General features: G+C 60.7%; 47 protein-coding genes and 5 pseudogenes (2 of these 52 only partly in view). 41 read left to right on the plus strand and 11 right to left on the minus strand.

What is annotated here, in order from left to right:
- On the minus strand, positions 1-856 hold the 5' portion of the coding sequence (locus AC0L7L_RS21545) for an ROK family transcriptional regulator (RefSeq protein ID WP_272214354.1). It extends 359 nt beyond the left edge of the window; only the first 856 of its 1215 coding nucleotides appear in the window; the start codon lies at positions 854-856; its stop codon lies off the left edge, out of view.
- A gap of 275 nt (positions 857-1131) precedes the next feature.
- On the opposite strand from AC0L7L_RS21545, the gene AC0L7L_RS21550 reads away from it, so the two are divergent.
- The 10 genes and pseudogenes from AC0L7L_RS21550 to AC0L7L_RS21595 all read left to right on the plus strand — a co-directional run bounded on the left by AC0L7L_RS21550 (position 1132) and on the right by AC0L7L_RS21595 (position 11256).
- Positions 1132-2166: a sugar ABC transporter substrate-binding protein gene (locus tag AC0L7L_RS21550; RefSeq protein ID WP_272214353.1), complete on the plus strand. Its 1035-nt coding sequence runs from the start codon at positions 1132-1134 to the stop codon at positions 2164-2166.
- Positions 2167-2283: 117 nt separating this feature from the next.
- Positions 2284-3357: an ABC transporter permease gene (locus AC0L7L_RS21555; RefSeq protein WP_272214352.1), complete on the plus strand. Its 1074-nt coding sequence runs from the start codon at positions 2284-2286 to the stop codon at positions 3355-3357.
- The gene (locus tag AC0L7L_RS21560; RefSeq protein WP_473514209.1) at positions 3354-4133 is read left to right on the plus strand and encodes an ATP-binding cassette domain-containing protein; all 780 of its coding nucleotides are present in this window, start codon (positions 3354-3356) and stop codon (positions 4131-4133) included. Before AC0L7L_RS21555 ends, AC0L7L_RS21560 begins: the two co-directional genes overlap by 4 nt.
- 219 nt (positions 4134-4352) lie before the next feature.
- The gene (locus tag AC0L7L_RS21565; RefSeq protein WP_473514210.1) at positions 4353-5342 is read left to right on the plus strand and encodes a LacI family DNA-binding transcriptional regulator; all 990 of its coding nucleotides are present in this window, start codon (positions 4353-4355) and stop codon (positions 5340-5342) included.
- A 201-nt stretch (positions 5343-5543) separates the two neighbouring features.
- Positions 5544-6815 (plus strand): ABC transporter substrate-binding protein, encoded by a 1272-nt coding sequence (locus AC0L7L_RS21570; RefSeq protein ID WP_272214348.1) that lies wholly within the window; start codon positions 5544-5546, stop codon positions 6813-6815.
- An 83-nt stretch (positions 6816-6898) separates the two neighbouring features.
- A complete protein-coding gene (locus AC0L7L_RS21575; protein WP_473514211.1) occupies positions 6899-7786 on the plus strand; it encodes a carbohydrate ABC transporter permease in 888 nt (295 codons plus the stop codon).
- Between the two features lie 2 nt (positions 7787-7788).
- Positions 7789-8640: a carbohydrate ABC transporter permease gene (locus AC0L7L_RS21580; protein ID WP_473514212.1), complete on the plus strand. Its 852-nt coding sequence runs from the start codon at positions 7789-7791 to the stop codon at positions 8638-8640.
- 5 nt (positions 8641-8645) lie between these two features.
- Positions 8646-9995: a glycoside hydrolase family 32 protein gene (locus AC0L7L_RS21585; protein ID WP_272214681.1), complete on the plus strand. Its 1350-nt coding sequence runs from the start codon at positions 8646-8648 to the stop codon at positions 9993-9995.
- A gap of 53 nt (positions 9996-10048) precedes the next feature.
- Positions 10049-11037: pseudogene (locus AC0L7L_RS21590) on the plus strand (ABC transporter ATP-binding protein).
- Positions 11038-11088: 51 nt separating this feature from the next.
- Positions 11089-11256 (plus strand): hypothetical protein, encoded by a 168-nt coding sequence (locus AC0L7L_RS21595; RefSeq protein ID WP_473514279.1) that lies wholly within the window; start codon positions 11089-11091, stop codon positions 11254-11256.
- A 427-nt stretch (positions 11257-11683) separates the two neighbouring features.
- Here AC0L7L_RS21595 and AC0L7L_RS21600 read toward each other — a convergent pair whose 3' ends face one another.
- Positions 11684-12385 carry a cyclic nucleotide-binding domain-containing protein gene (locus tag AC0L7L_RS21600; protein WP_272214680.1) on the minus strand — a complete coding sequence of 234 codons (702 nt, stop codon included), beginning with the start codon at positions 12383-12385 and terminating at the stop codon, positions 11684-11686.
- 242 nt (positions 12386-12627) lie between these two features.
- On the opposite strand from AC0L7L_RS21600, the gene AC0L7L_RS21605 reads away from it, so the two are divergent.
- From AC0L7L_RS21605 to AC0L7L_RS21655, 11 genes are read left to right on the plus strand one after another with little or no spacing between them, the layout of a single operon-like run.
- Positions 12628-15303: a nitrate/nitrite transporter gene (locus tag AC0L7L_RS21605; protein WP_272214679.1), complete on the plus strand. Its 2676-nt coding sequence runs from the start codon at positions 12628-12630 to the stop codon at positions 15301-15303.
- A gap of 24 nt (positions 15304-15327) precedes the next feature.
- Entirely contained in the window at positions 15328-19071 is a 3744-nt protein-coding gene (locus AC0L7L_RS21610; RefSeq protein ID WP_272214678.1) for a nitrate reductase subunit alpha, read from the plus strand.
- Positions 19068-20606, plus strand: a complete 1539-nt coding sequence (gene narH / locus AC0L7L_RS21615; RefSeq protein ID WP_473514213.1) for a nitrate reductase subunit beta — start codon at positions 19068-19070, stop codon at positions 20604-20606. Before AC0L7L_RS21610 ends, narH begins: the two co-directional genes overlap by 4 nt.
- Entirely contained in the window at positions 20606-21316 is a 711-nt protein-coding gene (gene narJ, locus AC0L7L_RS21620) for a nitrate reductase molybdenum cofactor assembly chaperone (RefSeq protein WP_272214677.1), read from the plus strand. Before narH ends, narJ begins: the two co-directional genes overlap by 1 nt.
- A 9-nt stretch (positions 21317-21325) precedes the next feature.
- Entirely contained in the window at positions 21326-22045 is a 720-nt protein-coding gene (gene narI / locus AC0L7L_RS21625; protein WP_272214676.1) for a respiratory nitrate reductase subunit gamma, read from the plus strand.
- Between the two features lie 6 nt (positions 22046-22051).
- A complete protein-coding gene (locus AC0L7L_RS21630; protein ID WP_473514214.1) occupies positions 22052-22957 on the plus strand; it encodes a peptidylprolyl isomerase in 906 nt (301 codons plus the stop codon).
- A 16-nt stretch (positions 22958-22973) separates the two neighbouring features.
- Entirely contained in the window at positions 22974-23537 is a 564-nt protein-coding gene (locus tag AC0L7L_RS21635; RefSeq protein ID WP_272214674.1) for a DUF2478 domain-containing protein, read from the plus strand.
- Complete coding sequence (moaA, locus tag AC0L7L_RS21640; protein WP_473514215.1) at positions 23527-24555, plus strand: GTP 3',8-cyclase MoaA; 1029 nt, start codon at positions 23527-23529, stop codon at positions 24553-24555. The genes AC0L7L_RS21635 and moaA overlap by 11 nt, the downstream gene beginning before the upstream one ends.
- A gap of 1 nt (position 24556) precedes the next feature.
- Positions 24557-25078: a molybdopterin adenylyltransferase gene (gene mog / locus AC0L7L_RS21645; RefSeq protein WP_473514216.1), complete on the plus strand. Its 522-nt coding sequence runs from the start codon at positions 24557-24559 to the stop codon at positions 25076-25078.
- Between the two features lie 41 nt (positions 25079-25119).
- Positions 25120-25623 carry a group III truncated hemoglobin gene (locus AC0L7L_RS21650; protein WP_473514217.1) on the plus strand — a complete coding sequence of 168 codons (504 nt, stop codon included), beginning with the start codon at positions 25120-25122 and terminating at the stop codon, positions 25621-25623.
- Positions 25620-25910 carry a DUF6522 family protein gene (locus AC0L7L_RS21655; protein ID WP_272214670.1) on the plus strand — a complete coding sequence of 97 codons (291 nt, stop codon included), beginning with the start codon at positions 25620-25622 and terminating at the stop codon, positions 25908-25910. Before AC0L7L_RS21650 ends, AC0L7L_RS21655 begins: the two co-directional genes overlap by 4 nt.
- A 3-nt stretch (positions 25911-25913) precedes the next feature.
- Here the strand turns inward: AC0L7L_RS21655 and AC0L7L_RS21660 are convergent, their stop codons facing one another.
- Both AC0L7L_RS21660 and AC0L7L_RS21665 read right to left on the minus strand, forming a co-directional pair.
- The gene (locus AC0L7L_RS21660) at positions 25914-26450 is read right to left on the minus strand and encodes a DUF488 domain-containing protein (RefSeq protein ID WP_473514218.1); all 537 of its coding nucleotides are present in this window, start codon (positions 26448-26450) and stop codon (positions 25914-25916) included.
- A 192-nt stretch (positions 26451-26642) separates the two neighbouring features.
- Positions 26643-26906: a hypothetical protein gene (locus AC0L7L_RS21665; protein WP_272214668.1), complete on the minus strand. Its 264-nt coding sequence runs from the start codon at positions 26904-26906 to the stop codon at positions 26643-26645.
- Here AC0L7L_RS21665 and AC0L7L_RS21670 point away from each other — a divergent pair.
- The 10 genes and pseudogenes from AC0L7L_RS21670 to AC0L7L_RS21715 all read left to right on the plus strand — a co-directional run bounded on the left by AC0L7L_RS21670 (position 26805) and on the right by AC0L7L_RS21715 (position 41533).
- Positions 26805-30532, plus strand: a pseudogene (locus AC0L7L_RS21670) (molybdopterin-dependent oxidoreductase). The gene AC0L7L_RS21665 and the pseudogene AC0L7L_RS21670 sit on opposite strands and share 102 nt — an antisense overlap.
- Positions 30533-30562: 30 nt before the next feature.
- Complete coding sequence (locus AC0L7L_RS21675) at positions 30563-31153, plus strand: ANTAR domain-containing response regulator (protein ID WP_272214665.1); 591 nt, start codon at positions 30563-30565, stop codon at positions 31151-31153.
- Between the two features lie 2 nt (positions 31154-31155).
- On the plus strand, positions 31156-32397 hold the full coding sequence (locus AC0L7L_RS21680) for a CmpA/NrtA family ABC transporter substrate-binding protein (RefSeq protein ID WP_473514219.1): 1242 nt from the start codon (positions 31156-31158) through the stop codon (positions 32395-32397).
- 260 nt (positions 32398-32657) lie between these two features.
- The gene (locus tag AC0L7L_RS21685) at positions 32658-34004 is read left to right on the plus strand and encodes a CmpA/NrtA family ABC transporter substrate-binding protein (protein ID WP_272214712.1); all 1347 of its coding nucleotides are present in this window, start codon (positions 32658-32660) and stop codon (positions 34002-34004) included.
- A 41-nt stretch (positions 34005-34045) separates the two neighbouring features.
- Positions 34046-35122, plus strand: a complete 1077-nt coding sequence (locus AC0L7L_RS21690; protein WP_473514220.1) for an ABC transporter permease — start codon at positions 34046-34048, stop codon at positions 35120-35122.
- Between the two features lie 7 nt (positions 35123-35129).
- A complete protein-coding gene (locus AC0L7L_RS21695) occupies positions 35130-36896 on the plus strand; it encodes an ABC transporter ATP-binding protein (RefSeq protein ID WP_473514221.1) in 1767 nt (588 codons plus the stop codon).
- Between the two features lie 5 nt (positions 36897-36901).
- Positions 36902-39350: pseudogene (gene nirB, locus AC0L7L_RS21700) on the plus strand (nitrite reductase large subunit NirB).
- 10 nt (positions 39351-39360) lie between these two features.
- Complete coding sequence (nirD, locus tag AC0L7L_RS21705) at positions 39361-39696, plus strand: nitrite reductase small subunit NirD (RefSeq protein WP_272214657.1); 336 nt, start codon at positions 39361-39363, stop codon at positions 39694-39696.
- A 12-nt stretch (positions 39697-39708) separates the two neighbouring features.
- Positions 39709-41196 carry a siroheme synthase CysG gene (cysG, locus tag AC0L7L_RS21710; RefSeq protein WP_473514222.1) on the plus strand — a complete coding sequence of 496 codons (1488 nt, stop codon included), beginning with the start codon at positions 39709-39711 and terminating at the stop codon, positions 41194-41196.
- 205 nt (positions 41197-41401) lie between these two features.
- Positions 41402-41533, plus strand: coding sequence for a hypothetical protein (locus tag AC0L7L_RS21715; protein WP_272214653.1), 132 nt, complete (start codon positions 41402-41404; stop codon positions 41531-41533).
- Between the two features lie 689 nt (positions 41534-42222).
- On the opposite strand, the gene AC0L7L_RS21720 is transcribed toward AC0L7L_RS21715, so the two are convergent.
- Positions 42223-43854: an AMP-binding protein gene (locus tag AC0L7L_RS21720; RefSeq protein ID WP_473514223.1), complete on the minus strand. Its 1632-nt coding sequence runs from the start codon at positions 43852-43854 to the stop codon at positions 42223-42225.
- 140 nt (positions 43855-43994) lie between these two features.
- Between AC0L7L_RS21720 and AC0L7L_RS21725 the strand changes: the two genes are divergently transcribed.
- From AC0L7L_RS21725 to AC0L7L_RS21755, 7 genes and pseudogenes are all read left to right on the plus strand, one after another.
- The gene (locus AC0L7L_RS21725) at positions 43995-44741 is read left to right on the plus strand and encodes an enoyl-CoA hydratase/isomerase family protein (protein WP_272214651.1); all 747 of its coding nucleotides are present in this window, start codon (positions 43995-43997) and stop codon (positions 44739-44741) included.
- 72 nt (positions 44742-44813) lie between these two features.
- A pseudogene (locus AC0L7L_RS21730) lies at positions 44814-46020 on the plus strand (ABC transporter substrate-binding protein).
- 10 nt (positions 46021-46030) lie between these two features.
- A complete protein-coding gene (locus tag AC0L7L_RS21735) occupies positions 46031-46825 on the plus strand; it encodes an ABC transporter ATP-binding protein (protein ID WP_334313127.1) in 795 nt (264 codons plus the stop codon).
- A gap of 45 nt (positions 46826-46870) precedes the next feature.
- Positions 46871-47281, plus strand: a pseudogene (locus tag AC0L7L_RS21740) (ABC transporter ATP-binding protein); the annotation flags it as partial.
- A 279-nt stretch (positions 47282-47560) separates the two neighbouring features.
- A complete protein-coding gene (locus tag AC0L7L_RS21745) occupies positions 47561-48448 on the plus strand; it encodes a branched-chain amino acid ABC transporter permease (RefSeq protein ID WP_272214648.1) in 888 nt (295 codons plus the stop codon).
- Position 48449: 1 nt separating this feature from the next.
- Positions 48450-49424, plus strand: coding sequence for a branched-chain amino acid ABC transporter permease (locus tag AC0L7L_RS21750; RefSeq protein ID WP_272214647.1), 975 nt, complete (start codon positions 48450-48452; stop codon positions 49422-49424).
- Positions 49421-49894, plus strand: a complete 474-nt coding sequence (locus AC0L7L_RS21755) for a thioesterase family protein (protein ID WP_473514224.1) — start codon at positions 49421-49423, stop codon at positions 49892-49894. Before AC0L7L_RS21750 ends, AC0L7L_RS21755 begins: the two co-directional genes overlap by 4 nt.
- A gap of 96 nt (positions 49895-49990) precedes the next feature.
- Here AC0L7L_RS21755 and AC0L7L_RS21760 read toward each other — a convergent pair whose 3' ends face one another.
- The 4 genes from AC0L7L_RS21760 to AC0L7L_RS21775 all read right to left on the minus strand — a co-directional run bounded on the left by AC0L7L_RS21760 (position 49991) and on the right by AC0L7L_RS21775 (position 53091).
- Positions 49991-51193, minus strand: coding sequence for an acetyl-CoA C-acyltransferase (locus tag AC0L7L_RS21760; RefSeq protein WP_473514225.1), 1203 nt, complete (start codon positions 51191-51193; stop codon positions 49991-49993).
- Positions 51194-51256: 63 nt separating this feature from the next.
- Positions 51257-51667 carry an acyl-CoA thioesterase gene (locus tag AC0L7L_RS21765; protein WP_272214644.1) on the minus strand — a complete coding sequence of 137 codons (411 nt, stop codon included), beginning with the start codon at positions 51665-51667 and terminating at the stop codon, positions 51257-51259.
- A 4-nt stretch (positions 51668-51671) separates the two neighbouring features.
- Positions 51672-52589 carry an SDR family NAD(P)-dependent oxidoreductase gene (locus AC0L7L_RS21770; RefSeq protein WP_473514226.1) on the minus strand — a complete coding sequence of 306 codons (918 nt, stop codon included), beginning with the start codon at positions 52587-52589 and terminating at the stop codon, positions 51672-51674.
- A 73-nt stretch (positions 52590-52662) separates the two neighbouring features.
- On the minus strand, positions 52663-53091 hold the full coding sequence (locus tag AC0L7L_RS21775) for a MaoC family dehydratase (protein ID WP_272214642.1): 429 nt from the start codon (positions 53089-53091) through the stop codon (positions 52663-52665).
- 167 nt (positions 53092-53258) lie between these two features.
- Between AC0L7L_RS21775 and AC0L7L_RS21780 the strand changes: the two genes are divergently transcribed.
- The 3 genes from AC0L7L_RS21780 (at position 53259) to AC0L7L_RS21790 (ending at position 55600) form a co-directional block, all read left to right on the plus strand.
- Positions 53259-53927, plus strand: coding sequence for a TetR/AcrR family transcriptional regulator (locus AC0L7L_RS21780; RefSeq protein WP_473514227.1), 669 nt, complete (start codon positions 53259-53261; stop codon positions 53925-53927).
- Positions 53928-54133: 206 nt separating this feature from the next.
- Entirely contained in the window at positions 54134-55291 is a 1158-nt protein-coding gene (locus AC0L7L_RS21785; RefSeq protein ID WP_473514228.1) for an iron-containing alcohol dehydrogenase, read from the plus strand.
- Positions 55292-55372: 81 nt separating this feature from the next.
- Entirely contained in the window at positions 55373-55600 is a 228-nt protein-coding gene (locus AC0L7L_RS21790) for a hypothetical protein (protein WP_272214638.1), read from the plus strand.
- Positions 55601-55719: 119 nt separating this feature from the next.
- Here the strand turns inward: AC0L7L_RS21790 and trpA are convergent, their stop codons facing one another.
- Together trpA and trpB are read right to left on the minus strand one after the other, a co-directional pair.
- Entirely contained in the window at positions 55720-56553 is an 834-nt protein-coding gene (gene trpA / locus AC0L7L_RS21795) for a tryptophan synthase subunit alpha (protein ID WP_473514229.1), read from the minus strand.
- A gap of 1 nt (position 56554) precedes the next feature.
- Positions 56555-57671: the 3' portion of a tryptophan synthase subunit beta gene (trpB, locus tag AC0L7L_RS21800; protein WP_272214637.1), read on the minus strand. Its footprint extends 71 nt past the window's final position; the window shows 1117 of its 1188 coding nt (coding positions 72-1188); its start codon lies beyond the right edge, outside the window; it ends in the stop codon at positions 56555-56557.

The following is a 57671-nucleotide window of genomic DNA, read 5'->3' on the forward strand; positions in this document are numbered from 1 at the left end:
TCTTCAGGGCCCTCTCCAGCAAGAAGAGCGAAGACATGTCGGCCAGTTGACGATACGAGCCATCCGCCTGCGCAATCGGCAGGGAGCCAAGGGCCGCCGCATTGCCGGAACGGCCGGTGTAAAGCCGGTTGTCGAGCACCAGACCGCCGCCGATGAAATAGCCGATGAAGAAATGCAGGAAGTCCTGCGGGCGCTGGCCCTTGCCGAAGGCCAGTTCCGCGCCACAGGCTGCCGAGGCGTCATTCTGCAGGTATACCGGCAGCCCGAGACTGGCCTCCAGTTCGGTACGGATATCGCGGACGCGCCACTCATCCATTTGTTCTGCCGGGGCGCCTGCAATGCGTGCCCAATCCCAGATGCGGAAAGGTATGGCAATGCCGAGACCGGCCAGACGCTCCTGCGGAAGCGAAGCCCGCATTCCGGCAATCGCCGGCAGGGCGAAATCCAGCATATCGTCGAGACGCGGATAGTCATAGACGAGATGGGCGCTGTCCAGAACATCGCCGATAAAATTGAGAAGAACGATATCGGCCGAGCGGCGGCCGATCTTGAGGCCGAAGAAAAAGGCGCCGCCAGGGGCCAGCCCCATCGGCACGGACGGTTGGCCGATCCTGCCGCGCACCGGCTCTCCGCGCCTCAAAAGGCCTTCCTGCTCCAGAGAGCGTACGATCACGGCGCTTGTCTGGATCGAAAGTCCGGTCATGCGCGCGATCTCCGCCTTGGCCAGAGGGCCGTTCCGGCGGATCGTGGAAAGCACCAGCCGCTCATTGTGGGCGCGCACACCTGACTGGTTCGATCCTCTTGATGTCGAGAGGTTTTTGAACCCCTGACCTTCATCAAAGGAATGCGTCGTCACGTTTCAAGCTCCATCTTCCGCCCTTGCACATCGTGCTTTTCAAATAGAACGATTCGTAGATTCAAGACCTTAGAGCGTCCTTCGTGCGACCGAACGGACGCGGCGATCTAGGTGCAACATATCCTGCGGATTGTAAATTGGCCATAATAAATAAATCGGAGTGATTTAATATCTTGACAAAAGGCATCCCCATCGTGCTTCCTATGGTCATCGCGGCGCTTGCCGCAGTTCATGCAGGCTTGGGAGAGCCTGCTGGTCAAGGGAGGAGAAATTTCATGACATTCGACAAACTCAATGCGCGCGCCCTTTATTGTGCAACGGCACTTGGCGTGGCCGCACTGGCCGGAAACACGCAGGCCGCCGACACCTCAGCCTGCCTGATCACCAAGACCGATACCAACCCGTTCTTCGTCAAGATGAAGGAAGGTGCTGTCGCCAAGGCAAAGGAACTCGGCATCGAGCTGAAGACCTTTGCGGGCAAGATTGACGGCGATCACGAAACCCAGGTTCAGGCTGTCGAAACCTGCATCGCCGATGGCGCCAAGGGCATCCTGATCACGCCATCAGACAGTTCAGCGATCGTTCCCTCGGTCGAGCAGGCCCGCAATGCCGGCATCCTCGTCATTGCGCTCGATACCTCGCTGGAGCCGATCGACGCAGCCGACGCGACCTTCGCCACCGACAATTTCAGGGCCGGTGAACTGATTGGCGCCTGGGCCGCCGCAAGGCTCGGCGACGAGGCCGCCAATGCGAAGATCGCCATGCTCGACCTCGGCGTTAGCCAGCCTTCGGTTGATGTCATGCGCGACCAGGGTTTCCTGCAGGGCTTCGGCATTGATCTGGGCGACCCCAACCGCTGGGGAGACGAAACCGATCCGCGCATCGTCGGCAATGATGTGACGGCCGGCAATGAAGAGGGTGGACAACGCGCCATGGAAAACCTGCTTGCCAAGGATCCGATGATCAACGTCGTCTACACGATCAACGAGCCGGCCGCGGCCGGTGCCTATCAGGCGCTGAAATCCATCGGCCGTGAAAACGACGTCATGATCGTCTCGGTCGATGGTGGCTGCCCCGGTGTTCAGAACGTTGCCGATGGCATCATCGGCGCCACATCTCAGCAATATCCGCTGCTGATGGCCTCGAAAGGCATTGAGGCAATCGCTGAGTTCGCCGCCGACGGATCGAAGCCGATGCTGACCGAAGGCAAGAACTTTTTCGATACCGGTGTTGCCCTGGTGACCGATCATCCGGTTGACGGCGTGGAGTCGATCTCCGCCGCAGAGGGCATGAAGCTCTGCTGGGGCTGATGCCTGTTGTTCTGCCCCCTTCGGAGAGGCCGTGACCCGGCCTCCCTTTTTCGAAAGCCAGGCTGACGGAGCGGATCGATCGATTGCCTTGCCTGGAGACATTCGGGAGTGAGAAACATGCAGGAACCGACGGCACGGCGGGATGACTATGAATCCGGGCTGACGCAAAGCCCCACCAACGTCGCTGAATTCGAGCAGGAGCCGGAGTGGCTGATCGACAAGCTCCAGCATGCCCTGCACAAGACCCCGGCACTGGTGCCGCTTATCGTGCTTCTATTGTCGATCGCGGGTTTCGGTATATTGCTGGGGTCGAAATTCTTCTCACCCTTCGCGCTGACACTGATCCTGCAGCAAGTCCAGATTATCGGTATTGTCGCGGCCGCGCAAAGTCTTGTCATCCTGACAGCGGGCATAGATCTCTCCGTTGGCGCGATCATGGTTTTGAGCTCCGTGATCATGGGACAGTTCACGTTCCGCTACGGTCTTCCACCCTCCGCGGCCATTGTCTGCGGGCTTGCCTGCGGCGCGGCGGTTGGCTTCATCAACGGGTTCCTGGTTGCGCGCGTCAAACTGCCGCCCTTCATCGTCACGCTCGGCATGTGGCAGATCGCGCTGGCGACGAATTTTCTCTATTCGGCCAATGAAACCATACGCGCCCAGGATATCGAGGCTGAGGCGCCGCTGCTGCAGTTCTTCGGCAACAAGATTTCAGTGGGTGGTGCAATCTTCACCTATGGTGTGATCTTCATGATCGTGCTGGTGATGGTTCTTGCCTATGTCCTGCGCCAGACGGCCTGGGGCCGCCATGTCTATGCTGTCGGCGACGATCCCGAAGCCGCGGAGCTTGCCGGCGTCAATGTCAGGCGCACGCTGATCTCGGTCTATGTGCTGTCCGGCCTCATCTGCGCCTTTGCCGGCTGGGCCCTGATCGGGCGGATCGGCTCGGTCTCGCCGACATCGGGCCAGCTGAGCAATATCGAATCCATCACCGCCGTGGTGATCGGCGGCATCTCGCTCTTCGGCGGGCGCGGCTCGGTGCTCGGCACACTGTTCGGCGCGCTGATTGTCGGCGTTTTCACGCTGGGCCTCAGGCTGATGGGCGCGGATGCCCAATGGACCTACCTGTTGATCGGCCTGCTGATCATCGCCGCCGTTGCTCTCGATCAGTGGATCAGAAAGGTATCGCTATGACCGAACCGCTTTTGAAGGCTCGCAATCTCGTCAAGCGTTATGGCAAGGTGACGGCGCTCGATCACTGCGATTTCGACCTCATGCCGGGCGAAATCCTGGCGGTGATCGGCGATAATGGCGCCGGCAAGTCGACGCTGATCAAGGCCATATCCGGCGCGGTACTGCCGGATTCAGGCGAAATCCACATGGATGGTAGGCGCCTTAACTTCACCGCGCCCAACGATGCTCGCGAGTCCGGTATCGAGACAGTCTACCAGACGCTTGCCATGTCGCCGGCGCTGTCGATCGCCGACAATATGTTCATGGGACGCGAATTGCGCAAACCCGGCATCATGGGCAAGGTGTTCCGCCAGCTCGACCGGCCGGCGATGGAGCGGATCGCTCGCGAAAAGCTGAACGATCTTGGCTTGATGACTATCCAGAACATCAATCAGGCGGTGGAAACCCTTTCGGGCGGGCAGCGACAGGGGGTTGCGGTGGCGCGGGCGGCAGCCTTTGGCTCCAGGGTGATCATTCTCGACGAGCCGACGGCCGCGCTCGGGGTCAAGGAATCGCGCCGGGTGCTGGAGCTGATCCTCGATGTCAGATCGCGCGGCATTCCGATCATCCTGATCTCGCACAACATGCCGCATGTCTTCGAGGTGGCCGATCGCATCCATGTCCATCGCCTCGGCCGGCGGCTCTGCGTCATCGACCCGAAGGATCACACCATGTCGGACGCTGTTGCCTTCATGACCGGCGCTAGGGAGCCGACGGAACTGGAACCCGCGTCCTGACCTGACGGGGTTGTCAAGCAAAACGGCTCAGCATCGGCGTCGAGATACTGCCGCGTCAGTCAAGACTGTTCCGCAGACACCTAAAAGACGATAGAAAGGTCGCCCCGAAGCGTTTCGAATGCGTTATTTTGGTGAAGTTACGAGTTTACGATCGTAGTTTCGCACTGGTATTTTCGCTGGTCGCTTCACTCCTGTCGCGTTGTGTGAAAAATTGCGGCCATGAAAACACAACGCGATATTGCCAAAGCTGCCGGTGTCTCGCTCAAGACCGTATCTCGGGTGCTGAACGATGACCCGCTGGTCAGACCCGAGACACGTGCGCGTGTCGAAAAGGTCTTCCGGCAGATGGGGTATCAGCCGAGCGTCGCCGCCAAGCTCATGCGGGCCAAGAAAAGCGGCATCATCGGCTTTGTCGCCGACGGCGTGGCCATGTCGAATTCCTCGATTGACCTTATCCGGGGCGCGCAGGATGTTGCCTGGTCGCTCGGCAAGCAAATGATGCTCTTCAACATCCTTCCCGGAAAGGATGACGGCGCCCATGCGGAAGCTCAGCTTGCCCAGTTCAGGGCCGAAGCCGTCATCTATGCGACCATCTATCACCGGGAGCTTGCAATGCCGCCCAAGGCGGAACGCAGCATTCTGCTCAACTGTTTCAGCTCCAGACCCGACGTCCCGACCGTTCTTCCCGATGATTACGGTCTGGCACGCCTGTTGATGAGAGAGGTCTTCGCCAAGGGATACAAACGCCCCTATTTCTTCAATCTTTCCGAGGAGATCTGCGCGGCTGGCTTGCGCCGGAAGGGCTACATCGACGAGGGGCAGGCGCACGGCCTCGACCTATCGCATCGCGTCCGCCCGGCCGTGGTCTTCCGTGATGGCGAGCATCGGTTTATCGTTGAAGACCTTCTGAAGCAGATTCTTGAGGCGGGTGAGCGGCCCGACATTATCGTTTGCGGACAGGACATTCTCGCGATGCAACTCTATTTCGCGATTGCTGATGCGGGTTTTAGTGTCGGGCAGGATATCGGCGTCGCCAGTTTCGACAATCAGGCCCCCATCGCCGAGATGCTGAGACCGAAACTCTCGACGATGCAGCTCCCCTATTATGAAATGGGTCGTACCGCGATGGAGATCGCATGCGACATGCAGCCACCGCACCCGATGGTCCGACTTGTCAGCGGACGCTTTATCAACCGAAACTCTTTCTGACTTCAATGCATGGATCGACACGCGCTGAAGGACGTCTTGGCGCGAACTCAAAATGACAACGTGAGACATTTTTGAATTGACAACGTGAGACATTTGCGTCACGACAATCCATGTTGGGCGCGATATTGGGCGCGATCAAGCTCGATTGCGTCGAAACGGAGGCCGCAGCGGGCCCGCATCAACCATACTGGGAGGACTGAAATGAAATTGAAAACTCTATTCCTGATCGGAACGGCTGTCGTGAGCTTCTCGGCCACGGCACGGGCGGAAAGCCTCACGGTTTGGGTCATCAACGGCGATTCCGAGAAGCCGTATTTCGCGCAACTTGAGGAAAAGTACAATGCCTCGCAAAGCGAAAACACGGTCGATGTCGTGCCGATCCCGGGTTACACTCAGGCCATTCAGGCCGCGACGCTTTCGGGCGACCTGCCGGACGTAATGCTGGTGGACGGCCCGAACATGGCCAGCCTCGTCTGGACCGGCACGCTGCAGCCGATCGATGATCTTCTCGATCCCGAAATTAAGAAGGATCTTTTGCCGGGCATTCTGGCACAGGGAACATACGGTCCCGATGGCAAGCTTTACCAGGTTGGCCCCTATGACAGTTCCGAGGTCCTATGGGGCAACAGGAAGCTCCTGGAAGAGGCCGGTATCGAAATCCCGACCTCCGTCGACGATGCGTGGACGGCCGATCAACTTGAGGACGTGCTTGCAAAGTTGAAGGCGCTGCCCGCCGTCGAATGGCCGCTCGACATGAAGCTGAGCGACGGCGTCGGCGAGTGGCTGACCTATGGCTGGCTGCCCTTCCTGGAATCAAACGGCGGCGACGTCATCGACCGCGAGACCTGGGTGGCCGACGGAACGATGAATTCCGACGCGAATGTCGCGATCATGGAGCGCCTTTCCGACTGGGTCAACAAGGGCTATATCGTGCCGGCGTCGGCAGGCGACAACAAATTCTATGGCGAGAAGACAGCGGCGCTCGCATGGGTTGGCAACTGGATGTGGTCGACGCATGAAAAAGGGCTGGGCGATGACCTCGTATTGATACCGCCGCCCTCTTTCGGTGACAAAGGCCCCGTTAGTTCGAATGGCGGATTTGGCTGGGCGGTTCCCGCTTCGTCAACCAAGCTCAATGCCATTTCAAGCTTCCTGAATTTCTCCATGTCGCGCGAACAGGTCGGCCTTTATGCCGATATCACCGGCTACATCCCCGCACGCTCTTCCGCCGTGTCGTTTTCGAAGCTCTATTCGTCCGAAGGTAAGGGCGCGCTCTTCGTGGACGTTGCCAATTGCTGCACGATGGTCCGGCCGGTGCACCCGGCTTACCCTGTCATTACGTCAGCCTTCGCCAACGCGGTCGATCACATCATGACCGGCAAGGCCGACGTGCGTGACGAACTCGATAACGCCGCCGAAACGATCGACGAAGATATCGAGGACAATGCTGGCTATCCTCCCTTTGGCCGTTAAACCCTGACTGGTTTGCGTGGGCGGCGCCTGCAGGCGCCGCCAGACAGGTTTACAACGCGGTATACCTGCGTGGAGTATCGTTCATGAACATTCGGAAAAAGTCGCGGCTGCAGCAATATGCGATGCTGTCACCCGCAATATTGGCGCTCGGCCTGCTTTTCGCACTGCCCTTTGCGCTCTCATTCTGGTTTTCATTCACGGATCAGCACCTGGTTCCACGACCGATTCCGACGCGGTTCATCGGTCTTCGCAATTATGAGCGGATCTTGACCGACGACGACTTCTGGCAGGCGGTGACGAACACCATCCTGTTTTCGTGTCTGGTGGTTCCGCTGCAGCTTGTCGTTTCGCTTGGCACCGCGCTGATCCTAAATGCAAAAATTCCGTTCCGCTCGGCCTTCCGCGCGATTGCCATTCTGCCGCTTTTGCTTCCCATGACGGTGGTTGTCGCCATCTGGGCAGTCATCTACCGCATCCCGAACGGAGCGCTCAACGCAGTCTATCAGTTGGTCGCCGGTCCCGGCGCCTATATCGACTGGCTCGGCAGCTCCTCGACGGCCATGGTCTCGGTCGTGGTCCTGTCTGCCTGGGCAACCTTTCCCTATCAGATGCTGATCTATCTGGCGGGTCTTCAGGACATCTCGCCCGAGCTTTACGAGGCAGCAAGGGTTGATGGCGCAACCCCCTGGCAGCGGTTTCGCAATGTCACCTGGCCGGGCCTGCGCAATGTCAACATCTTCCTCCTGATCATCACCACGATCGGCGCCCTGAAGCTTTTCACCCAGGTGTCGATTCTCACACGTGGCGGTCCCAACGGCGCGACGACGACCATCATCTACTATCTCTACAAGGAGGGCTTCGCCAGCCAGAAGATTGGCTACGCCTCCGCCGTTGCCGTCATCTTCTTCCTTGCCGTCACTGCGCTTACTCTTCTGCAGCGCCGGCTCTTCAAGAATGAATCGGAGGTCTAGCGGTGGCCAGATCACAAGCCGGTATGTCGCCGCCCCGCCTGACGATCGTTTTCGCCATCATCATGGCGCTCGGCGTTCTTTTGCCGCTGATGATGGCGCTGACCATCAGCCTCAATCCAGACGAGGAGGCGATCGTCATCGAGATGGGGTCATGGCGCAGCTTCATTCCCCATGTCTTCTCGTTGCACAACTACATCGAAGTCTGGACGGACCCGGTCAATCCGTTCCTGCGCTATCTCTTCAACACGGTATTCATCACCGCAACGACGCTGGTCATTTCGGTGATCTTCAATTCCATGGCCGCATTCGTGCTGGCGCAGGGAACGGTCGCCGGCCGCAAGATGCTACTCGGTCTCATCCTCGCCATCCTGGTTGTCCCGGCGGAAAGCCTCGTCCTGCCGCAGCTGATGATGGCAAGCTGGGCCGGGATCATCGACAGCTACGAGGTGCAGATCCTGCCCGGCGTCGCCAATGCGATGTCCATCTTTCTGTTCTACCAGTTCTTCACCCGCATTCCGAAAGAGCTGATGGAGGCCGCTCGCGTCGACGGTTTCAGCTTCTACCAGACCTACCGTCACCTCGCCCTGCCACTTTCCAAGCCGGTGATCTCCGCGGTTGCGATCCTGCAGTTCCTGGAAATCTGGAACAGCTATCTGTGGCCGATCATGGTGACGCGGGGGCCGGAATTCAGGCCGCTTTCGGTCGCCATGTCCGCCTATTTCGACAGCAACAAGGCCTATTGGGGCAACATCATGGCCTTCGCTGTCTCCATGGCCATTCCGGTCATTCTCCTCTTCCTCGTTCTTCAGCGGCAATTCGTTGAAAGCGTCACCAGTTCCGGCGTCAAAGGTTAACGTCCATGACTAAATGCTCTCACCGTCCGAACCTTCATCTTTCACCCTCTGTCGGCTGGCTCAACGATCCAAATGGCCTGATCTGCCATGAGGGCCAGTGGCATGCATTCTATCAGCACGACCCACACCAAACCGGTCATGGCACCATGCACTGGGGGCATGCCGTCAGCGACGACCTCGTGCATTGGCAGCATCAACCGGTCGCGCTTTATCCGGATAAATTGGGCGCCTGCTGGTCGGGCTCCGCCATTGCGACGCCGGAAGGCGAGGTCAAGCTCTTCTATACGGCCCACCGCAAGGCGCCGGACGGGCGCGATGACGAGAACCAGTGCCTGGTCAATGTCGATCAGACGTTCACCGTTTTTGAAAGAGACGATGGAAATCCGGTTTTGACCAATAACGGAGAGACTGTATTTCGTGATCCCAAGGTTGTCTGGCACGCACAAAGCGGGCGCTGGATCATGGTGTTGACGACAGGCCAGGCCGTCTCCTTCTACTGTTCGTCCGACCTCCATGACTGGAGGTTTGAGAGCAGTTTCGGGCTTGGGCAGGGCCATCATGACGAAGCGCCGTGGGAATGCCCCGACCTGGTCGAGATCGAGATTGAAGACGGCGGAACGGCATGGGTTCTCATTGTCGGCATCGCCCATGGTTCCTACTCCGGCGGTTCCGGCACACAATACTTCATCGGTGACTTCGACGGTCACACCTTCACCAACGCCAATCCGCCCGAGACCGTATTCTGGATGGATTTCGGCCGGGACTTCTATGCAGCCCAGACCTTCTTCAATTCCGGGAAGCGCCCCGTGTCAGTAGCCTGGGCCAGCAACTGGCGTTATGCGCTTTTGACGCCGACGCTGGATTACCGTCATGCGTTCAGCCTACCCCGCTCGCTTTCACTTCGGCGCACGGCCCACGGCCTTCGTCTGTCGCAGACAGTGCCGGATATGGTTCGAACGGCATTTCCCGTGGCCGAACGGCAGCCTTCTGGCCCGGCGGCGGGCACCTATCGCCTGCGCTTCGAGGAAGCGGAAACGGCAGGCGAATGGTCGCTTTATCTTTTCGGTGAAGATGTCCCGCAGCTGGAGCTGCGCCGTCAGGACGGCCAGCCGGCCCTTCACGTTCACCGCGATGAGAAATGGGCGAGTGAGATCGCACCGCTGTTTGCCAGCACCTTCTCGGTCTGCCTGCCCGAAGAGGTTTTCGATCTCGAGATCTATGTCGACCGGGGGCTTGTGGAGCTGTCGGCGTGCAATGGCCTTGTGTGGATTACCATGCAGCACTTTCCCGAAAACCCCGAAGGCGAGGTTCGGCTGGTCCGCAGAACGGTTGAGGTCCTGGCCGTGGCCGAATGAGCCGCTGACCATTCAGAGAGATTTAACGGCAAAAATGCTTGGGAGAGATTCATATGGCGGATGTTCAGCTTACTAATGTCCAGAAGGCGTTCGGTTCGGTCGAGGTTATCCCCGACCTGTCGCTTTCCATTCCCGATGGTTCGTTCACGGTGCTGGTGGGGCCGTCCGGCTGCGGCAAGTCGACCCTGTTGCGGATGATCGCGGGACTGGAGGAAGTGTCCGGCGGGACGATCCGGATCGGGGGGCGGATGTGACCGGGCTCGAGCCGTCCGAGCGCGGCATCGCCATGGTCTTCCAGTCCTACGCGCTCTATCCGCATATGACGGTGGCCGACAATATCGGCTTCGGTCTGAAACTGGCAAAGATGCCGGTAGCCGAGCGCGAAGCGCGGGTGCGCGAGGCGGCAGAGATATTGCAGCTCAGCGAACTCATGGATCGCAAACCCAAGGCGCTTTCTGGCGGCCAGCGGCAGCGTGTGGCGATCGGCCGGGCAATCGTGCGCAAGCCGAAAGTCTTTCTGTTCGACGAACCGCTTTCCAATCTCGATGCCGCGTTGCGCGGTCAGATGCGCGTCGAACTTGCGGAACTGCACGAAAAACTGGGGGCGACGATGGTTTACGTCACCCACGATCAGGTGGAGGCGATGACGATGGCGGACCAGATCGTTGTCCTGTCGCGCGGCAATATCGAGCAGGTCGGCGCCCCGATGGACCTCTATAACAACCCCCGGACCACTTTCGTGGCCGGTTTTATCGGATCGCCGAAAATGAATCTGTTCAAGGGTGCCGACGTCGGCATGGTCGATATCGGCTATTACGGTGTTCGCCCGGAACATCTGGCAATCGTCGCACCGGACCGAGGCCGCTGGCACGGCACGGTGCGGCATATCGAAAAACTGGGTGCGGAAACCATCGCGCATATCCAGGTCGATGGCGCCGGCCTGTTTGTGGCGCGAACGGAAGGCGAGCTCGACGCCCACCCCGGAACGGAAGTGGGGCTCACGCCATGGCCTAACAAGGAACATTTCTTTCCTGCGGCATGACACAATCGGGATGGCTGGCGATATGTGAGAGGCACAAAACATGATTCTGTGTTGGGTGAAGCGCTGATTGATTTTTTCCCGGACACGCATGTTTCCGGCCGGCCCTGCTTTACGGCCTATCCGGGCGGAGCCGTGTTCAATACGGCTGTCGCCCTGCCGACGACACTGGCCTTTGTCCAACTTCTCAATGGCAACGCCACCTATGCATTCTGTCTCTGAGCTGACTATGCTACCGAAATGAGGCCATAATCGTCGCCCTCGCGCACTTTCAAAATCTCGCTTCAGCAACTTGGCAATGCCCGCCAAACAACAAGAAATCAGCAATGTCCATTCACATCCATCGGCTCAAAGCCATGGCTGAGTGAAAAGCCGTGATCCAAATGGCGGTATGAAACCACCCGAAATATCACTCTTTTGCCTCATCGAACTAGTGTGACATCATCCCTCCGGTAATCAGACGACTGAAGCAAAGATCGGCGTCCGTGTTCTTAACCGGATAACTGAGCTTGGTCGTCCAGAATTCAGGCGCGTTGTATGAAAAATCCAAAGGGTTGACTTATCTCGTCCGGGGGCTGATCGCATTGCAACAATGCCCCTCTGACCGGCGGGGCAAGTTGAGGTAGGCTGTTCGGTTGTAGCAACAGAATCAAGTTTTTGGATTGTCGATCAGCGGTGTCGGTTTAGCAAGTGTTTCCAAAGATTTGCTGTCGGAAAGCAGGATTGTCGTTCCGTTGACCTTAACGCCGTAAGGTTTCAGCGTATTGAAGGCGCGCGAGAGGTTTTCCGGCGTCATGCCGAGAAGTGAGGCCAGCGTTCTCTTGTCATAGGGCAGCTCGAAGGCGCCGGTGCCTGTGCCGAATTCATGATCATACCGAAGGAGTGTGTTCGCCAGCCGTTCGACGGAACTGCGCAGCTTGAGACCCTTGTGCTCCTTGATGACATAGCGATAGCTACCAGCCATCTCCAGCACCATTGCCCTTGCGAAGGCGTCATCGAGCTCGAAGATCGATCGGACGTTTTCCGAAGGGATCAGCAATATTTTCGAACGCGCCCGTGTGCGCGCCGACATCAGATAGACCGCGTCCTTCAAGACTGCGGCGAGTATGAAGGCGCTGACCGGATGAACCATCGCCATCGTCGCTTCGCGACGATTGGCGTTGGCATAAAGCTCGACGCAGCCCTCGATCACGACATAGAGAAAGTCCGCCGGATCACCCTCGTGCACGAGGTCAAGCTGTGGTGGAAAGGTCTGCAGATAGGCCGCCTGCATCAGCGCCTCGAAATTCTCCTCGCCCATGCTGTTGAACAGGCCGAGCGCCCGCACCTGGGGCAAATCGGATGACCGCATCTCTATGCCTTGATTTTTTTCGTGTTCTTAATTGATAAATTTAGCAGCATCAACCGGCATCCGCAACCGCTCGATTTGACGATGATTTCAGCGCGAGAAGGCAATTTCACGCCCAATTCTTGTTTGTCTCGCGTCACCCGTCAAGCTTGACTTAGGTCAACTTCGCGGGGCTGCAAAACCTTCTAGCTCTCAGGCACAATTTCCAATGAGCGGGCTTCCGCTCGAGCCTTGGGGGGCATTTTATGTCTGCAGTTGACGGTATTCCGCGAAGCGATCAGCGCCGCGCGCTCGGTCTCAGCACGGTGGCCTTTACGGTCTGCTTCGCGGTCTGGACGATCTTCGCCATCATCGGGGTCGAGATCAAAGGTGAACTCGGCCTTTCCGAAACCCAGTTCGGTATTCTGGTGGCAACGCCGGTGCTGACCGGCTCGCTGACCCGACTGATGCTCGGAATCTGGACCGAGCAATATGGCGGGCGGCTGGTGTTCCCGCTACAGATGCTGCTGGCTGCTGCGGCAACGTGGCTCCTGACCAGCGCTTCGACCTATCCGCTCTTTCTTTTGGCGGCCCTTGGCGTCGGTCTTGCCGGCGGTTCCTTTGCCGTTGGCGTCACCTATGTCTCGCACTGGTATCCGCCGGAAAAGCAGGGCACCGCACTCGGTATTTTCGGGGCGGGCAATGTCGGCGCGGCGATCACCAAATTCTGCGCGCCCTTCGTCATGGTTGCCTTCGGCTGGCAGGCGGTCGCCAATGTCTGGGCCTTTGCGCTTGCCGCCATCGCCGTCATTTTCTTCGTGTTCTCGAAACATGATCCGGTGTTTGAAGCCAGGCGCCGTTCCGGCGCGAAGGCCGGTTCGGTCGCGGCCCAGCTCGCGCCGCTGAAGAACCTGCAGGTCTGGCGCTTCTCGCTCTATTATTTCTTCGTCTTCGGCGCCTTCGTCGCGCTGGCGCTGTGGCTGCCGCATTACCTCGTTGATGTTTACGGCGTCGATATCCGCACCGCAGGCATGGCCGCGGCGGCGTTCTCGCTGTCGGCCAGCCTGTTCCGCGCCTATGGCGGGCATCTGGCCGACCGGTTCGGCGCGCGCTCGGTGATGTACTGGACTTTCGGTTTTGCGCTGCTTCTGCTGTTCATGTTGTCCTACCCGCCGACGAGCTACACGATCCATGCCAAGGGCGGCGACATCATCTTCACGACCGCCATGAGCTTTGGCGCCTTTGTGCTGATGATCTTCTGTCTCGGTTTCTTCATGAGCCTCGGCAAGGCGGCGGTCTACAAGCATATTCCGGTCTATTATCCCGACAATGTCGGTTCGGTCGGGGGCCTTGTCGGCATGATCGGTGGGCTCGGTGGCTTCGTCCTGCCGATCGTGTTCGGCACGCTGCTGGATCTGACAGGCGTCTATACCACCTGCTTCGCCTTCCTGTTCCTGCTGGTGCTCGTCGCCCTCACATGGATGCATCTTTCCATCCGTCAGATGGAGCGCCGCAACCGGGTGGACGACGTAGCGCTGCCGGAACTGCCGGAATTCGAGGGCATGACGCCGAAGACGTCGGCGGCGACGCTCACCGAATGGAATCCAGAGGACAAAATCTTCTGGGAACAGACCGGGCGGAAGATCGCCAAACGCAATCTCTGGATTTCCATCCCGGCGCTGCTTCTGGCCTTTTCGGTCTGGATGGTCTGGTCGGTCGTCGTTGCACGGCTTCCCGCGATCGGATTTGATTTCACCGACGCCCAGCTCTTCTGGCTGGCGGCACTTCCGGGTCTTTCCGGCGCCACACTCAGGATCTTCTATTCCTTCATGGTGCCGATCTTTGGCGGCAGGCTCTGGACCACGCTTTCCACCGCCTCGCTGCTGCTGCCGGCCATGGGCATCGGCTATGCCGTGCAGAACCCGGAAACACCCTATCTGATCTTTCTCGTTCTGGCGCTTCTGTGCGGTCTTGGCGGCGGCAATTTCGCCTCGTCGATGGCCAATATCAGCTTCTTTTTCCCCAAGGCCGAAAAGGGCAATGCACTGGCCTTGAATGCCGGGCTTGGCAATCTCGGGGTCTCGGTCATGCAGTTCCTGGTGCCAGTCGTCATCACCATGGGCGTTTTCGGCGCACTTGGCGGCGAACCGCAGGCGCTGACCGATGGCGGAAAGCTGTGGCTGCAGAATGCCGGCTTCGTCTGGGTGCCGTTCATCATCGTCGCCACCATCGCCGCCTATGTCGGCATGAACGACATAGCCTCGGCCAAGGCTTCCTTTGCCGATCAGGCGGTGATCTTCTCGCGGTTCCACAACTGGATCATGTGCATCCTCTATACCGGCACATTCGGCTCGTTCATCGGCTATTCGGCGGGTTTCCCGCTGTTGATGAAAACCCAGTTCCCCGAGGTCAATGCGCTTTCCTATGCCTTCCTCGGCCCGCTGGTCGGTGCGCTGAGCCGGGCGGGCACCGGGTGGATTTCCGACCGCTTCGGCGGCGGGCGTGTCACCTTCTGGACGTTCGTCGGCATGTTTGTAGCCGTGGTCGGCGTGCTGCAATTCCTGCCGCATGGCGGGGTGGGTGGCAATTTCTGGGCCTTCTTCGCCTGCTTCATGGCGCTGTTCTTCCTCACCGGCGTCGGCAACGCATCAACCTTCCAGATGATCCCGGCAATCATGCGCCGCGAAGTGCCGCGCCTGATGCCGGAACTGGATGCCGGCACCCTGCAGAAGCAGACCGACCGCGAGAGCGCCGCCATCATCGCGTTTACCTCGGCGATCGCCGCCTATGGCGCATTCTTCATCCCCAAATCCTACGGCACCTCGATCTCGATGACCGGCGGACCGGATATGGCGCTGTGGGGCTTCGGCATCTTCTACGTGCTCTGCGCCGTGCTGACCTTCTTGTTCTACACCCGCCGCAACGCCCCGGTGCCCTGCTAATCGCCCGAAACAAAGGAACGGATCATGTCTCTTCTCCTCGACCGCCTCAACTTTCTGGCGCGCAAGAATGTTGACACCTTCTCCGATGGTCACGGCGTGACCACGAATGAAAACCGCGACTGGGAGGATGCCTATCGCAAGCGCTGGCAGCACGACAAGATCGTGCGCTCCACCCATGGCGTGAACTGCACGGGCTCCTGCTCATGGAAGATCTACGTCAAGGGCGGGATCGTCACCTGGGAAACCCAGCAGACCGATTACCCGCGCACCCGCCCCGACATGCCCAATCACGAACCGCGCGGCTGTTCGCGCGGAGCCAGCTACAGCTGGTACATGTATTCGGCCAATCGGGTGAAATACCCGCTGATCCGGGCGCGGCTCCTGAAGCTCTGGCGCAAGGAGCGTGCGGACAAAAGCCCGGTTGCAGCCTGGAGAGCCATTCAGGACAGCCCTGAAAAGCGGGCCGACTATATAAAGGTGCGCGGCCTTGGCGGTTTCGTGCGCGCCACCTGGGACGAGGTCAACGAGCTCATCGCGGCGGCCAACGCCTACACTGCGAAGAGGTGGGGGCCCGACCGCGTCATCGGATTTTCGCCGATCCCGGCGATGTCGATGGTCTCTTACGCGGCCGGGTCCCGCTACCTGTCGCTGCTCGGCGGCACCTGCATGTCGTTTTACGACTGGTATTGCGATCTGCCGCCGGCCTCGCCGATGACCTGGGGCGAGCAGACCGACGTGCCGGAATCGGCCGACTGGTACAATGCCGGCTTCCTGATGCTCTGGGGCTCCAACGTGCCGCAGACCCGCACGCCGGATGCGCATTTTTATACGGAGGTACGCTACAAGGGCACGAAGTCGGTCGTCGTGTCGCCGGACTATTCGGAAGCCGCGAAATTCTCCGACCTCTGGCTGCACCCCAAGCAAGGAACCGATGCCGCGCTTGCCATGGCGCTCGGCCATGTGATCCTGCGCGAATATCACCTCGACCGGAAGGTCGGCTATTTCGACGATTACTGTCGCCGCTATACCGACATGCCGATGCTGGTGCGGCTGGTGAAAAAGGATGGCCGCTACGTGCCTGAGCGCTTCATCCGCGCTTCGGAGTTTGAAGGTGGTCTGGGCGAAACCAACAATGGCGAATGGAAGACGGTCGGTTTCGACGCAAAGACCGGCGCTGCTGTCGCCCCGCGCGGTTCGGCGGGCTATCGTTGGGGTGAAAAGGGCAAGTGGAACCTTGAGCAGAAAGACGGCTCGGGCGCTGACGTCGATCTGACCATGAGCCTTGCGGAACACCATGACGGCGTCGAAGACGTTGCCTTTCCCTATTTCGGCAGCCGCCAGCACGACTATTTCGAAGGCACCGATCACGACAGCGTCCTGATGCGCAAGGTGCCGGTCCGCCGTGTCGCGCTTGCGGATGGCGAGGCAGTGGTCACCACGGTCTTCGATCTTTTCGTCGCCAATTACGGCCTCGACCGTGGCTTCGGCGGCGACAACGTCGCAAGCTCGTTTGACGATGGAACGCCTTATACGCCGGCATGGGCGGAAAAGATCACCGGCGTTCCGCGCGAGCAGATCATCGCGACCGCTCGCGCCTTTGCGGGTAATGCGGAAAAGACCAATGGCCGCTCCATGGTCATTCTCGGGGCCGGACTGAACCACTGGTACCACATGGACATGAACTATCGCGGCATCATCAACATGCTGGTGATGTGCGGTTGTATCGGCCAGTCGGGCGGTGGCTGGAGCCATTATGTCGGTCAGGAGAAGCTGCGGCCACAAACCGGCTGGCTGCCGCTTGCCTTCGGGCTCGACTGGCAGCGTCCGCCGCGCCAGATGAATTCGACCTCGTTCTTTTACGCCCATACCGACCAGTGGCGCTACGAAACGGTCAAGGTTGATGAGCTTTTGTCGCCGACCGCGCCGGAAGGCCCGTGGGACGCGACGCTGATCGACTACAATATCCGCGCCGAGCGGATGGGCTGGCTGCCGTCTGCCCCGCAATTGCGTACCAATCCACTCAAAGTGGCGCGCGCGGCTGAAGCATCCGGCAAAACGCCTGTGGATTATATCGCCGATGCGCTGAAATCCGGCACGCTTTCCATGTCCTGCGACGATCCGGATGCGGAGGAGAACTGGCCACGCAACATGTTCGTGTGGCGGTCGAACCTGCTGGGGTCTTCGGGCAAGGGGCACGAATATTTCCTCAAGCACCTGCTCGGCACGTCGCATGGCCTGATGGGCAAGGACCTCGGTGAAGAGGGCCGTCTGGAGGTCAAGGACGTCGTCTGGCATAACGAGGCGCCGGAAGGAAAGCTTGATCTGCTGGTCACGCTCGATTTCCGCATGTCCACGACCTGCGTCTATTCCGACATCGTGCTGCCGACGGCGACATGGTACGAGAAGAACGACCTCAATACCTCGGATATGCACCCCTTCATCCATCCGCTGACCAGTGCTGCCGATCCGGCCTGGCAGTCACGCTCGGACTGGGAGATTTTCAAGGGGATCGCCAAGAGGTTTTCCGAAGTCGCGCCGGAAGTGCTTGGCGTTGAAAAGGATATCGTGCTGGTGCCGACCCTGCACGACACCCCCGGCGAACTGGCCCAGCCTTTCGACGTCAAGGACTGGAAAAACGGCGAGATCGATCCGGTGCCCGGCAAGACCATGCCAAACGTTGCGGTTGTCGAGCGGGACTACCCCAATCTCTACCGCAAGTTCACCTCTGTTGGTCCACTGCTGGAAAAGCTCGGCAATGGCGGCAAGGGCATTTCATGGAACACCGACCATGAGGTGGAACTGCTTGGCAGGTTGAATGGCACGGTAACGGAAGAGGGGGCCTCCAAAGGTCGCCCGAAGATCGACACCGATATCGACGCATCCGAGGTTATTCTTATGCTCGCGCCCGAAACCAACGGCGAGGTCGCGGTCAAGGCCTGGGACGCGCTTTCGGTGATCACCGGGCGCGATCATAGCCATCTGGCTTTGCCGAAAGAGGATGAGAAAATCCGTTTCCGGGATATCGTCGCCCAGCCGCGAAAGATCATTTCCTCGCCAACATGGTCGGGGTTGGAATCGGAAAAGGTCTGCTACAACGCCTGCTACACCAATGTCCACGAACTGATCCCGTGGCGCACACTCTCCGGGCGTCAGCAGCTTTATCAGGACCATCTGTGGATGCGGGCCTTCGGTGAGGGGTTCTGCGTCTACCGCCCACCGATCGACACCGGCACGGTGACGCCGGCAATAGAGGCGCGCCTCGACGGCCAGCCGCATCTGGTGCTGAACTTCATCACGCCACACCAGAAATGGGGCATTCACTCCACCTATACCGATAACCTTTTGATGCTGACGCTCAATCGCGGCGGACCTGTGGTGTGGATATCGGAGCCCGATGCCGCCCGCGCCGGTATCGTCGATAATGACTGGGTCGAGGTCTACAACGCCAATGGCGCGCTCGTCGCCCGCGCGGTCGTTTCCCAACGCATGAAGGACGGCACGATCTTCATGTACCACGCGCAGGAAAAGATCGTGAACACGCCCGGTTCGCCGCTGACCGGCCAGCGCGGCGGCATTCATAACTCCGTCACCCGCGTGATTCCCAAACCGACCCACATGATCGGCGGCTACGCCCATCAATCCTACGGCTTCAACTATTACGGAACCGTCGGGTCCAACCGCGATGAATTCGTCGTCGTCCGCAAGCTCGAAAGTGTCGACTGGATGGACGAGACCCCAAGCCTTGCTGGAAAGGAGGCCGCAGAATGAAGGTCCGCGCGCAAATCGGCATGGTGCTCAACCTCGATAAATGCATCGGGTGCCACACCTGCTCCGTCACCTGCAAGAACGTCTGGACGAACCGTGAGGGCGTGGAATACGCCTGGTTCAACAATGTCGAGACCAAACCGGGGATCGGCTTTCCCAAGGAGTGGGAAAACCAGAAAAAGTGGAATGGCGGCTGGGTCCGCAAGAAAAACGGCAAGATCGAGCCGAAGATGGGCGCCAAATGGCGTATCCTCGCCAAGATATTCGCCAATCCGGATCTGCCGGAAATCGACGACTATTACGAGCCGTTCGACTTTGACTATGGCCATCTCCAGTCAGCCGGTGAAAGCAAGACCATGCCCACGGCACGGCCGCGCTCGAAGCTGACCGGCGAGCGCATGGAGAAGATCGAATGGGGGCCGAACTGGGAGGAAATCCTGGGCGGCGAATTCGAGAAGCGCTCGAAGGACGTGAATTTCGAAGGGGTCGAAAAGGAAATCTACGGCCAGTTCGAAAACACCTTCATGATGTATCTGCCGCGCCTGTGCGAGCACTGTCTGAACCCCACTTGTGTCGCCGCCTGTCCGTCCGGCGCGATCTACAAGCGCGAGGATGACGGCATCGTCCTGATCGACCAGGAGAAGTGCCGGGGCTGGCGCATGTGCGTCTCCGGCTGCCCCTACAAGAAGATCTATTACAACTGGAATTCCGGAAAATCGGAAAAGTGCATCTTCTGCTACCCGCGCATCGAGGCCGGTCAGCCGACGGTCTGCTCGGAAACCTGCGTCGGGCGTATCCGCTATCTCGGCGTCATTCTCTACGACGCCGACCGGATTTCGGAAGCCGCCTCGACGGCAAACGAGCAGGATCTTTACGAGGAGCAGCTCAAGGTTTTTCTCGATCCGAACGATCCGGCTGTCATCGAGCAGGCCCGCAAGGACGGCATTCCCGAGGATTGGCTGAAAGCGGCGAGAAAATCCCCGGTCTACAAGATGGCGATCGACTGGAAGGTCGCATTTCCGCTGCATCCGGAATACCGCACCCTGCCTATGGTCTGGTATGTGCCGCCGCTCTCGCCGGTGCAGTCGGCCGCCGAAGCCGGCAAGCTCGGTCTCGATGGCGATATGCCGGACGTCAAATCGCTGCGCATTCCGGTACGCTACCTCGCCAACCTTTTGACGGCGGGCAAGGAAGAACCGGTGGTGACCGCGCTGGAACGCATGCTCGCCATGCGCGCCTATATGCGCGCCAAAACCGTCGACGGCGTGGATGACGATGCGATTGCCGAACGCGTTGGCCTGACAGGTCAGATGATCGAAGACATGTATCACATAATGGCGATTGCCAATTACGAGGACCGCTTCGTGATCCCGACAACGCACCGCGAGATTTCCGAGGATGCCTATGACGTGCGCGGCTCCTGTGGCTTCTCGTTCGGCAATGGCTGTTCGGGCGGCTCATCTGAAACCGAACTGTTCGGTGCCGGACGCCGCAAAGTAGTGCAAACGCCCACCGATATCTTCAAGGAGCAGGTCTGATGAACACCGCCCTGAAAATAACCTCCCTGCTTCTGTCCTATCCTGAGCGGGAATTGCTGGAGGATTTGCCGGAGCTGAAGGCGGCGCTGGCATCCTCTGCCGTGCCCGAAGCTGCCGCCGTGGTTCTGGGGCGGCTGATAGGCGACCTGACAGGCCGTGACCTCTATGAGGTTCAGGAGCGCTATGTCTATCTCTTCGACCGCACCCGTTCGCTGTCGCTGCACCTGTTCGAACATGTCCACGGCGAAAGCCGCGATCGCGGCCAGGCCATGGTCGACCTGATGGCGCTTTATGAGGCGGGCGGCTTTGAGGTCGATGCGAAGGAGCTGCCGGACTATCTGCCGCTGTTTCTGGAATTTCTGTCAACGCGCCCCAAGGCCGAGGTGGATGAACTGCTTGGCCAGACGGCGCACATCACCGAGGCCATCGGGGAGCGCCTGAAGAAACGGGATTCTGTCTACGCCTCGGCCTTCGCCGCGCTCTCCTTGCTGTCATCGGCTGAAGCCGATCAGAAGCTTCTGAAGGAGTTGATGGCCGCGCCGGAGGATAATCCCGACGACCTGAAGGCACTCGACCGCATATGGGAAGAAGAAGCCGTCACCTTCGGCGGCAATGCCGGTGAAGGCGATTGTGGGCCGGACAGGCTCAGAACACGCATGCGCGCGGCAGAGCGCGAACCCGGCGATGTCGCCGGTCCCCTTTCGAATTAGGAGGCAGCCATGTCAGCCTATCTCAACACTCTCGTTTTCGGCATCTATCCCTATATCGCACTCACGGTGCTGATCCTCGGTTCCGTCATTCGCTATGACCGCGAGCCCTATTCGTGGCGGTCGGGCTCCAGCCAGTTGCTGCGGCGCAAACAACTCATCTGGGGCTCCGTGCTCTTTCACGTCGGCGTTCTGTTCATTTTCGCCGGTCACGTCGTCGGCCTGTTGACGCCGATCTGGGTCTTCGACACTCTTGGCGTCAGTCATGGCGCCAAGCAGTTGCTGGCCGTCGTCGCCGGCGGCATTGCCGGGGTTTTCGGTATCGTCGGCGCGACCCTGCTGGTTCACCGCCGCCTGTTCGATGCACGGGTGCGCGCAGCCTCGACCTTCAGCGATACGATGATCATCATTCTGCTTTGGCTGCAGCTCCTGCTCGGTCTCGGCACGATCCCGGTGTCGCTCCATCATCTCGACGGTCATGAGATGGTGAAATTCATGAGCTGGGCGCAGGGCATCTTCACCTTCAATTTCGCCGCCTCGTCCTACGTCGCCGATGCCGCCTGGATCTTCAAGGCGCATATTTTCCTCGGCCTCACCATCCTGCTCGTCTTCCCCTTCACGCGACTGGTGCACATGCTGAGCGTTCCGGTGCGCTATATCTGGCGGCCCGGCTATCAGGTTGCCCGGCAGAAGGGCGATGGCTCGCGCATCAACGGCAAACCGGCGGAGTGACGCACAATGGCTAACCTTTTCACACAGCAACAACCGCAAACGTCCGGCGCCGGACCCGAACCTGGCAGCGGCTATCAAGCCGTCGACACAAAAATCCCGCCGAAAGCGCGACCGGTGTTTTCCGAGATTTCCGTCAACGGGGTGGCAATTGCCGAAAGCGCCATCCTCGCCGAGGCCCAGAACCACCCGGCTGACAATCCCGGAGCAGCGCTGAAGGCGGCGGCTGAGGCGCTTGTCATCCGCGAACTGCTGCTGCAGAAGGCCGCAGAAGAACAGGTGACCGGCACGCCGGAGACAACCGCCGACGGCAGAAACGAAACCGCCGAGGATGCGAAGATCCGGGCGCTGATCGAGATGGTGGTCGACGCGCCTTCGGCCGACGAAGTCGAATGCCGCCGGTTTTATGAGAACAACCGGGACCGTTTCCGCTCCGAACCGATCTTCGAGGCGAGCCACATCCTGCTTGCCGCCAATCCGGCCGACGAGGCCGCCCGGCGGCAGGCGCGCGCGGAGGCTGAGCAGATGATCACGGATCTGGAAACCGGCGCGGTTCGCTTCGGCGAACTGGCGAGGGCTCGGTCGGCCTGCCCGTCGGCGGAACATGCCGGCAATCTCGGACAGCTTTCGCCGGGCAGCACCGTTCCGGAATTCGAGGCGGTGCTGATGCGGCTACCGGAAGGCGAGGTGACGGGTTCGCCCGTTGAAACCCGCTACGGCTACCACATCATCCGCATGGACCGGCGGATCGACGGGGAACAATTGCCGTTCGAGGCGGTCAGGCCGCGCATCGCCGCCTGGCTGGAGGCTGCCTCCTGGTCAAAGGCTGTTCAGCAGTTCATCGCCGTTCTGGCGGCGGAAGCCTCCATAGAGGGCATTGAGATTGGCGGCGCCGACGGACCGCTGGTGCAGTAGGGTAGAGGGGGTTGTGATGGCGATCGTGGAAACTGCGATATCTGAAAACAGATCGCTCGCCTTCATCCCGTTTACGCAGGATGACGCCGCCGACCGGATTCTGGAAGCGGTTGCGCGTCGGCTGCGCGCAAGGGGCCAGCGGGTGGAAGGCTTCGTCCAGCATGCCGAAAAGGATGACGGACAGTGCTGCGGCGCCGTTGACCTGGAAGATATTGCGACCGGACGGCGCTGGCAGATCATGCAGGCGCTCGGCGCGCATGCGCGCGGTTGCCGGCTGGATTTCAATGCGCTTTCGCAAGCCGCCGTTTTTGCCCAGACTCGGATCGGGACGCAGCCGGATCTTCTCATTCTCAACCGTTTCGGCAAGGGAGAAGCGCAGGGCGGCGGGTTGCGCTCGGTTTTCGAGGCAGCGTTTCTGGCAGGCGTGCCGATGCTAACTTCGGTGAAGGAGGCCTATCTCGATGACTGGCACGCCTTTGCCGGTGACCTGTCGCAGCCCTTGCCGGCGGAGGTTGACGCGGTTCTCGACTGGAGCCTTTCAGCCGTCGCTCGCGCAGGAAGGACTGACGATGCGGCATGAACGCGCGATAAGGGAGGTTGGGCCTTGCCCGCTTGTCGACGGATTCGGCCGTACGGCAACCTATCTCCGGCTTTCGGTGACGGATCGTTGCGACCTGCGCTGCACCTATTGCATGTCCGAGAACATGACGTTTCTGCCGCGCCGCGAGATCCTCGACCTTGAGGAGCTTGAGCGGCTTTCGCGCATCTTCATCGCGCGCGGCGTGCGCAAGATCAGGATCACCGGCGGCGAGCCGCTGGTGCGCAAGAACATCATGACGCTGTTCGCCATGCTTGGCGCCCATCTTGAAACCGGCGCGCTCGACGAGTTGACGCTGACCACCAACGGCACGCTGCTGGACCGTTACGCGGAAGCGCTTTTTGCCCATGGCGTGCGCCGGGTGAATGTCTCGCTCGACACGCTTGATCCGGAGCGTTATCGCGCGATCACCCGTTGGGGACGGATCGAACGGGTCTTCGCCGGGATCGAGGCGGCGCAGGCGGCAGGCCTCAGGGTCAAGATCAATGCGGTTGCCATGCGCGGCGCATTCGAGCAGGAGGTGGATGAGATGATCCGTTTTACCCATGCCCGCGGCATGGACCTGACGCTGATCGAGGAAATGCCGCTCGGCGACGGTCAGCATGATCGCCGGGAGAGCTTTCTTTCCCTGTTGAAGTTTCGCGAGACGCTTTCGAAAAATTGGACCCTTGAGCCGCTTGCCGTCAGCAGCGGCGGGCCGGCGCGCTATGTTCGGGTCGCCGAAACCGGTGGCCTGTTGGGATTCATTACGCCGTTGTCCTGCGATTTTTGTGCCACCTGCAATCGCCTGCGCGTCAGTGCCACCGGCGATCTTTTTACCTGCATGGGAAATGAAGGGCGGGTTGGCTTGCGCGATGCCCTGCGGGTAAGCGATGATGATCGGCCCGTCGACGCGTTGATCTCGCGCGCGGTGGCGATGAAGCCCGAGGGGCACGCCTTTTCGATTACAAACGACCACGTTGATGGCATCGCACGGACGATGTCGGAGCTTGGAGGATGAGATGCTGATTGTCGCTTTGACCGTTTCCGACCGCGCCAGCCGGGGCGAATATGAAGACCAAAGCGGCGCCATGATCGAGACCTGGTTGAAGGAGACGGTGACGTCCCCTTATGACCTGCGCCGGAAAATCATCCCGGACGGGACAGCCTCGGTGACTGGCGCGCTGATGGAACTTTGCGACAATGCCCGCGCCGATCTCATCCTGACGACCGGTGGTACGGGACCGGCGCCGCGCGACCAGACGCCGGAGGCAATGCAGTCTGTGCTGGAGAAGGAATTGCCGGGCTTTGGTGAACTCATGCGGCGCGTCAGCCTCGAGCAGGCGCCGACCGCGATTCTCTCGCGCCAGACCGCCGGGGTGCGCGGGAAGAGCCTGATCGTCAACCTGCCGGGCCGTCCGGCGTCAATCGAACTTTGTCTGAATGCTGTGTTTCCGGCGATCCCCTATTGTCTCGATTTGATTGGCGCTGACCGGATCGAAACTGACCCTGCCAAACTCAAGGCACATCGCCCCCCGGGCTGAAACCCGAATTTCCAATTTCAACACAAAGAGGTTCCAAGACAATGAAAGGTCGTTCCGCACCCGCACGCACGGTGATCATTGACGGCAGACCGCTTCCCGATGTTCTGGACGAGACGATGATCCAGGCCGTGGTGCATGGCTTTTACGATCGGATTCGCGAGGATGCGTTGCTGGGGCCGGTGTTCAACAGTCGGATCGCCGCCGATGGCTGGCCCCGGCATCTCGCCCGGATGTGCGATTTCTGGTCCTCAACGCTGCTGCGCACCACGCGGTATCAGGGGCGTCCGTTGCCGCCGCATCTGGCCATCCCCGAACTCGAAAAACGGCATTTTCAGCGCTGGCTGCAGCTCTTTGCCGAGACGGTGGAGGCCACCTGCCCGAAAGAGGTAGCGGCGCTGTTTGTCGACAGGGCCCTGCGGATTGCTCATTCCTTTCGTCTGGCCATCGGCTTTCATCGCGGCGAGGATACGACCGGTCTGTGCCCGATCGGGCACGCCGATCTTGCAGCGCCGTCCGGCCAGCCGGGAAACGGGGAGGGGGCATGACCGCCGATCAGACCGCGCTTTTCATCGAACGCAACGAGGACGGCGAGTTCGAGATTGGCGCGGAGAGGCTCGCCCGCCGCTTTGGCCTCAACCTCGATGATTTGCATGCGAAGACGGCGAGAGGGCTGGTCCGGTCGTCGGTGGAACGGGGTGATGGTGAGGATGCGGGGCGGTGGCGTTTGTCTTTCCGCATCGGCAATCGCCGTTGGCGGTTGACCGTGCGCGAGGATGGCAGGGTCGAAGACGACGAATTCAGCATCGTCTCGTCTGGCGGACGGTCGCTCTGAACGCTATTCCGGGCTACCACGCTCGGGGTTCTTGTGCGAGGGCTGCCAGTCGGATTTTTCACGATCCGCCGGTGCGCCGCTGTCGTCGCGGCTTTCCGTTCCAAGCCAGGCCGGGTCCAGTTCGTGCAGAAAGCACGGTGGCGATGACACCTCCACCGCGCATTCGTCCGACCGTTCCACCTCGGTTTGACAGCTGCTCCTTTCCGCGATCACGGCCGCAAGGACGCGCGCATGATTGATGCATGGGTCGCGGGCACCATAGAGCAATGTCACAGTGTCTTTCTCGCTCTTTGCGCAGAGTTCATCAAGCGCGGCGTTTTCCGCAAGCTCCACGCGATAGCGTCGTTGAAAAGCCTCCCACCGATCTTTCCGGTGCGCGAACCATTTGCGCAGGTCGCTTGAAGGGGCGACTTCCTTTGCCCAAAGGTCGATGCAGGCCTTGTCCTTCGAAAGGCCGCGCGGCCAGAGACGGTCGACGAGAACGCGCAGGCCGTCGGAGTTGTCGGGTTGGTCATAGACCCGTTTGATCTTTACCGGCATGATGCTGTTTCCCTCCCTTGTGCTTTTCCGCTTCATCGGCAAATCGGCAGGCAGCGGCTTGAAAGTCGTCGCGTGTCGGACTATCGTTTACGAAACGATGTCCAATGGCGGGCATTCCATCGCAAAGCTGCGGATCTGAGAACCGTTTCCCAAGTGGAAGCGCTTCGCATGATGCCGCGGCTTTTTTTGTTTTCATTCTAGACAGCGAGGAAAGCCGATGCCACCCCGGCGGGTCATCAATTCTGCTTGCCATGTCCGCTTGCGCCTTGTCAGCAACCACCAGAACGGCCGGAGGCTGCGATGAGCGTAGAGCGTGTCAAAAGCGTATGTCCCTATTGCGGCGTCGGCTGCGGCGTGGTGCTTGATGTCGAGGACGGTCGGATCGTCAGGCTGTCGGGAGACAAGGATCATCCCGCCAATCGCGGGCGGCTCTGCACCAAAGGCAAGACCGCCCATGAGGCGATCTCTGCGCCGGGCCGTCTCGAAACCGCGCTGGTCCGCAGGGGGCGGACATTGCGCCCGCGACGACCTCCGCCGATGCGGCAATCGCCGAGACGGCCAAACGGCTGCGCGCCATCGCCGACGAACTCGGCCCCGACGCCATTGCGCTTTATGTCTCCGGACAGATGTCGATGGAGGCGCAATATCTTGCCAACAAGCTTGCCAAGGGTTTTTTGCGCACCCGCCATATCGAATCCAATTCCAGGCTCTGCATGGCAAGCGCCGGTTCCGGCTACAAGCTGTCGCTGGGCGCGGATGCGCCGCCGGGATCCTATAATGACATCGAGACGGCCGATCTGTTTCTGGTGATCGGCTCGAACATGGCCGATTGCCATCCGATCCTGTTCCTGCGGATGATGGACCGGGTGAAACAGGGCGCGAAGCTGATCGTCGTCGATCCGCGCCGCACGGCGACCGCCGAAAAGGCTCACCTACATCTCGCACCAAAATCCGGAACCGATCTCGCCCTCCTCAACGGTATCCTGCATCTGATTGCCGAAGCGGGCGGTGTTGATGAGGCCTTTGCCGAGGCCCATACCGAGGGCTGGGCTGGGATGCCGGCCTTTCTCGCGGATTATCCGCCGGAACGGGTCGCGGCGATCACCGGCCTCAAGGTTGAGGACATCAGGGCGACAGCCGATATGGTGCTCGCAGCCAGTGAGTTCATGACGTTCTGGACCATGGGACTCAATCAGTCGGTCCAGGGCACGTTCAACACCAATGCGATCTGCAATCTGCATCTTGCTACGGGACAGATCTGTCGTCCCGGCAGCGGGCCGTTCTCGCTGACTGGGCAGCCGAATGCCATGGGCGGGCGCGAGATGGGCTATATGGGACCCGGCCTGCCGGGGCAGCGCTCGGCGTTGGTTGAGGGCGACAGGCTCTTCTGCGAAGAGCGCTGGGGCCTTGCGCCGGGCACGATCCGCGCCGAAGAAGGGACCGGCACCATCACCATGTTCGAGGCGATGAAGGCGGGTGAGATCAGGGCCGCCTGGGTCATCTGCACCAATCCGGTGGCCAGTGTCGCCAACCGCAAGACCGTGACGGCAGCGCTTGAACGCGCTGAATTCGTGGTGGTTCAGGATGCCTATGCCGAAACCGAAACCACGCCCTATGCCGATATCCTCCTGCCGGCGGCGGTATCGTTCGAGGCCGATGGCGTCATGGTCAATTCCGAGCGCAATATGGCACTGACAGCGGCGGCGGCGACGGCGCCGGGCGAGGCGCTGCCGGACTGGCAGATCATCGCGAAAGTGGCTTGCGCCATGGGCTATGAACACGCCTTCACCTATAAGAGCGCGGCAGAGGTATTCGATGAAATCCGGCATTTTTCCAATCCCGCGACCGGTTATGATATCTCCGGCGTCACGCATGAATGTCTGCGCCAAGGCAGCATCCAGTGGCCGGCATCCGAAGCCAGAACAACAGCGCGCAACCCTGCGCGTTATCGGGAGCCTGACGGGCGATTGAAATTCGCGACCGAAAGCGGTCGGGCGCGGTTCTGGCCGCGTGCGCATAACGGGCCGGCGGAGGTGCCGGACGAAGACTATCCCTTCATCCTCAATACCGGCAGACTTCAGCATCAGTGGCATACGATGACCAAGACCGGCCGGGTTTCCCGGCTGAACAAGCTCAATCCATCGCCCTTCGCGGAGATCCATCCCGACGATGCGGCGGCGTTTAAAATCGATAAGAACGACCGGATTTCGCTGACCTCGCGTCATGGCGAGGCGGTATTGCCGGCGCTCATCACCGACCGGGTATCGCCGGGCGCCCTGTTCGCGCCGTTCCACTGGAACGATGTGTTCGGCGATCAACTGGCGGTCAATGCCGTGACCGGCGACGCCGTCGATCCGGTTTCGCTCCAGCCGGAGTTCAAGGTGACAGCGGTCAGGTTGCGGCGCGTCGAGGGGAAGACGGTCGTGGAAACACCGGCGACGGCGCGGTTGAACCCTCAGCTTGCCGCATGGCGGCAGCCGGAGGAGTGCCAGACCGGCCAGCAGGTTACCGTCTTCTACGCGTCACAAACCGGCACAGCGGAAATGGTGGCCTCTGATGTGTGCGTGGCGCTTGGCGAGGCGGGCTATCGGCCCGCGCTGCGGGCGCTCGACGACGTCGGGCCGCACGCGCTTGCGGCCGGGAACCCGGCGATTTTTGTCGTCAGCACATTCGGCGATGGCGATCCGCCCGATCACGCGGCGGACTTCTGGTCCGCGCTTTCAAAGGCGGAACGGTTCGAGAGGCTTTCCTATGCCGTGATCGCGCTTGGCGACAGTTCCTACGACCAGTTCTGCGGTTTTGGCCGGAAGCTTGACGCCAGGCTTGGGCAGCTCGGGGCAAACCGTCTCGCCGTATGCCGTATGCTTGATGCGGGCGAGGAGGGGGACGCGCTGGCGGCGGCAATCTCCGTGTTCTCCGGTACGGCGAGGTCCGAGGCACCGGCGAAGAAGGCCCCGGAGGCGGGACCGTCGGAGCGCCGGAATGCCGTGCCGGCCACGCTCAGCGTCAACCGGCTTTTGAGCGGCGAAGGCAGCGCCAAGGAGGTGCGCCAGTTCGGATTCCGGGTCGAGGAGCCGGTTGCCTATGAGGCGGGCGATGCGCTCTCCATCATGCCGCGCAACTGTCCGGAACTGGTCGATGAAATCCTCGGCTATCTGCAATTGCGGGAAGATACGCCCATTTCCGGCCTGAACGGGCACGATATCGGCATTGGCGAGGCCCTGCGCGATCACTTCGAGATCGCCCAGCCGACGCAGAATTTCCTGCAATGGTGGGCGGCGTGTAGTGGCGACGAAACGTTGAAGACGCTGGTGGACGGCGCGGACAGGCAGAGGGTCAATGACTGGCTCTTTGGGCGGCAGGTGGCTGATATCCTCGCCATGGCGCCGAAGCCAGCGGATGGACAGGAGTTCTGCGCGCATCTGAAGAAACTTCAGCCGCGGCTTTATTCGATCGCCTCGAGCCCGAAGGTGAAGCCGAACGAAATCCACCTGACGGTTTCGGTGCTGCGCCATGCGCGCCATGGCCGCAGCCGCAAGGGTGTCGCCTCCTCCTTCCTCGCGGATCGGGCCGGGTCCGCACCGGTCACGATCGCGGTGAAGAAACAGGCGCATTTCCGCCCGCCCGCCGATCCCGCAGCACCTGCTATCATGATCGGGCCAGGTACGGGCGTTGCGCCGTTCCGGGCGTTCCTGCAGGACCGCGAGGCCGAGGGGGCGAGGGGCCCGAACTGGCTGTTCTTCGGGGAGCAAAGCCGTGAAAGCGGGTTCTACTATCGCGATGAGATGGAACGCTGGCGTAAGAACGGTCTGCTGAGCCGTTTCGATACGGCCTTTTCACGGGACCAGCCGGAGAAAATCTATGTTCAAAACCGGATGGCCGAACAAGGGTGCAAGCTCTGGGAATGGCTTCAGGACGGAGCCTATTTCTACGTCTGTGGCGATGCCAAGCGGATGGCGAAAGATGTTGATGCCGCGCTCAGGGCCATTGCCGAGACGCATGGCGGGCTATCGCGCGCAGCGGCGGCGGGCTACGTTAACATGCTCGTGAAGGAAAAACGCTATATGCGTGACATCTATTGAATGTTTGGTGCGGAAGGTCCTGCCTTACTCATGAATAACAGCGATCTGGCGATCCTTGTCATCGATGAAAATGCGATCCGCGCGGCCATTATCAAGGAGGGCCTGCTCAAGGCCGGCCACCATAATGTTACCGTGGTGGAGGAACTCGTCGGTGTTGCCCGGATTATCGAGCGGCAGGCGCCCGACGTGATCGTGATCGATATCGAAAATCCCAATCGTGACATGCTGGAAAGCCTGTTTTTGCTGTCGCGTTCGGTGAAAAAACCGATCGCCATGTTCGTCGACCGCTCCGATGCCGACATGATCCACGCTGCTGTTGATGCTGGCGTTTCCGCCTATGTCGTGGACGGGCTGAAGCAGGAGCGGGTGAAGCCGATCCTCGATATGGCGATTTCCCGTTTCAATGCTTTTTCACGCATGGCGCAGGAGCTGGAAGCGGCCAAAAGCCAACTGGAAAACCGCAAGGTCATCGATCGGGCCAAGGCGCTGCTGATGAAATCGCGCGGCATGGATGAGGAAAAGGCCTATGCGCTGTTGAGGCGCACGGCGATGGACCAGAACCGCAAGATTGTCGATGTGGCCCAAAGCCTTATCATGACGTTCGAGATGCTGGAGAAATAGAGATGCAGGACCTTTCAATCGGATTTGTACCGCTTCTCGACAGCGCCATCGTTCTGGCTGCAGAGGCCAGGGGCTTTTTCGTGGAGGAGGGATTGAATGTTCGCCTCACGCGCGAGACCTCATGGAGCGCGATCCGCGACCGGCTGGCGGTCGGCAATCTTCAGGCGGCCCATATTCTCGCGCCGATGCCGATCGCGGCCAATCTCGGCCTGTTTCCCTTATCATCGAAGCTGATCGCGCCGATAGCGCTGGGGCTCGGTGGCAATGCGGTCACGGTTTCGTCCGCACTTGGCCGCGAAATGGAGGATGCGGGCGATCTGAACGATCTCGACCCGGCAACTGCCGGTGCAGCCCTGAAGCGGGTGATCGAGAAGCGCAAGGCTGAAGGGTTGCCGCGTCTGAGGTTCGGCGTCGTCTATGTGTTTTCCGGCCATAATCTTGAACTGCGCTACTGGCTTGCCGCCAATGGTATCGATCCCGACCGGGATATCGAGATCGTGGTCCTGCCGCCACCGTTCATGCCGGACGCGGTCGAAGCCGGCCGGATCGACGGCTATTGCGCGGGGGAACCATGGAACACGATGGCTGCGCGTCGGGGTGTGGCGCGCGTCGTCACCGTCAAGGCCAAGATCTGGCGTTCCAGCCCGGAAAAGGTTCTGGCGCTTCCTGCCGATTTTGTCAGCGCGAATGAGGAACTGGTCGCGGCACTCCTGCGCAGTCTTTATCGTGCTTCAATCTGGGCGGCGAAGCCGGAAAATCACGCGGAACTTGCCGCTATTCTGTCGGCGCCCCATCATCTGAACGTTGATGCAGCCATGCTTAAGCCGCTGCTTTCCGGCACGGTGGCGATCAGCGACACGGCGGAAAGAACGGTCGAGGATTTCTTCCTGACCTCGGACAAGGCAGCGACTTTTCCGTGGCAAAGCCACGCGCTGTGGTTCTACAGCCAGATCGTGCGCTGGGGGCTTTGCGATCACTCCGCCGAGAACGCCGAGATCGCGAAAATGAGCTACCGGCCGGATATCTATCGCAAGGCCTTGCAGCCGCTGCACACACCACTGCCGGGCGCCAGCCTCAAGGTGGAAGGTGCTCTGAAGGTGCCGACCCCTGTCGGTGCCAGTGCCGGTGGCCTCGTTCTCGGTCCGGATGGTTTCTTTGATGGCCGGACTTTCGATCCCGATCAGGTCGGCGCCTATATTGCGCAGCAAAAAACGGTGTTTGACCGGCTGTCCGGTGCGCGTTGATCATGCAGATGCCTATTTTTTGCTCATTTTGTTAGTAATGATATTTTTTATGCAAAAATATGGGCGCGCCGCTTGTATGAGGCGGTATTCTGTGGTTCCATAGGTTTCAAGAATTCGGTGCCCAATGGAGGGCATCAGGCAACGCCGCCAACGCATTCGAGCCAGAACTGGCCCGAAGACCGTTAGGCGGCTTTTTTGTTTTTCCGACATGACCGATCCACCTGGAGGACGCTATGCGCCATTTCCTTTGCACTGCCACGATGTTCTGTTCCGCCGTTTTTGCGGGCGCAAATGCGCATGCCGAGATGCTGTTTCCGGAAAAGGATGAACTGACCATCGGCTTCATCAAGCTGACCGATATGGCGCCGCTGGCGATTGCCAAGGAAATGCACTTCTTCGAGGATGAAGGGCTTTATGTGACGCTGGAGGCGCAGGCCAACTGGAAGGTGCTTCTGGACCGGGTGATTACCGGAGAGCTGGATGGCGCGCATATGCTGGCCGGCCAGCCTTTGGCGGCGACGATCGGTTATGGCACCGAGGCGCACATTGTTACTCCGTTCTCGATGGACCTGAACGGCAATGCGATCACGGTCTCGAACTCGGTCTGGGACCGGATGAAAGAAAATATTCCGGTCGGTGCAGACGGTAAACCCGAGCACCCGATCAAGGCGGATGCGCTGAAGCCGGTGGTTGATGCCTACCGCGCCGAAGGCAAACCGTTCAAGATGGGCATGGTCTTTCCCGTCTCCACTCACAATTACGAGTTACGCTACTGGCTGGCGGCCGGCGGCATCAACCCCGGTTACTACTCGCCGGGCGATATTTCCGGCCAGATCCAGGCCGAAGCGCTTTTGTCTGTCACGCCGCCGCCGCAGATGCCGTCCACCATGGAGGCTGGCACGATTGAAGGTTATTGCGTCGGCGAGCCGTGGAATCAGGCCGCCGTTTTCAAAGGCATCGGCGTTCCGGTCGTCACCGATTACGATATCTGGAAGAATAACCCAGAAAAAGTCTTCGGCCTGACGGACGCGTTTACCGAAAAATACCCGCAAACAACGCTGGGACTGACAAAGGCGCTGATCCGCGCGGCGATGTGGCTGGACGAGAATGACAATGCCAACCGTGAAGAGGCCGTCGAGATCCTGTCGCGGCCGGAATATGTCGGTGCCGATGCCGAGGTGATCGCCAATTCGATGACCGGCACCTTTGAATATGAAAAGGGCGACAAGCGCCCGGCGGAAGACTTCAACGTCTTCTTCCGTCACTTTGCCACCTATCCCTATTATTCCGACGCCGTCTGGTATCTCACCCAGATGCGCCGTTGGGGCCAGATCGCCGAGCCCAGGGATGACAGCTGGTACGGCGATGTCGCTCAATCCGTTTACCTGCCTGATATCTATCTGGAAGCGGCCCGGCTGCTTATCGATGAGGGCCACGCTTCGCCCGAGGATTTTCCGTTCGATACTGACGGCTACAAGCCCGCGACCAACGAGTTCATCGACGGCGTGACCTATGACGGGCGCCATCCCAACGCCTATCTCGAAAGCTTCCCGATCGGTCTCAAGGGCGATGATGTGATCGACGGCAACAAGATTGCCGGTCGCTGAGCGCGGCTGAATTCAGGGCAAATTCAGAAGGGTAGAACATCATGACGATTGCAACAGACATGCTGGACCCCGAGATTGCGGCGCGCCGAGAGCGCCGCATCGCCCGGATCAACCGCGCGGGCAAGGTGCTTGCCCCCTTCGGTCTTGGTTTTGTGGTGCCGCTTTCGAAACTGGCCGCCGGCGATACACCGTCGGAGCAATGGGCGGATCTCAAACAGATGCTGCTTGTGCCCATGATCGGCATTCTGGCGTTTCTGGCGGCCTGGGCATTCCTGGCACCGAAAGTGCAGACCTCGCTTGGCGCGATCCCCGGCCCGGCGGCGGTGTTTCAACAGGCCGAAGCGCTGGTCGACGATCATGTTGCCGAACGGCAAAAGGCCGATGAATTTTACGCCCGCCAGGACGAGCGCAACCAGATGCTGATTGCCGAAGGCTATGCCGACCGCGTCAAGGTGCGGCCCTATACCGGAAAGCCAACCTATTTCGACCAGATCTGGACCTCACTGCTGACGGTCGCGCTCGGCTTTGTCATCGGCACCATCATCGCCGTTCCCGTCGGCATCGCCTGCGGCCTGTCGAAAACCTTCGAGGGTGCGATCAATCCGCTGATCCAGCTTTTCAAGCCGGTATCACCGCTGGCCTGGCTGCCGATCGTGACCATGGTGGTCGCGGCGCTTTATGAAAGCCAGAACGACCTTTTGCCAAAGTCGATGGTGATCTCTGCGATCACGGTGACGCTCTGTTCCATCTGGCCGACGATCATCAACACCGCGCTCGGCGTTGCCTCGATCGATCGCGATCTCGTCAATGTCGGCAAGGTGCTGCAGCTTTCCACCTGGACGACGATCCGCAAGCTGGTGCTGCCGTCCTCGCTGCCGCTGATCTTCACCGGTATGCGGCTTTCGCTCGGTGTGGGCTGGATGGTGCTGATTGCCGCGGAAATGCTGGCGCAGAACCCCGGGCTTGGCAAATTCGTCTGGGACGAGTTCCAGAACGGTTCCTCGAACTCTCTCGCCCGCATCATCGTCGCGGTGATCACCATCGGCCTGATCGGCTTCTTCCTCGACCGGGTGATGTTCGCGCTGCAGACCGCCTTCACCTATTCGGCGAACCGGTAAGGAGGGCATGATGTCGACCATTCTTCAGCTCAAAGACGTCAACAAGGGCTTCGGCGAAGGCCTGAAACGCAATGAGGTTCTTGCCGACATCTCGCTCGATGTCGAAGAAGGTGAATTTATCGCGATCCTCGGCTTTTCCGGGGCGGGCAAGACGACGCTGATGTCGATGCTCGCGGGCCTTGAAAAGCCGGATAACGGCGAAATCAGATTTCGCGGCGAAAAGGTTGAGGGTCCGTCGCCGAAGCGCGGCATCGTGTTTCAGAACTACGCGCTGATGCCCTGGCTTTCTGTTCAGGCCAATGTGTGCCTCGCGGTCGATGCCGTGCATCAGCAAAAAACGGCGAAAGAACGCGCGGAACTCGTTGAGCGCTATGTGGTGATGGTTGGGCTGGATCATGCCCGCGACCGCAAACCCGCAGAGCTTTCCGGCGGCATGCGCCAGCGCGTTTCCGTGGCCCGTGCGCTGGCCATGCAGCCCGATCTTCTGCTGCTGGACGAACCCTTGTCCGCGCTCGATGCGTTGACGCGCGCCAAGCTTCAGGACGAACTGGCCGATATCTCGCAGAAAGAGAAGAAGACCATCATCCTTGTGACCAATGATGTCGACGAGGCCATTCTTCTGGCGGACCGGATCGTGCCGCTGACGCCCGGCCCCAATGCGACCTTCGGCCCGTCTTTTGACGTGAAGATTGCGCGGCCGCGCGAGCGTGCGGCAATGAATTCCGATGCCGATTTCATCCATCTGCGTGCGTCGATTACAGAATATCTGATGGATGTCGGCCTCAGCGCCAAACCGGAAACCGCCCGGGTGGAAACGCTTCCGAACGTGGTCCCGATTTCGATCAAGTCAACGTCGAAGCCACTGCCCGCGGCTTATCGCGAAAAGGCTCAGTCACCCATCGAGAGTGGCTATGTCGAGTTTTCCAACGTCATCAAGATCTATCCGACGCCCAAGGGTCCGCTGACGGTGGTCGACGGCTTCGACCTGAAAATGAAGAAGGGCGAGTTCGTCTCCATCATCGGCCATTCCGGCTGCGGCAAATCGACAGTGCTTTCCATGGCGGCAGGCCTGAACCCGATCAATGCCGGGGGCGTGATCCTCGACGGGCGCGAGATTTCCGGTGCCGGGCCGGATCGTGCCGTGGTATTTCAGGCCCCTTCGCTGATGCCATGGCTGTCGGCCCGCGAGAATGTCGCTCTCGGCGTTGACCGGGTCTATCCCAAAGCGAGCCCCGCCGAACGTCGCGATGTCGTCGAATACTATCTCGAGCGCGTCGGTCTTGGCGATGCCATGAACCGGTCGGCCGCCGATATGTCGAACGGCATGCGCCAGCGCGTCGGCATTGCCCGCGCCTTCGCGCTGTCGCCCAAGCTGCTGCTGCTCGATGAACCCTTCGGCATGCTCGACAGTCTGACCCGCTGGGAGTTGCAGGAGGTGCTGATGGAAGTCTGGTCGCGCACCAAGGTTACCGCCATCTGCGTGACCCATGATGTCGACGAGGCGATCCTGCTCGCAGACCGGGTTGTAATGATGTCGAACGGACCAAATGCCCGCATCGGCAACATCATGGAGGTCGACCTGCCGCGTCCGCGCTCGCGAAAAGCCCTGCTCGATCATCCGGATTATTACGCATACCGCGAAGAACTGCTGGAATTCCTGGAGGTATATGAAGGCGGCGCTTCGCCCGCCGAAGCGCAACTGGCCGCGATCCGGGAGAAGCGCGATCAGCGCATCGACCGGCAAAATATCACCAAACGCCTCGCAGCGGAGTAGACACAATGGCCCAGAAACTCGTCATTATCGGAAACGGCATGGCGCCCGGGCGGATGCTCGAAGAACTGTTCGATCGCGCGCCCGGCCTCTACGAGGTCACCATCTTCAACGCCGAACCACGGGTGAATTACGACCGCATCATGCTGTCACCGGTGCTCTCGGGCGAAAAGACCTATGAGGATATCATCATCCATGGCGATGACTGGTATGAAGCCCGTGGCGTGACGCTGCATCGCGGCGCGAAGGTTTCAAAGATCGACCGCGAGGCGAAGACCGTGACCGCCGAAAACGGCATCACCGCATCCTACGACCGGCTGGTGATCGCCACCGGCTCCTCGCCCTTCATCATCCCGGTGCCCGGCCACGATCTGCCGGGCGTGCTCGCCTATCGCGATCTGGATGACGTGGACCGGATGCTGAAGATTGCCGAGGGGCAGGGCCATGCGGTGGTCATCGGCGGCGGGCTTTTGGGCCTTGAAGCGGCCTATGGGCTGAAGCAGCGCGGCATGAGCGTCACCGTGTTGCATCTGATGGACACGATCATGGAGCGGCAGCTCGATCCGGCCGCCGCCTATCTGCTGGAAAAGGCGTTGGACGAACGCGGTATCGAGATCATTACCAAGGCCAACACCAAGCAAATCCTTGGAGACGGCAAGGTCGAGGGCGTCGAGCTGGAGGACGGCCGCATCATCTCCGCCGACATGGTGGTGATGGCCGTCGGCATCCGCCCGGCGGCGGCGCTCGCCAAGGATGCGGGGCTCGAAACAAATCGCGGCATCGTCGTCGATGACGGCATGGCGACGTCCGATCCCGCCATCTTCGCGCTCGGCGAATGCGCCGAACATCGCGGCACCTGCTACGGTCTCGTCGCGCCGCTTTACGAAAGTGCCGGCGTTCTGGCCGACCGGCTTGCCGGTGGCTCGACCGAATACAAGGGCTCGCATGTCAACACCAAGCTGAAGGTCACCGGCATCAAGCTGTTTTCGGCCGGCGACTTTGCCGAGGGGCCGGATCGTGAGGAAGTGGTGCTGCGCGATGCCACGCGCGGCGTCTACAAGCGCGTCATCCTGCAGGATAACCGCGTGATCGGTGCCGTGCTTTATGGCGACACTGCCGACGGCCCCTGGTATTTCGACATGCTGAAGCGCGCAACCGATGTCTCGGAAATGCGCGAGACGCTGATCTACGGACGGGCCTATCAGGGCGGTGGCGACGCCGATCCGGCAGCCGCCGTCGCAGCGCTTCCCGATGATGCGGAAATTTGCGGCTGCAACGGCATCTGCAAGGGCAAGATCGTTAATGCGATCAAGGACAAGGGCCTGACCTCGCTCGATGATGTCCGCGCCCACACAAAAGCCTCGGCGTCGTGCGGCACCTGCACCGGGCTTGTGGAACAGCTGATGGCGCTGTCGCTGGGGGATGCCTATAACCCCGCAGCCGTTCAGCCGGTCTGCGGCTGCACCGATCTCGGCCATGACGATGTCCGCCGCCTGATCCGCGCCAAGGGGCTGAAGACCATTCCCGCCGTGATGCAGGAACTCGAGTGGAAGACCTCCTGCGGCTGCGCCAAATGCCGCCCGGCGCTGAATTACTATCTCGTCTGCAACTGGCCCGGCGAATATGCCGACGACTATCAGTCGCGCTTCATCAACGAACGCGTCCACGCCAATATCCAGAAGGATGGCACCTATTCGGTGGTGCCGCGCATGTGGGGCGGGGTGACGTCGTCAAAGGAACTGCGCGCGATTGCCGATGTTGTCGATAAATTTGACATCCCGACGGTCAAATGCACCGGCGGGCAGCGCATCGATATGCTGGGCATCAAGAAGGACGATCTGCCGGCGGTCTGGGCCGATCTCGGCAAGGCCGGCTTCATCTCCGGCCAGGCTTATGCCAAGGGCTTGCGCACGGTGAAGACCTGCGTTGGCAGCGACTGGTGCCGCTTCGGCACGCAGGATCTCGACCGGCCTTGGTATCCGGCTTGAGAAATTCATGTGGGGCTCATGGACGCCCGCCAAACTCAAGCTCGCCGTCTCCGGCTGCCCGCGCAACTGCTCCGAGGCCACCTGCAAGGATATTGGCGTGATCTGTGTCGATAGCGGCTTCGAGATCCATTTCGCCGGTGCCGCCGGGCTGGAAATTCGCGGCACGGAAGTGCTCGGCATGGTGAAGACCGAGGACGAGGCGCTGGAGCACATCGTGGCGCTCACCCAGATGTATCGCGAGCAGGCGCGCTATCTGGAGCGGATCTACAAATGGGCGAAGCGCATCGGTTATGACGAGGTTCGCGCCCAGATCATGGACAATGCCAAAAAGCGCAAGGCCTATTTTGCCCGCTTCGTCGAAAGTCAGAAATACGCCCAGGTCGACCCGTGGTCGGAGCGCGTCTCCGGCAAGGACAAGCATGAATTCAAGCCGATGGCCGTGGTCGGTCATCCCGAGCCGGCGGAATGAGGAGCCCATCATGAGCAGTGATTTCATCGCCATCGGTCATATCGACGATATCCCGCAGCGCGGCGCGCGTTGCGTCAACACGGCTTTCGGGCGTATCGCCGTCTTCCGCACCGCGGAAGACGAGGTCTTCGCCATCGACGACCGCTGCCCGCACAAGGCAGGTCCGCTGTCCGAGGGCATTGTGCACGGAAGGGCCGTGACCTGCCCCTTGCACAATATGGTAATTTCACTGGAAAGCGGCACGGCGCAAGGCGCGGATGAGGGCGAGGTGCAGACCTATCCGGTGCAGGTGGACGATGGACGGTTGTTCATCGCGCTTTCCGCCCTGCCGCTGGCGGCGGAATAGGGGAGGCGGGCCATGGCTGCCGCACGCGCAAAAACACCAGCCCGCATGGAGGACCTCGCCGTTCTGCCGCTGTTTTTTCGGCTGAAGGGAAAGGCGGTGCTGGTCGCCGGCGCCAGCGAGGCGGCGGCCTGGAAGGCGGAGCTTCTGGTGGCGACCGGGGCCGATGTGACCGTCTTCCTCGGACGGGAAGCGCCAGCCGAAGAACTGCGCGCCCTCGAGGCAGAGGGCAAGCTTCGCCTTTGCGAAACCCATTGGTCGGAGGCGGACTGGCGCGACATGCATCTGGCGCTCGGCGATTGTGACAACGATGCGAAGGCCCGCGCCTTCCGCGCGCGGGCGAAAGCGGAAGGCGTGCCGGTCAATGTCATCGACAAGCCGGCCTACTGCGATTTCCAGTTCGGCTCGATCGTCAATCGCTCGCCGGTCGTCGTCGGCATTTCCACCGATGGCGCAGCCCCCATTCTGGGCCAGGCGATCCGCCGGCGGATTGAGACGTTGCTGCCGAAGGCGCTTTCCGAATGGGCTGGCCTTGCCGCAAGGCTTCGCGATGCGGTCGGCGTCCGGCTGAAACCGGGCGGCGCGCGCCGGGAATTCTGGGAGCACTTTGTCGATCTGAGCTTTTCCGCCAGCCCCGATGTGGGTGTCGCAGACAGGCTTCTGGCAAGGGCGACGCAGATCGGGGCCTCACCGCAAGCCGGTAACGTCACGCTCGTCGGCGCGGGGCCGGGCGACCCGGAACTTCTGACGTTGAAAGCAGTGAGGGCGCTGCAATCGGCCGATGTCATACTGTTCGACGACTTGATTTCGCCGGAAATCCTCGAACTGGCGCGGCGTGAGGCCAAGCGCATGCTGGTGGGAAAACGCGGCGGGCGGAAAAGCTGCCGGCAGGAGGATATCAACCGGATGATGCTCGATCTGGCGCGGGCGGGACGGCGCGTGGTGCGGCTGAAATCCGGCGACCCCTCGGTCTTCGGACGCGCGGGCGAGGAAATTATGGTTCTTCAGCAAGCGGGTATCCCGGTTTCTGTGATACCGGGCATCACCGCGGCAAGCGCGCTGGCCGCCGGCACCACCACCTCGCTCACCCATCGCGACTGTGCTCAGTCGGTGCGTTTCGTTACCGGGCACTCGAAAAAGGGCGCGCTGCCCACTGATCTCGATTGGCGCGCCATCGCCGATCCGACGACCACGACGATGTTCTACATGGGCGGTCGCACCGCCGGCGAGATCAGCGCGCGACTGATCGCAGAAGGCCTGCCACCCGAAACTCCGGTCCTGATCGCATCCAATACCAGCCGCCCGGATGAGAGGCGCTGGTACGGCACGCTCGCCGGTTTGAGCGATGGCATGGCGGAGGTCGGCTATGATAGCCCGGTTCTGTTTGGTGTTGGCCGGGTCTTCACGCGGAAGGCGGCGATGACGGAGGCGATAGATGAGACGCAGGTTCTCCCTCTCACTCCGGTTGCCTGTGCGCAGTCCTTATCTGCATTGTCTCGGTAGCTCGGTCTCCGTTTGAATGTTCTGGAAGCGCACTTTGATCCAGCAGTTCGAAGTCGAAATCCTATCGATGGAGCGCATAAAGTGCCACATTCTTGCCGCGCTCGGCGCTTCGACGTATTCCGGACACGACCACGCTCGTTGGATGGCTGATTGCCGTGGATCAACAGTCGCTCGCGATGACTTGGCAAATTCTGAGGCAATCCTGGTGGCAGCGAACGAAGTGAATGTTCCGGCCCTCGTCATTGCCCGCAGGGCCATTGGCGACTTCCAGTCCATGATCCGCTCGAAGACCGCACGAAAGAACGATGAATGGCTTAAAGCGACCAAGGGCGCCTGATCGGGTAGTTTGCCGGAAGTGTTGAGAAAGACCCTGACGCTGTGAGAAACGCAATCCTCTCACCATGGTCAATTGGACAGACGGAAGGGCAGATCACAAGACTGAAGCCGCTCAAACGCCAAATGTAGGGGAGAGCAAAACTCGATCTGCTGCAGGCACGGTTGATCGGCGCATTGTAGAAGCTAAACATCAGCAAAAGTGCGTCAGAGCCCAAATTCGGCGCTCGTGGCTTTTGGGGTATGCAATCATCGACTTCGCCACTCCGCGTGGAGGGCTTTTCAACTCCGAGATAGAGAAAACTTTTTCTTCCCGATTGTTGATGAGTTGCGACAGCCTATTTCGTTCGTAGAGATACGCTCCAATTCAAGCAGGAGCGGCGATGGGCGAAACGTCTGCATCTGCGATCAGTGTCTTTACTTTGACGTGAGCAATTGCATGCAAATTGCCGGTTGAAACCGCTGTGACAAAGCGTCGCTGGAATTACTGCATATCTGCAGTGGCAAAATAGAGTTTTCCCGGCAGCCGATGGCCTCCCGTTGGATCTATCTGCTCCGGCCACGGTTCTCGGTGTTCGAGCGAAATTGGTCGATGCTGCGGGCATCTACCCGAGATAGAGACGGTGTGGCTGGCCCGCACTGGGGCGGACCGAACTGTTTGCGGCGGTGCGAACGGGATCGCAAATGCCGGGGTCAGGCCTGTGCGCGGACAGGCTTCGCTGCTTCGCGATCCCAAGTGCTGGCGGTTATGCCGTCCTTGCGCAACAGGTGCTTCTGCACTTTGCCCGACGCCGTCTTCGGCAGATCGTCGAGGACGCGAAGGTAGCGCGGGACCATGTAACGTGGCAGCGCTGCAGAAAGCCGGTCAATGACTGAAGCCGGATCGATGCTTTGTGTGCCGGCGGGCGATACGATGATCATGACCTCGTCCTCGGTGAACTCGGAAGGCACCGCAACGGCGGCGCATTCGCGAATCTCCGGCATGTTCAGAACCTCGCTCTCCAGCGCGAAGGAAGAGATGTTCTCGCCGCGACGCCGGATGATGTCCTTGAGCCGATCGACAAAGTAGTAGGTTCCCTCCTCATCTCGCCGGAAGCTGTCGCCCGTGTGGAACCAGCCATTGCGCATTGCCTCGACTGTCGCCGCAGGATTGTTGTAGTAGCCGGCCATTAGCGCCCAGGGACGGTGCGAACGGATGATCAGTTCGCCCACCTCTCCCGCACCCAGCGGTATGTCGTTTTGGTCGACGATACGAAGCTCGCACCAGGGGCGCGGAGTGCCGGCGATCCCCTTGGTCGTTATGCCGGGGCCGGCGTGCAGAGGGCTGGCGATCTCCGTCATGTTGTATATCGTCCACGCTTCAACGCCGAAACGCTCTGCAAAAAGTGGGCCGTCTTCGCCAAAGGGCGTTATGAAGGCGCGGCGCAGCGGGTGGTTGCGGTCATCAGGGCGAGCGGGGGCTTTCAGCAGGAAGGCGGCCATCACGCCGAGGAGAAGGCAATAGGTCGCGCCGGTCTCGCGAACGGCCTGCCAGAACGTGTCTGTCTTGAACTCGCGCATCATTCCGATCGAAAGCCCGCGCGCCAGCATGGCGTTCACATAGAGCGTCGATCCGCAGTGAAAGATCGGGCCGCAGATCATGCAGCGGTCATCGGCTTCGACGCAGTCGAACGCATCCGGTCCCATGGTGTAGTGCTGTGCGTAGGTGCTCATCACACCCTTGGCGTTGCCGGTTGTGCCCGATGTGTACATGATCGCATGCAGATCCCAGGGTTCGATCGGCTGGGACAGGGTCAGCGCTTCAATATCCTCGGTCTTGGGATCGATAAGCTTCTGGATGTCATAGCCCGCGATCGTTGTGGCTTCGCCCTCGACCACCAGCACGGTTTTCACCTTGCCGGGGTTTACCTCTGTCAGCCGCTCGACCAGTGCTGCTTGTGCAATCAGAACAGGCGCATCGGCATCGCTGAGGATGTGTTCGAGCATGTGTCCGCGCGCGCCGGTGTTAATGGGCACATAGACCGCGCCGAGATAGTTTATTGCGAACCAACTGCACAAAAGATCGGGACTGTTGCCCATGAGGCAGAGCACGTGGTCGCCCCGCTTTACGCCGGCGCGGGCAAGCGCGCCGGCCCTGAGGCGGACCCTGCGATGCAGTTCGCCATACGTCCATGACGGTCCGGGCCAGAACTGAACGAAGGGTGCCTCCGGCTGGGTTTGGGCATATCCATCAAGGATATAGCGCAAAACGGAACGCTTTCGATCAAGTGCCGGATCGGTCGGTGCAACGGTCTTATGGGCCTTGTCCTCAGACATCCGGTCCATGTTCTCCTCCTTCAGAAAAAGTCAACTTCAGGACGCGCGTCGCGCTCCTCGTCCTCGCATATTTCATATTGCATTGTTGGGCTTCAATGTGCAACATACTTAGTAGTATGTCGCATGGTGGCGGGAAAATGGCGAGGAAAATGACCGAAATGTCAGGTGTGGAGATTGAGGTTCAGTGTGCGATCGCAACGGTGCGATTCGACCGTGGCGGGAAGGCGAATGCGCTGGATCATGCGATGATCGAGGCATTGGAGGCGGCGGCGACTGAGCTTTCGCTCAATCCCGACGTTTCGGTGGTGGTGTTGGCTGGCACGCCCAAAATCTTCGCTGCAGGCGTTGATCTGAAGGATACCCGACTTTGGAACTCGCAGGGCTCGGCTGTCGCAAGGCATCTCTCGATGAATGCGGGCATACGCATGAGCACCGCCTGGCGGCGGCTGCCACAAATTGTCATCGCCGCACTTGAGGGGCCGGCCATTGGCGGTGGCGCGATCCTTGCACTTTGCGCCGACTTCCGGGTCATGGCGGAAGATGCCTATCTCCGCTTCCCGGAGGTGCGCCTTGGCATGACGCTTGGTTGGGGCGGGCTGTCGCTCCTCACCGAACGCGTCGGGGCGGGTCGCGCCAAGAGGGTTTTGTGCTGCGACGAGACGATCGGCGCTGACGAGGCGCTGGCGCTCGGCCTTGCCGACCGCAAGGTTCCTCAAGGTGCGGCTCTTGAGGTGGCGAAGGCGTGGGCTGACGAGATCGCGGAAATTCCGTCGATGCCACTTCGTATGACCAAATCCGCCATCGACGCCCACGCCCGCCGGAATTGGGCCGAAGGCGCAGAGGGCGACCAGTTTATGCTGGCCAAGCTGCTTGCAGAGGGCGGCGGCGGGGCCTGATCATCGGTCGGTGCGTGGGATCGCCTGGCTTTATATGCACCCTGAGCGGTGCCAAATGGGAGGAGAATTTTTATGACTGTAATAAAAAAGGCCATTCTGACTTCGGTCTTGTCTGTCGCGCTCGCGGCGGGCGCGCAGGCCGAGCCGTACCGGATCGGCGTCCTGACCGACATGTCGGGCATGAACTACGACCTTTCGGGCAAGGGCTCGCAAGTCGCGGCAGAGATGGCGGTCGAGGACTTCGGCGGCAAGCTCCTGGGCGAGCAGGTCGAAGTCATCGTCGGTGACCACCAGAACAAGCCGGATGTCGGCTCGACGCTGGCGCGCCGCTGGATTGATGAGCAGAACGTGATCGCAATTGCCGATGTGCCGACATCATCGGTGGCGCTCGCCGTGCAGGAGATCACCCGCCAAAGCGATACCGCACTGCTGATATCGACCGCGGGCTCCTCGGCCCTGACCGGTGCTTCCTGTTCGCCGTCGACCGCACAGTGGACCTGGGACACCTACGCGCTTGCCAACGGAACCGGCCGCGCAATGACGCTGGAAGGCGACAAGAAGTGGTTCTTCCTGACCGTTGACTACACATTCGGCCATGCGCTCGAGTCCGATACCACGGCGGCTGTCGAGGCTGCCGGCGGTACGGTCGTCGGCGACGTCCTGCATCCGCGGGAAACCTCTGATTTTTCATCCTACCTGCTGCAGGCCCAGGCTTCGGGGGCAGATGTGATCGCGCTTGCCAATTCCTCGGGCGACACGATGACGGCGCTGAAGCAGGCCGAGGAATTCGGCATCACCGCCGGCGGACAGGATATCGCCGGGATGTTGCTGTTTCTCACCGATGTTCATGGCGTCGGCCTTGATATCGCGCAGAACCTGACGCTGACGACCGCGTTTTACTGGGACACGAACGATGAAACCCGCGCATGGTCGGAGCGGTTCGGCGAACGGATGGACGGCAAGATGCCGACCATGGTGCACGCCGGCGTCTATTCGTCTGTGATGAACTATCTCAAGGCGGCAGAGGCCTCGGGCCAGTGCCAAGAGCGGTTCCAAGGTCATGGACACCATGCGCGGCATGGATATCGACGACTTCTTCAACCACAATGCCTATCTGCGCAAGGACGGTCGCGTCGTCCATGACATGTATCTCGTCCAGGTGAAGACACCCGAGGAAGCGAAGGGCCCGTGGGATTATTACAATGTCCTGCGCACCATTCCGGGCGACGAGGCGTTCCGGCCGATCGACCAGAGCGATTGCCCGCTCATCGACGGGTAAAGGCGACATCATGATGATGGCTAAAGTTTCGGCGCGTATTGCGCCGGAGAGGGCCCGTGCCGCACTGTCGGCACGGGGTCTCAGTAAGACTTTCGGGAACTTCCAGGCCGTCAAGGATGTCGATATCGATATCCTCCACGGTCGGATCCACGCGCTGATCGGTCCGAACGGGGCAGGCAAAAGCACGGTGTTCAACCTGCTGACCAAGTTTCTGCAGCCGAGCGCGGGGACGATCATGTATGGCGAGACCGATATCACCCGGATGGCGCCGGCCGATATTGCCCGTCTCGGTGTTGCCCGGTCGTTCCAGATCTCGGCCACGTTCGGAGATATGTCTCTGGTGGACAATGTCTGTGTGGCCCTGCAAAGACCAAACGGGCTTGCCGTGCAGTTCTGGCGGCCGCTCTCCAGCCTTTCACGGCTCAGGCCGCGCGCAATGGAGCTTCTCGGCCGCGTCGGTCTTGCCGACATGGCCGATCACAGGGCGGCCGACCTTTCCTACGGCCGCAAACGCGCGCTGGAGATCGCGACCACGCTGGCGCTCGATCCGAAGGTGATGCTTCTGGACGAACCGCTCGCGGGCATGGGGCAGGAAGACGTCGAGAGGATGGCCCGGCTGATTGCCGATGTCGCACAAGGCTGTGCCGTTCTCATGGTGGAACACAATATCAAGGTTGTTGCCGACATTGGCCACGACATCACCGTGCTGCAGCGTGGCGAGATCCTGACGCAGGGCAATTATGCCGAGGTCAGCGCCGATCCACGCGTGCGCGAAGCCTATATGGGGACTGAGGACGATGACTGACGCATCATCGACGACGCGCGAGGGCAGGGGCCTGCACAGCTGAAAGTGCGCGGCCTCGAGGCCTGGTACGGAGAGAGTCAGGCGCTTTACGGCGTCGATCTCGATGTCTATCCGGGCGAAACGGTCACCCTGCTGGGCCGCAACGGCGTTGGCAAGACCACCACATTGCGCAGTCTAATGGGCATCGTGCGCAAGCGCAGCGGAACGATCGAGTTCAATGAGCGGTCGATCCTGCGCCTGCCGTTGCATCGGGTGGCGCATGCCGGCATCGGCTTTGTGCCTGAGGAACGCGGCATCTTTGCCTCGCTCAGCGTGGAAGAGAATTTGATGTTGCCGCCTGTAGTCGCCGGTAGCGGCAAGGCAATGTCACTCGACGAGATCTACACGCTTTTTCCAAACCTCCTGGAGCGGCGTCACAGCCCGGGCACCAAGCTCTCGGGCGGCGAACAGCAGATGCTGGCCATCGCGCGCATCCTGCGCACCGGCGTCAGCATGATCCTGCTTGACGAGCCGACCGAAGGTCTGGCGCCGGTGATCATTGACCGGATCGGCGAGATGCTGAAGGTGCTGAAAACGTACGGGCTCAGCGTTCTTCTTGTGGAACAGAATTTTCGCTTCGCTGCCAGGATCGCGGATCATTTCTACGTCATGGATCAAGGCAGGATGATTGACAGCTTTGCCGTGACGGAGCTGTCCGGCAGGCGCGAGTCGCTGAACAAGGCCCTGGGGTTTGACATGACAATGATTTTTGGCGTGCCGCTGGTGGTGCTGACCGGACAGCTTTTGATCGGGCTTATCAACGGTTCTTTCTACGCGCTGCTGTCTCTCGGACTGGCGGTTATATTCGGGCTCCTGCGGGTGGTGAACTTCGCTCATGGCGCCTTTTACATGCTCGGCGCCTTCACCGCCTGGATGCTGGGCCAATATCTGGGGCTAGGCTATTGGGGTGCGCTTGTGCTTGCGCCTGTCATCGTGGGCCTTGTCGGCGCCCTGGTCGAACGCACCATGTTGCGCCGTCTCTATGATCTCGACCACCTTTATGGCCTGCTCTTCACATTCGGCTTGGCGCTGCTTCTGGAAGGGCTGTTCCAGCATTTCTTCGGTTCATCCGGCAAACCCTTTTCGGCTCCGGCCGAAATGAAGGGCATCCTGCGCACCGATTTCGTGACGGTGCCAATCTACCGTGGTTGGGTCGTCGTCGCATCGCTGGTGGTTTGCTTCGGCACGTGGGCGCTGATCGAGAAAACCAAGATCGGCTCGTATCTTCGCGCTGCAACCGAAGATTCCACCCTTGTGCAGGCTTTCGGGGTCAACGTGCCCCTGCTGCTGACCTTGACCTACGCGTTCGGCTGCGCGCTTGCGGGTATCGCCGGCGTGCTCGCCGCACCGATCTTTCAGGTCAGCCCGACAATGGGGTCGAACATGATTATCATCATTTTCGCGGTGGTCGTTGTCGGCGGCATGGGCTCGATCCTGGGCGCCATTGCCACCGGCTACCTCCTCGGCATTGTCGAGGGGCTGACGAAGGTCTTCTACCCCGAGGCCGCGAACATCGTGATCTTCGTCATCATGGCGGCCGTCCTGATGGTGCGCCCTGCCGGTCTCTTCGGAAAGGAATACTGAGATGATCGAAGCCGAGGAATTCGAGACGGTGGCAGAGACCACCCGTCCGCACCGGCTACAGCGCGTCCTGGTGCTTGTGCTTATTGCCGCACTGATGGTTTTGCCGCTCTGGGTCTATCCTGTGTTGCTGATGAAACTGATGTGCTTTGCGCTCTTCGCGTCGGCGTTCAACCTGCTGCTTGGCTATGGCGGTCTTCTGTCCTTTGGTCACGCAGCTTTCTTCGGCGGTTCCGCCTATGCCACAGCGCATGCGCTGAAGGTCTGGGAGGTGACCCCCGAGCTCGCCATTCTCGCCGGGGTTGGTGCAGCACTTGTGCTGGGCCTGGCCATGGGGCTTCTGGCGGTGCGTCGGCAGGGGATCTATTTTGCCATGGTCACCCTCGCGCTTGCGCAGATGTTCTACTTCTTCTGCCTGCAGGCCCCCTTCACCCACGGCGAGGACGGCATTCAGGGTTTCTCGCGCGGCCGCCTTTTCGGGCTGATCGACCTTTCCGACAGCACCGTGCTTTACTACGTCTTCGCTGTTGTGTTCGTCGCCAGCATCTTCGCAATCTGGCGGATCGTGCACTCGCCCTACGGCATGATCCTGCAGGCCATCCGCGAAAACGAGCAGCGAGCGATTTCCCTCGGCTACTCGGTGCAACGCTACAAACTCGGCGCCTTCGTTCTGTCGGCTGGATTTGCCGGGCTTGCCGGCGGGCTCAAGGCGCTTCTGTTCCAGTTCGCCACGCTGACGGATGTGAACTGGCACATGTCGGGTGAGGTGATCCTGATGACCCTGCTCGGCGGCATCGGCAGCATCGCCGGCCCGATCGTGGGCGCAGGGCTTGTCGTGACCCTGCAGAACTATCTCGCCACCACCGGATTTCCGGTTACAACCGCACTCGGCGCAACCTTCATCGTCTGCGTTCTGCTCTTCCGTCGCGGGATCGTGGGCGAGTTTCGCCATCGTCTGGCCGTCAGGAGAAAGCCATGAACACCGAGATACCAACGCGCGCGTTCCGGGTGCTTCCCGACTGGGTCGACTTCAACGGTCACATGGGTGACTTTGCCTATGGCATAGCCTTTTCACGGGCGGTCACCGCGTTGATGGAGGAGGTCGGGCTTGACGACGCCTATCGGGCCGAAAGCGAAGCCACCCTCTACACGCTTGAGATGCGGATCGGCTATCAGCGCGAGTGCCATGAAGGTGACGCGTTCACAATCAGCACGCGGGTGCTTGCGGTCGATGCCAAGCGGATGCACCTCTATCAGGAGATGCTCGACGAAAGCGGGGAGCGGCTGGCCTGGTGCGAGCAGGTGCTTCTGCACGTCGCCCGCAAATCCGGCGCGCCGCGTGCAGCCCCGTTTCCGCCCGCCGCTGCGGCGCGCCTCGAGACGCTGGAAAAGGTCCAGCGGGACGAACCTTACCCGGTATGGCTCAATCGACCGACTGGTCTCGGCTGAGGCTCCCCGTGTGCGGATGGTCCGGGCGGGCCAAGTATTCAGGACGATCAAACTGAGACGGCCGCCGTGGCCGTCTCATTGTTTTTGAAGCCTGACCTACAGGACTTCGAAAAGCCCCGCCGCGCCCATACCGCCGCCCACGCACATGGTGACGACGACATAGCGCGCGCCGCGCCGTTTCCCCTCGATCAGGGCGTGGCCGACCATGCGCGCGCCCGACATGCCGTAAGGATGGCCGATCGAGATCGCACCGCCGTTCACGTTCAGCAGTTCGTCCGGAATTCCAAGCTGGTCGCGCGAGGGTATGACCTGGGCGGCGAAGGCCTCGTTCAGCTCCCAAAGGCCGATGTCGCCGACGCTCAGGCCGTGGGTCGAAAGCAGCTTGCTGACCGCAGGTACCGGGCCGATGCCCATTTCTTCCGGCGATACGCCAGTCACTGCGATCCCGCGATAGAGGCCGAGCGGGGAGAGCCCCCGGCGTTCCGCTTCGCGCCGCTCCATCAGGACCGCTGCCGAAGCGCCATCGGACAATTGCGAGGCGTTGCCTGGCGTCACGAACTCCCCTTGCTGCACCTGCTGACCGTCCCTGAAGACCGGGGCGAGGCCGGCCAGCCCTTCCAGCGTCGTGCTGGGACGGTTGCCCTCGTCGCGTTCCAGCGTGATTTCCTTCATCGTGGTCTCGCCGGTCTCGCGATTGGTGACCTGCATGACCGTGGTGATCGGCACGATCTCGTCGTCAAACTTGCCAGCAGCCTGTGCGGCGGCGGTGCGCTGCTGCGACTGGAGGGCGTAGGCGTCCTGTGCCGCGCGGCTCACGCCATTGCGGCGGGCAACGATTTCAGCGGTCTCCACCATCGACATATAGGTCGCCGGAATCTGCTCGTTGATCCAGGGGTCCTGCCAGTGGCGCGTGTTCATTTCGGACGTTTGAACCAGAGATATCTGCTCGACGCCACCGCCGATTGTAATAGACATCCCGTCGGCGATGATCTGCTTGGCAGCGATTGAAATCGCCATCAGGCCCGACGCGCATTGCCGGTCGACGCTCTGGCCCGCCACGGTCACGGGAAGGCCGGCGCGCAAAAGGCCCGTGCGGGCAATGTTCATATGGGTGGTGCCCTGTTGAAGGGCGGCGCCGATCACGACATCCTCGATCTGTGCGGGGTCAACGCCTGCGCGGGAGACGGCGTGTTCGATGGCATGGCCGATCAGCCGGGGTGCGCTGGTGGCGTTGAATGCGCCGCGATACGCCTTTCCAATCGGCGTGCGGGCGGTCGAAACGATGACGGCTTCCCTCATTGCGGGGTCTCCTTGTTGTCGGCGGCAGGATCGCGAAACAGCGCTTCTGCGCAGGACCGCAGTTCAGCCGTGAGCGATGTTGGGCGTCGGGTGGCCCGGTCGACATAGACATGGACGAGAACGGCCCCTTGCGCAGCATGTCGCATCCGGCTGTTCGAAAAGGCCGAAACCCCAGGTCAGGCTGGTCCGGCCGATCGCTTCGATCCGGACGCCGATGCCGAGCCGGGCGGGAAAAGTGATTTCCTTGAAGAATTGAGCGCCGTTCTGGACCACCAGGCCGATCGGACCTTCGGCCTCGGCCGCAAGGTCGAGCGCCCCATGCTCCAGCAGTGCTATGTTCATCGCCGTGTCGAAATACGAAAGGTAGGACACGTTGTTGACGTGACCGTAGATGTCGCAATCGTTCCATTGCGGCGCTGTCTCGTAGAGCCAGGCGTAAGCGCCGGGCGAAAGGGGTGGGAGCCGTTCGCTCATCGCTCTAACCCCTCTTCCCGAGAGCCTCGCGTGCGTTGGCGATGATCCGATCGACGTGGTCGAGACCGGTCATCACTTCGATCTCGTCGTTGAGGTTCGCTATTTCGTCGAAACGTTCTCCCACACTTTGGGGCGTGAAGTCCTGACCAGTGAAGCAGACCCCCTGGCTTTCGACCAGCGCAAGGCGGGCGACGGTGCCAGCGCCTGCAAGCAGCGCAATGCGCGAGGGGGCATCACGGCTCACCAGCCATACCGCTGCGGGCGATACCAGTTCGGGCGCAAGCAGTTCCAGCATGGCCGGATCCATCATGTCGCCGGTCATCCGCGTCGCCGCGGTGGGGACGATGGCGTTGACATGGATGCCGTATTTCGCACCTTCGAGATGGAGCACGTTCATCAGCCCCAATACGCCCATCTTGGCGGCGCCGTAATTGGACTGCCCGAAATTGCCATAGCTGCCCGACGTCGATGATGTGACGAGGATCCGGCCATATTTCTGTTCGCGCATTTGTGCCCAGACCGCCTTGGTCGCGATTGTCGTGCCCATCAGGTGGACTTCGACCACGCGCCGGAAATCCTCGATCTCCATTTTGGCGAAGGACTTGTCACGCAGGATACCCGCATTGTTGATCAGCACGTCGATCCGTCCGAAGGCCGAAAGCGCCTGGCCCACCATCTGTTGCATATCGGCCTCTGCGGTGACGTTGCCAGCATTGGCGATGGCGCGCCCGCCCGCCTCGGTGATCTCCCGCACCACGGCTTCGCTGGCCTCTGTAGTACCGCCGCTGCCATCACGCGCGCCGCCGAAATCGTTCACCACAACCGCTGCGCCGTGTTTGGCGAGCGTGAGGGCGTGCGAGCGACCCAGTCCGCCGCCAGCGCCGGTGATGATCGCCACCTGATCCTTGAATGAAACTGACATATGTATCTCCTCCGAATTGTTTGTCTTGACCAATTTCGTTTCTGTCGCGCGCCGCTGACCCGTTTCCTCGATCTCAGTCCCCGACCGTCAGAACCAGCCAGCTGGCCGCAAGAGCGGGGCGTTCCGACCCGTCGATTTCAACGCGCACGTCGTAACTGCGAAGGATGCCGCCTGCCTTTGGTGTCTCGCTCTCCAGCGTAAAGCTTCCGCGCAGGCGCGAGCCGACCGGGACGGGGGTAAGGAATCGCAACTTGTCGAATCCATAATTCACCTCGACAACGCCTGGCTTTGTCCGGGGCAGCGCGCTGCGGGCGAAGGCCGTCAGCATCGATGAAAGGTAGAAGCCGTGCACGATGGTGCCGTCATAGGCGGTTTCGGTTCTCGCCCGCTCTGGATCGACATGGATGAACTGATGGTCATCGATTGCGTCGGCGAACCGGTCGACCATCGGCTGGTCAACGCGTACCCAATCGGAAACGAGAGCGGAAACGGTTTCGGTCATCTTGGTCCTCCTGGGTAAACCTGAGTTTTTTCTTGCAACATACCCAGTAGTATGCGAATCCCGAACTGTCCAGACCTGATGCCGACGCGAAGTTTGTTGTCCGACCTCGCGATCAGCTTTATGGCTGGACGGGCACGAGCCTAGGACGTTGACTGCAGGGGGAACGGGTGGCCAAACAAGACATGCACCGGGAATGGGCGTTGAAGAGCAGAGGTCAGGAGGATTCGGGCACTCTCGGTGAGAGTGTAGTCGAAATCCTGGACTGCGCTGCGCTCTGCTTCACCGAAATGGGGTTCCAGGGCACAAGCATTGATGATGTTGCGCGACGCCTGGGCGCGACCAAGGGTCGCATCTACCATTACTTCCGATCCAAGACCGATCTCTTCTTCGAGGTTCACCGCGAAGGAATGAGGCGTCTGATGGACGCGGTGACGGCAGCGAAGTCGGATGAAGGAACCGGCCGCGAAAAACTGCAGCGCATGCTAGAGACGCATGCCCTGACCATGATGCAGAACATCGCCTATGAAGCCGTTGTCGTGCAGGGCGTCCATATGCATCGCCTGAGCGCGACCACCCCCGAACAACGCATCAGCCTCGACGAGATCATGGACATCAGACACCGATTCGAACAGCTTTTCGTCGAAGCTTTCCGCGAAGGTCAGGCGGATGGAAGCGTTCGTCGGGATGCCGATATGTCGTTGGCCGTCAAAGGCATGCTCGGGGCGGTGAACTGGATGACGATCTGGTATCGCCCGCGCTCCGACGAGAGCCCCGAGCAGCAGCGGGCAATGGCGCGCCGCGTTGCCGCGTTGCAGATTGGCGGGATCTCCGGATGAATGCAGGTCATCGATCCCGGCATTTTCGTGCCCGATAGGCGCATCAAACAGATCGCGGGCTTTTCCTGAGCATATCGAGGTTCGGGAAGTCACCCCGACCTTAATCGCGAATGCCGGCACAGGTCTTCATCGCGACCGCCGGCTTTTCGCCTGTTGCGCTGTTTGGCTTCAGTTTCAGCCGCTGAGACTGCATTTGGAGGAAGACAATGGATAAATTTGCATTCGACACCGCCAAGTCGATAAGATTTGGTGTTGGCATTCTGGATAATCTGGCGGCATTGGTGAAGGCGCAGATCGGTGATCGCGTCATGCTCGTAACCGATCCCGGTATGATGGGGACGGGAATTGTTGAACGTGCGGTGAGCCTTCTGAGCGATGGCGGCATTGCCGTGGAGCTGTTCAGCGATGTCGAGGCCGATCCGCCGGAGCATGTGGTGCTTGCCGCAGTGGACAAGGCGCGTGCGGCCAACGCGCAAGGCATTCTCGGCCTTGGCGGCGGCTCGTCGCTGGACGTCGCCAAGCTTGTCGCGCTTTTGGTGCAGGGCAACGAAACGCTTGAAGATGTTTATGGCGTGAACAAGGTGCGTGGCCGGCGCCTGCCGCTCATCCTTGTGCCGACGACCGCGGGCACCGGCTCCGAAGTCACGCCGATTTCCATTGTCACCACCGGCGCCAGCGAGAAGATGGGCGTGGTCTCGCCTGTGCTACTGCCGGATGTCGCTGTACTTGATCCGGCTTTGACTTACGGACTTCCTCCGCACATAACGGCGGCAACCGGCATCGATGCCATGGTTCACGCGATCGAGGCATTCGCGTCGGCCAGCCCCAATAACAACCCGTTATCGCGCATGCTGGCTACGCAGGCTCTGACCTTGATGGGCCGCTCCCTGCTCAAAGCCGTCAAGGATGGTTCGGACGTGGCTGCGCGGTCGGATATGCTTCTGGGGTCAATGCTGGCCGGGCAGGCCTTTGCAAATTCTCCCGTCGCTGCGGTTCACGCGCTTGCCTATCCGCTGGGCGGGCACTTCCACATTCCGCATGGCCTTTCCAATGCGCTGGTTTTGCCGCATGTTCTGCGCTTCAACATTGTGACATCGCCCGGGCCCTATGCCGAACTCGCCCCCTTCGTATTTCCGGAGCTTTCGGCTCTGGAGGGGCAGGAAAGGGCCGTTGCCTTCTGCGAGAGCCTTGAGAATTTGTCACGCGCTTGCGGTCTGCAACCCTCTCTCAGAGCAATGAATATCCCCGAGGAAATCCTTCCGACACTTGCATCTGACGCGATGAACCAGACCAGGCTGTTGGTCAACAACCCACGCCCGGTTTCTGAAGAGGATGCGCTCGCGATATATCGCGCGGCATTCTGAAAGGTCAGGGAGCGGCATGTCGCGCTTCCTGAGAGCTCAACTCGACAAGACTTGAGCGGTTTCAGTGGTTTGTGGTTCCGTTTGCTGCCAAACAGAACGGAACTACACACGCAGCTTCGGGCCGACTGGGCCGGTCACGGGCGTGGCTTCAACGACCTCAAGGCGATCGAGTGCCGCCACCTGATTGCCACCATGGCCGGAAAGTCTGCCTGCGTGATTGATTTCGACAAGGGCTTCGAGATCGAACGCGCCGTCCACGCCATGGCTGCAGCGCATGACAAGCGCGGCTGGAGACGCCCCAACATATAGTGCGAACTCTGACAGCCATTATGCGCTCGCAAGCCTTCAGGGGCGATTTCGGCCGCGTATGAGACCTTGGCCCAAGGTGCTGGTCCGCCTTGCCAAGCCCCCTGATCGATACGGCTACTCTAGATCTCAACCCTGTAGGTTGAGATCCTGTCTGAAAGGGCTTGTTCCAGGGCAGGACCGGCTTGCGGGAATTGTTGCTGCAGCGCATTGGACGCGTCGATCAGGGCCGTTGCGACGATGACACCGTCGGCCACGCTTGCAACGCCCGCGGCCATTTCCGGGGTCTTGACGCCGAAGCCCACCATGACGGGCAGGCTGCTCTGACGCCGGCAGCGCTCGACGGCCTCGGCAATCGCGGACTGCGGCGCAGATGGTCCGCCGGTTGGGCCGACCACCGGGATACAGTAGAGAAAGCCGCCGAGCCCCGGTCGGCCGACGGCGAAATCCGCAGCATCGAGCGTCGGGGCAGCGAGCGGGATCATGTAGAGCCCGTGTCGGAAAAGCGCATCCAGCAGTGCGTCGGCTTCGCGCAGCGGCATGTCGGCGGCGATGATGCCGTCGATCCCGGCCGCCGCCGCCTTTTCGGCAAAGCGCTCGACACCGAGTGCCATGATCGGATTGGCATAACCCATCAGCACCAGCGGCGTGGTGTCATCGTCCTCCCGGAAGGCCCGGCAGAGTTTGATGGTGCCGGATAGGTTGCCGCCGGCCTCCATGGCCCGCCTATTGGCCTTCTGGATCGTCGCGCCGTCGAGGATCGGATCGGAAAACGGATAGCCGATCTCTATGAGATCGATCCCGGCGGAAACGAAGGTCTTCAGCCGGGCGAGGCTTTCATCGAACGTCGGATCGCCGCCGACGGTGAAGGTAGCGAAGGCCTTTCGACCCTGCTTTTGAAGCCTGTCGAAAAGCGCGTCGATCCGGTTTGTTTTTTGTGGGGTCTTCTTCACCATATCAGTCTTCCTGCCAGAGAATATCGATGTCCTTGTCGCCGGATGAGGGCGCCATGATCACCACCGCCTCGTCCGGCTCCATGGTGCGGGCAATCTTCGACGCTGCTGCCAGTGCGTGGCCGGCCTCGAGGCAGAGGAGCACGCCCTCCGTCTCGGCAAGCCGGCGCACTGCCTTTTGCGCTTCCTCGTCTGTAACCGACATGGTTTCAATGCGGCCGCGCTCGACAAGATCGGCGAGCTGCGGCGCCGATCCCGGATAGGCAAGACCCGGCGCGATTGAGGCGGCCGGCAGGATCTGGCCCTCCGCGTCGGAGAGAACCAGCGTTTCTGCGCCGTGGAAAATGCCGCGCTGTCCATGTGAAAGCCGCGCGGAATCAAGAGCGCCGGGCGCGCCTGAACCCGCCGCCTCCACAGCGATGAGACGGACCGCTGGATCGCTGACGAAGGAGGAAAACAGGCCGATGGTCGACGAGCCGCCGCCGACAGCGGAAAACAGCGCCGCCGGGAAAATGCCACCCTCGATCAGCTGCAGCCGCGTTTCCTTACCGATGACCGACTGAAACGCCGCCACCATTTCCGGGAATGGGTGCGGGCCGATCGGCGCGCCGGCAACATAGGCATCGGTCTCCGAATGTCCCATCCAGTGGCGGATTGCGGCGCTGGTTGCAGCACTCAGCGCGCGGTCGGCGTCATCGACGATCTCGAGACGCGCGCCGAAGAGGCGCATCTTCTTCACCGCTGCCGCTTGGACGGCGGCGTCGCGCGCGCCCATATAGATGGTGCACCGCATGGAAAAACGCGCGGCTGCTGCTGCGGCGGCTATGCCGTTCTGCCCGGAGCCCGTATCGGTCACCACACCCGACAGTCCCATGCGGCGGGCGAGCAGGCACTGGCCGACGGCGGAGTTGGCGTAATTGCCGCCATTGAAGGTCAGGTCATCGCGTTTCAGGACGATTCGTGCACCGCCCGTACGGGCCGGAAATGACGGCACATCGAAGAGCGGGGTCGGGCGGCCGACGAAACGGTTAAACAGCACATTGAGCTCGGCATGAAAGGCAGGGTCCGACCATGCCGCGCGGTAGGCTGCGTCCAGCCGGTCGAGCACGGGCAAAAGGACG

The sequence above is a fragment of the Martelella sp. K41-7 genome, assembly GCF_055808365.1.

Bases quoted from the DNA above. Each gene is read 5' to 3' on its own strand.
- AC0L7L_RS21550 (WP_272214353.1), top strand. From the start codon at position 1,132: ATGACATTCGACAAACTCAATGCGCGCGCCCTTTATTGTGCAACGGCA.
- AC0L7L_RS21555 (WP_272214352.1), top strand. From the start codon at position 2,284: ATGCAGGAACCGACGGCACGGCGGGATGACTATGAATCCGGGCTGACG.
- AC0L7L_RS21560 (WP_473514209.1), top strand. From the start codon at position 3,354: ATGACCGAACCGCTTTTGAAGGCTCGCAATCTCGTCAAGCGTTATGGC.
- AC0L7L_RS21565 (WP_473514210.1), top strand. From the start codon at position 4,353: ATGAAAACACAACGCGATATTGCCAAAGCTGCCGGTGTCTCGCTCAAG.
- AC0L7L_RS21570 (WP_272214348.1), top strand. From the start codon at position 5,544: ATGAAATTGAAAACTCTATTCCTGATCGGAACGGCTGTCGTGAGCTTC.
- AC0L7L_RS21575 (WP_473514211.1), top strand. From the start codon at position 6,899: ATGAACATTCGGAAAAAGTCGCGGCTGCAGCAATATGCGATGCTGTCA.
- AC0L7L_RS21585 (WP_272214681.1), top strand. From the start codon at position 8,646: ATGACTAAATGCTCTCACCGTCCGAACCTTCATCTTTCACCCTCTGTC.
- AC0L7L_RS21600 (WP_272214680.1), bottom strand. From the start codon at position 12,385: ATGCGGTCATCCGATTTGCCCCAGGTGCGGGCGCTCGGCCTGTTCAAC.
- AC0L7L_RS21605 (WP_272214679.1), top strand. From the start codon at position 12,628: ATGTCTGCAGTTGACGGTATTCCGCGAAGCGATCAGCGCCGCGCGCTC.
- AC0L7L_RS21610 (WP_272214678.1), top strand. From the start codon at position 15,328: ATGTCTCTTCTCCTCGACCGCCTCAACTTTCTGGCGCGCAAGAATGTT.
- narH (WP_473514213.1), top strand. From the start codon at position 19,068: ATGAAGGTCCGCGCGCAAATCGGCATGGTGCTCAACCTCGATAAATGC.
- narJ (WP_272214677.1), top strand. From the start codon at position 20,606: ATGAACACCGCCCTGAAAATAACCTCCCTGCTTCTGTCCTATCCTGAG.
- narI (WP_272214676.1), top strand. From the start codon at position 21,326: ATGTCAGCCTATCTCAACACTCTCGTTTTCGGCATCTATCCCTATATC.
- AC0L7L_RS21630 (WP_473514214.1), top strand. From the start codon at position 22,052: ATGGCTAACCTTTTCACACAGCAACAACCGCAAACGTCCGGCGCCGGA.
- AC0L7L_RS21635 (WP_272214674.1), top strand. From the start codon at position 22,974: ATGGCGATCGTGGAAACTGCGATATCTGAAAACAGATCGCTCGCCTTC.
- moaA (WP_473514215.1), top strand. From the start codon at position 23,527: ATGCGGCATGAACGCGCGATAAGGGAGGTTGGGCCTTGCCCGCTTGTC.
- mog (WP_473514216.1), top strand. From the start codon at position 24,557: ATGCTGATTGTCGCTTTGACCGTTTCCGACCGCGCCAGCCGGGGCGAA.
- AC0L7L_RS21650 (WP_473514217.1), top strand. From the start codon at position 25,120: ATGAAAGGTCGTTCCGCACCCGCACGCACGGTGATCATTGACGGCAGA.
- AC0L7L_RS21655 (WP_272214670.1), top strand. From the start codon at position 25,620: ATGACCGCCGATCAGACCGCGCTTTTCATCGAACGCAACGAGGACGGC.
- AC0L7L_RS21660 (WP_473514218.1), bottom strand. From the start codon at position 26,450: ATGCCGGTAAAGATCAAACGGGTCTATGACCAACCCGACAACTCCGAC.
- AC0L7L_RS21665 (WP_272214668.1), bottom strand. From the start codon at position 26,906: ATGGGCGGTCTTGCCTTTGGTGCAGAGCCGCCCGCGATTGGCGGGATG.
- AC0L7L_RS21675 (WP_272214665.1), top strand. From the start codon at position 30,563: ATGAATAACAGCGATCTGGCGATCCTTGTCATCGATGAAAATGCGATC.
- AC0L7L_RS21680 (WP_473514219.1), top strand. From the start codon at position 31,156: ATGCAGGACCTTTCAATCGGATTTGTACCGCTTCTCGACAGCGCCATC.
- AC0L7L_RS21685 (WP_272214712.1), top strand. From the start codon at position 32,658: ATGTTCTGTTCCGCCGTTTTTGCGGGCGCAAATGCGCATGCCGAGATG.
- AC0L7L_RS21690 (WP_473514220.1), top strand. From the start codon at position 34,046: ATGACGATTGCAACAGACATGCTGGACCCCGAGATTGCGGCGCGCCGA.
- AC0L7L_RS21695 (WP_473514221.1), top strand. From the start codon at position 35,130: ATGATGTCGACCATTCTTCAGCTCAAAGACGTCAACAAGGGCTTCGGC.
- nirD (WP_272214657.1), top strand. From the start codon at position 39,361: ATGAGCAGTGATTTCATCGCCATCGGTCATATCGACGATATCCCGCAG.
- cysG (WP_473514222.1), top strand. From the start codon at position 39,709: ATGGCTGCCGCACGCGCAAAAACACCAGCCCGCATGGAGGACCTCGCC.
- AC0L7L_RS21720 (WP_473514223.1), bottom strand. From the start codon at position 43,854: ATGGACCGGATGTCTGAGGACAAGGCCCATAAGACCGTTGCACCGACC.
- AC0L7L_RS21725 (WP_272214651.1), top strand. From the start codon at position 43,995: ATGACCGAAATGTCAGGTGTGGAGATTGAGGTTCAGTGTGCGATCGCA.
- AC0L7L_RS21735 (WP_334313127.1), top strand. From the start codon at position 46,031: ATGATGATGGCTAAAGTTTCGGCGCGTATTGCGCCGGAGAGGGCCCGT.
- AC0L7L_RS21745 (WP_272214648.1), top strand. From the start codon at position 47,561: ATGACAATGATTTTTGGCGTGCCGCTGGTGGTGCTGACCGGACAGCTT.
- AC0L7L_RS21750 (WP_272214647.1), top strand. From the start codon at position 48,450: ATGATCGAAGCCGAGGAATTCGAGACGGTGGCAGAGACCACCCGTCCG.
- AC0L7L_RS21755 (WP_473514224.1), top strand. From the start codon at position 49,421: ATGAACACCGAGATACCAACGCGCGCGTTCCGGGTGCTTCCCGACTGG.
- AC0L7L_RS21760 (WP_473514225.1), bottom strand. From the start codon at position 51,193: ATGAGGGAAGCCGTCATCGTTTCGACCGCCCGCACGCCGATTGGAAAG.
- AC0L7L_RS21765 (WP_272214644.1), bottom strand. From the start codon at position 51,667: ATGAGCGAACGGCTCCCACCCCTTTCGCCCGGCGCTTACGCCTGGCTC.
- AC0L7L_RS21770 (WP_473514226.1), bottom strand. From the start codon at position 52,589: ATGTCAGTTTCATTCAAGGATCAGGTGGCGATCATCACCGGCGCTGGC.
- AC0L7L_RS21775 (WP_272214642.1), bottom strand. From the start codon at position 53,091: ATGACCGAAACCGTTTCCGCTCTCGTTTCCGATTGGGTACGCGTTGAC.
- AC0L7L_RS21785 (WP_473514228.1), top strand. From the start codon at position 54,134: ATGGATAAATTTGCATTCGACACCGCCAAGTCGATAAGATTTGGTGTT.
- trpA (WP_473514229.1), bottom strand. From the start codon at position 56,553: ATGGTGAAGAAGACCCCACAAAAAACAAACCGGATCGACGCGCTTTTC.